Annotated in this window: 56 protein-coding genes, 2 tRNA genes and 1 pseudogene (1 of these 59 running past the window's edge); 32 read left to right on the top strand and 27 right to left on the bottom strand. The window is 60.5% G+C overall.

The genetic code is table 11. The features are described 5' to 3' along the window. Positions 1 to 1,273, top strand: partial view of a xylulokinase gene (xylB, locus tag MGEO_RS17100; protein ID WP_085640613.1) — the 3' portion only. Its footprint begins 164 nt before the window's first position; only the last 1,273 of its 1,437 coding nucleotides appear in the window; its start codon lies beyond the left edge, outside the window; it ends in the stop codon at positions 1,271 to 1,273. Between the two features lie 19 nt (positions 1,274 to 1,292). Here xylB and MGEO_RS17095 read toward each other — a convergent pair. The 3 genes from MGEO_RS17095 to MGEO_RS17085 form a co-directional block, all read right to left on the bottom strand. Then, a tRNA-Arg gene (locus MGEO_RS17095) sits at positions 1,293 to 1,369 on the bottom strand. Between the two features lie 45 nt (positions 1,370 to 1,414). Then, a complete protein-coding gene (locus MGEO_RS17090; RefSeq protein WP_085640611.1) occupies positions 1,415 to 1,879 on the bottom strand; it encodes a GNAT family N-acetyltransferase in 465 nt (154 codons plus the stop codon). Beyond that, positions 1,879 to 2,190: an ETC complex I subunit gene (locus MGEO_RS17085; protein WP_085640608.1), complete on the bottom strand. Its 312-nt coding sequence runs from the start codon at positions 2,188 to 2,190 to the stop codon at positions 1,879 to 1,881. Before MGEO_RS17085 ends, MGEO_RS17090 begins: the two co-directional genes overlap by 1 nt. A gap of 422 nt (positions 2,191 to 2,612) precedes the next feature. On the opposite strand from MGEO_RS17085, the gene uvrB reads away from it, so the two are divergent. The 15 genes from uvrB to MGEO_RS17010 all read left to right on the top strand — a co-directional run bounded on the left by uvrB (position 2,613) and on the right by MGEO_RS17010 (position 18,994). After that, the gene (gene uvrB / locus MGEO_RS17080; RefSeq protein ID WP_085640606.1) at positions 2,613 to 4,793 is read left to right on the top strand and encodes an excinuclease ABC subunit UvrB; all 2,181 of its coding nucleotides are present in this window, start codon (positions 2,613 to 2,615) and stop codon (positions 4,791 to 4,793) included. 83 nt (positions 4,794 to 4,876) lie between these two features. Continuing rightward, entirely contained in the window at positions 4,877 to 5,674 is a 798-nt protein-coding gene (locus tag MGEO_RS17075; RefSeq protein WP_158091038.1) for a DUF6782 family putative metallopeptidase, read from the top strand. A gap of 319 nt (positions 5,675 to 5,993) precedes the next feature. After that, positions 5,994 to 6,572, top strand: coding sequence for a hypothetical protein (locus tag MGEO_RS17070; RefSeq protein ID WP_085640602.1), 579 nt, complete (start codon positions 5,994 to 5,996; stop codon positions 6,570 to 6,572). 290 nt (positions 6,573 to 6,862) lie between these two features. After that, a complete protein-coding gene (locus tag MGEO_RS17065) occupies positions 6,863 to 7,354 on the top strand; it encodes an excinuclease ABC subunit B (protein ID WP_233139971.1) in 492 nt (163 codons plus the stop codon). Between the two features lie 102 nt (positions 7,355 to 7,456). Then, positions 7,457 to 7,834: an excinuclease ABC subunit B gene (locus tag MGEO_RS17060; protein WP_085640598.1), complete on the top strand. Its 378-nt coding sequence runs from the start codon at positions 7,457 to 7,459 to the stop codon at positions 7,832 to 7,834. A gap of 40 nt (positions 7,835 to 7,874) precedes the next feature. After that, a complete protein-coding gene (hrpB, locus tag MGEO_RS17055) occupies positions 7,875 to 10,328 on the top strand; it encodes an ATP-dependent helicase HrpB (RefSeq protein WP_085640596.1) in 2,454 nt (817 codons plus the stop codon). A gap of 4 nt (positions 10,329 to 10,332) precedes the next feature. Continuing rightward, the gene (locus MGEO_RS17050) at positions 10,333 to 11,013 is read left to right on the top strand and encodes an FkbM family methyltransferase (protein ID WP_158091037.1); all 681 of its coding nucleotides are present in this window, start codon (positions 10,333 to 10,335) and stop codon (positions 11,011 to 11,013) included. 37 nt (positions 11,014 to 11,050) lie between these two features. Further along, the gene (ttcA, locus tag MGEO_RS17045; protein ID WP_085640592.1) at positions 11,051 to 11,920 is read left to right on the top strand and encodes a tRNA 2-thiocytidine(32) synthetase TtcA; all 870 of its coding nucleotides are present in this window, start codon (positions 11,051 to 11,053) and stop codon (positions 11,918 to 11,920) included. Positions 11,921 to 11,976: 56 nt separating this feature from the next. After that, positions 11,977 to 13,506 (top strand): bifunctional diguanylate cyclase/phosphodiesterase, encoded by a 1,530-nt coding sequence (locus MGEO_RS17040; RefSeq protein ID WP_085640590.1) that lies wholly within the window; start codon positions 11,977 to 11,979, stop codon positions 13,504 to 13,506. 144 nt (positions 13,507 to 13,650) lie between these two features. Beyond that, entirely contained in the window at positions 13,651 to 15,465 is a 1,815-nt protein-coding gene (yidC, locus tag MGEO_RS17035) for a membrane protein insertase YidC (protein WP_085640588.1), read from the top strand. Next, on the top strand, positions 15,462 to 16,205 hold the full coding sequence (locus MGEO_RS17030; protein WP_085640586.1) for an MOSC domain-containing protein: 744 nt from the start codon (positions 15,462 to 15,464) through the stop codon (positions 16,203 to 16,205). Before yidC ends, MGEO_RS17030 begins: the two co-directional genes overlap by 4 nt. Continuing rightward, the gene (yihA, locus tag MGEO_RS17025) at positions 16,198 to 16,857 is read left to right on the top strand and encodes a ribosome biogenesis GTP-binding protein YihA/YsxC (RefSeq protein WP_085640567.1); all 660 of its coding nucleotides are present in this window, start codon (positions 16,198 to 16,200) and stop codon (positions 16,855 to 16,857) included. Before MGEO_RS17030 ends, yihA begins: the two co-directional genes overlap by 8 nt. 84 nt (positions 16,858 to 16,941) lie before the next feature. Continuing rightward, on the top strand, positions 16,942 to 17,811 hold the full coding sequence (gene argB, locus MGEO_RS17020; RefSeq protein WP_085640565.1) for an acetylglutamate kinase: 870 nt from the start codon (positions 16,942 to 16,944) through the stop codon (positions 17,809 to 17,811). Next, positions 17,808 to 18,461: a ferredoxin gene (locus MGEO_RS17015; protein ID WP_085640563.1), complete on the top strand. Its 654-nt coding sequence runs from the start codon at positions 17,808 to 17,810 to the stop codon at positions 18,459 to 18,461. The genes argB and MGEO_RS17015 overlap by 4 nt, the downstream gene beginning before the upstream one ends. A 26-nt stretch (positions 18,462 to 18,487) precedes the next feature. Beyond that, positions 18,488 to 18,994, top strand: a complete 507-nt coding sequence (locus tag MGEO_RS17010; RefSeq protein ID WP_085640561.1) for a SixA phosphatase family protein — start codon at positions 18,488 to 18,490, stop codon at positions 18,992 to 18,994. 61 nt (positions 18,995 to 19,055) lie between these two features. Here MGEO_RS17010 and MGEO_RS17005 read toward each other — a convergent pair whose 3' ends face one another. The 8 genes from MGEO_RS17005 to crcB all read right to left on the bottom strand — a co-directional run bounded on the left by MGEO_RS17005 (position 19,056) and on the right by crcB (position 26,533). Then, on the bottom strand, positions 19,056 to 19,829 hold the full coding sequence (locus MGEO_RS17005) for an amino acid ABC transporter ATP-binding protein (protein WP_085640559.1): 774 nt from the start codon (positions 19,827 to 19,829) through the stop codon (positions 19,056 to 19,058). Positions 19,830 to 19,877: 48 nt separating this feature from the next. Then, complete coding sequence (locus MGEO_RS17000; RefSeq protein WP_085640557.1) at positions 19,878 to 21,173, bottom strand: amino acid ABC transporter permease; 1,296 nt, start codon at positions 21,171 to 21,173, stop codon at positions 19,878 to 19,880. Position 21,174: 1 nt separating this feature from the next. Beyond that, a complete protein-coding gene (locus MGEO_RS16995; RefSeq protein ID WP_085640555.1) occupies positions 21,175 to 22,389 on the bottom strand; it encodes an amino acid ABC transporter permease in 1,215 nt (404 codons plus the stop codon). Between the two features lie 128 nt (positions 22,390 to 22,517). Further along, entirely contained in the window at positions 22,518 to 23,537 is a 1,020-nt protein-coding gene (locus tag MGEO_RS16990) for an amino acid ABC transporter substrate-binding protein (protein ID WP_085640553.1), read from the bottom strand. Between the two features lie 191 nt (positions 23,538 to 23,728). After that, positions 23,729 to 24,439: an ATP12 family chaperone protein gene (locus tag MGEO_RS16985; protein WP_085640551.1), complete on the bottom strand. Its 711-nt coding sequence runs from the start codon at positions 24,437 to 24,439 to the stop codon at positions 23,729 to 23,731. Then, on the bottom strand, positions 24,436 to 25,113 hold the full coding sequence (locus tag MGEO_RS16980) for an HAD-IA family hydrolase (protein ID WP_085640549.1): 678 nt from the start codon (positions 25,111 to 25,113) through the stop codon (positions 24,436 to 24,438). The genes MGEO_RS16985 and MGEO_RS16980 overlap by 4 nt, the downstream gene beginning before the upstream one ends. Then, positions 25,113 to 26,156: an RluA family pseudouridine synthase gene (locus tag MGEO_RS16975; protein WP_085640547.1), complete on the bottom strand. Its 1,044-nt coding sequence runs from the start codon at positions 26,154 to 26,156 to the stop codon at positions 25,113 to 25,115. The genes MGEO_RS16980 and MGEO_RS16975 overlap by 1 nt, the downstream gene beginning before the upstream one ends. Next, complete coding sequence (crcB, locus tag MGEO_RS16970; RefSeq protein WP_085640643.1) at positions 26,153 to 26,533, bottom strand: fluoride efflux transporter CrcB; 381 nt, start codon at positions 26,531 to 26,533, stop codon at positions 26,153 to 26,155. The genes MGEO_RS16975 and crcB overlap by 4 nt, the downstream gene beginning before the upstream one ends. Before the next feature lie 102 nt (positions 26,534 to 26,635). Between crcB and MGEO_RS16965 the strand changes: the two genes are divergently transcribed. Continuing rightward, positions 26,636 to 28,000 carry a multicopper oxidase family protein gene (locus MGEO_RS16965; protein WP_085640545.1) on the top strand — a complete coding sequence of 455 codons (1,365 nt, stop codon included), beginning with the start codon at positions 26,636 to 26,638 and terminating at the stop codon, positions 27,998 to 28,000. Between the two features lie 3 nt (positions 28,001 to 28,003). Here MGEO_RS16965 and MGEO_RS16960 read toward each other — a convergent pair whose 3' ends face one another. The 7 genes from MGEO_RS16960 to MGEO_RS16930 form a co-directional block, all read right to left on the bottom strand. Further along, the gene (locus MGEO_RS16960) at positions 28,004 to 29,314 is read right to left on the bottom strand and encodes a replication-associated recombination protein A (RefSeq protein WP_085640543.1); all 1,311 of its coding nucleotides are present in this window, start codon (positions 29,312 to 29,314) and stop codon (positions 28,004 to 28,006) included. 3 nt (positions 29,315 to 29,317) lie between these two features. Then, on the bottom strand, positions 29,318 to 30,715 hold the full coding sequence (locus MGEO_RS16955) for a trypsin-like peptidase domain-containing protein (RefSeq protein WP_085640541.1): 1,398 nt from the start codon (positions 30,713 to 30,715) through the stop codon (positions 29,318 to 29,320). A gap of 56 nt (positions 30,716 to 30,771) precedes the next feature. Then, positions 30,772 to 30,846, bottom strand: a tRNA-Glu gene (locus MGEO_RS16950). Positions 30,847 to 30,983: 137 nt separating this feature from the next. Then, positions 30,984 to 32,732 carry a single-stranded-DNA-specific exonuclease RecJ gene (gene recJ, locus MGEO_RS16945; RefSeq protein ID WP_106299221.1) on the bottom strand — a complete coding sequence of 583 codons (1,749 nt, stop codon included), beginning with the start codon at positions 32,730 to 32,732 and terminating at the stop codon, positions 30,984 to 30,986. Between the two features lie 7 nt (positions 32,733 to 32,739). Then, positions 32,740 to 33,708 (bottom strand): class II fructose-bisphosphatase, encoded by a 969-nt coding sequence (glpX, locus tag MGEO_RS16940; protein ID WP_085640539.1) that lies wholly within the window; start codon positions 33,706 to 33,708, stop codon positions 32,740 to 32,742. Between the two features lie 83 nt (positions 33,709 to 33,791). Next, the gene (locus MGEO_RS16935; protein ID WP_085640537.1) at positions 33,792 to 35,078 is read right to left on the bottom strand and encodes a homoserine dehydrogenase; all 1,287 of its coding nucleotides are present in this window, start codon (positions 35,076 to 35,078) and stop codon (positions 33,792 to 33,794) included. A gap of 75 nt (positions 35,079 to 35,153) precedes the next feature. Then, a complete protein-coding gene (locus tag MGEO_RS16930; RefSeq protein ID WP_085640535.1) occupies positions 35,154 to 35,435 on the bottom strand; it encodes a hypothetical protein in 282 nt (93 codons plus the stop codon). Positions 35,436 to 35,533: 98 nt separating this feature from the next. On the opposite strand from MGEO_RS16930, the gene MGEO_RS16925 reads away from it, so the two are divergent. Next, positions 35,534 to 36,118: a TetR/AcrR family transcriptional regulator gene (locus MGEO_RS16925; protein WP_085640639.1), complete on the top strand. Its 585-nt coding sequence runs from the start codon at positions 35,534 to 35,536 to the stop codon at positions 36,116 to 36,118. A gap of 10 nt (positions 36,119 to 36,128) precedes the next feature. Here MGEO_RS16925 and MGEO_RS16920 read toward each other — a convergent pair whose 3' ends face one another. The 3 genes from MGEO_RS16920 to MGEO_RS16910 are packed head-to-tail and all read right to left on the bottom strand — an operon-like array spanning position 36,129 to position 38,022. Beyond that, positions 36,129 to 36,485 (bottom strand): carboxymuconolactone decarboxylase family protein, encoded by a 357-nt coding sequence (locus MGEO_RS16920; RefSeq protein ID WP_085640533.1) that lies wholly within the window; start codon positions 36,483 to 36,485, stop codon positions 36,129 to 36,131. A gap of 12 nt (positions 36,486 to 36,497) precedes the next feature. Beyond that, positions 36,498 to 37,271, bottom strand: coding sequence for an amino acid ABC transporter permease (locus tag MGEO_RS16915; RefSeq protein WP_085640531.1), 774 nt, complete (start codon positions 37,269 to 37,271; stop codon positions 36,498 to 36,500). 10 nt (positions 37,272 to 37,281) lie between these two features. Next, positions 37,282 to 38,022 carry an amino acid ABC transporter ATP-binding protein gene (locus MGEO_RS16910; RefSeq protein ID WP_085640529.1) on the bottom strand — a complete coding sequence of 247 codons (741 nt, stop codon included), beginning with the start codon at positions 38,020 to 38,022 and terminating at the stop codon, positions 37,282 to 37,284. A 128-nt stretch (positions 38,023 to 38,150) separates the two neighbouring features. Between MGEO_RS16910 and MGEO_RS16905 the strand changes: the two genes are divergently transcribed. Next, positions 38,151 to 38,927 carry a transporter substrate-binding domain-containing protein gene (locus tag MGEO_RS16905; RefSeq protein ID WP_085640527.1) on the top strand — a complete coding sequence of 259 codons (777 nt, stop codon included), beginning with the start codon at positions 38,151 to 38,153 and terminating at the stop codon, positions 38,925 to 38,927. Positions 38,928 to 38,976: 49 nt separating this feature from the next. Here the strand turns inward: MGEO_RS16905 and MGEO_RS16900 are convergent, their stop codons facing one another. Further along, positions 38,977 to 39,183 carry a hypothetical protein gene (locus MGEO_RS16900; protein ID WP_085640525.1) on the bottom strand — a complete coding sequence of 69 codons (207 nt, stop codon included), beginning with the start codon at positions 39,181 to 39,183 and terminating at the stop codon, positions 38,977 to 38,979. 159 nt (positions 39,184 to 39,342) lie between these two features. On the opposite strand from MGEO_RS16900, the gene MGEO_RS16895 reads away from it, so the two are divergent. From MGEO_RS16895 to MGEO_RS16885, 3 genes are read left to right on the top strand one after another with little or no spacing between them, the layout of a single operon-like run. Beyond that, on the top strand, positions 39,343 to 40,959 hold the full coding sequence (locus MGEO_RS16895) for a hypothetical protein (protein ID WP_143746285.1): 1,617 nt from the start codon (positions 39,343 to 39,345) through the stop codon (positions 40,957 to 40,959). Between the two features lie 24 nt (positions 40,960 to 40,983). Further along, positions 40,984 to 42,108 (top strand): phosphatase PAP2 family protein, encoded by a 1,125-nt coding sequence (locus MGEO_RS16890; protein WP_085640521.1) that lies wholly within the window; start codon positions 40,984 to 40,986, stop codon positions 42,106 to 42,108. Between the two features lie 3 nt (positions 42,109 to 42,111). Continuing rightward, positions 42,112 to 44,178 carry a S8 family serine peptidase gene (locus MGEO_RS16885; protein WP_085640519.1) on the top strand — a complete coding sequence of 689 codons (2,067 nt, stop codon included), beginning with the start codon at positions 42,112 to 42,114 and terminating at the stop codon, positions 44,176 to 44,178. A gap of 209 nt (positions 44,179 to 44,387) precedes the next feature. Here MGEO_RS16885 and MGEO_RS16880 read toward each other — a convergent pair whose 3' ends face one another. The 3 genes from MGEO_RS16880 to MGEO_RS16870 all read right to left on the bottom strand — a co-directional run bounded on the left by MGEO_RS16880 (position 44,388) and on the right by MGEO_RS16870 (position 48,336). Beyond that, positions 44,388 to 45,311 (bottom strand): acetamidase/formamidase family protein, encoded by a 924-nt coding sequence (locus MGEO_RS16880; protein WP_085640517.1) that lies wholly within the window; start codon positions 45,309 to 45,311, stop codon positions 44,388 to 44,390. Beyond that, positions 45,308 to 46,474 carry a M20 aminoacylase family protein gene (locus MGEO_RS16875; RefSeq protein ID WP_085640515.1) on the bottom strand — a complete coding sequence of 389 codons (1,167 nt, stop codon included), beginning with the start codon at positions 46,472 to 46,474 and terminating at the stop codon, positions 45,308 to 45,310. Before MGEO_RS16875 ends, MGEO_RS16880 begins: the two co-directional genes overlap by 4 nt. 80 nt (positions 46,475 to 46,554) lie before the next feature. Then, positions 46,555 to 48,336, bottom strand: coding sequence for a gamma-glutamyltransferase family protein (locus tag MGEO_RS16870; RefSeq protein ID WP_085640513.1), 1,782 nt, complete (start codon positions 48,334 to 48,336; stop codon positions 46,555 to 46,557). A 215-nt stretch (positions 48,337 to 48,551) separates the two neighbouring features. Here MGEO_RS16870 and MGEO_RS16865 point away from each other — a divergent pair, with 215 nt between their 5' ends. From MGEO_RS16865 to MGEO_RS16825, 9 genes are all read left to right on the top strand, one after another. Then, the gene (locus MGEO_RS16865) at positions 48,552 to 49,748 is read left to right on the top strand and encodes a tyrosine-type recombinase/integrase (protein WP_085640511.1); all 1,197 of its coding nucleotides are present in this window, start codon (positions 48,552 to 48,554) and stop codon (positions 49,746 to 49,748) included. Continuing rightward, positions 49,745 to 50,347, top strand: a complete 603-nt coding sequence (locus MGEO_RS16860; RefSeq protein ID WP_085640509.1) for a hypothetical protein — start codon at positions 49,745 to 49,747, stop codon at positions 50,345 to 50,347. Before MGEO_RS16865 ends, MGEO_RS16860 begins: the two co-directional genes overlap by 4 nt. A gap of 69 nt (positions 50,348 to 50,416) precedes the next feature. Beyond that, positions 50,417 to 50,599 carry a helix-turn-helix transcriptional regulator gene (locus tag MGEO_RS16855; RefSeq protein WP_085640507.1) on the top strand — a complete coding sequence of 61 codons (183 nt, stop codon included), beginning with the start codon at positions 50,417 to 50,419 and terminating at the stop codon, positions 50,597 to 50,599. 264 nt (positions 50,600 to 50,863) lie between these two features. Continuing rightward, positions 50,864 to 51,082: a hypothetical protein gene (locus MGEO_RS16850; RefSeq protein WP_085640506.1), complete on the top strand. Its 219-nt coding sequence runs from the start codon at positions 50,864 to 50,866 to the stop codon at positions 51,080 to 51,082. Next, positions 51,079 to 51,357, top strand: a complete 279-nt coding sequence (locus MGEO_RS16845; protein WP_085640504.1) for a hypothetical protein — start codon at positions 51,079 to 51,081, stop codon at positions 51,355 to 51,357. Before MGEO_RS16850 ends, MGEO_RS16845 begins: the two co-directional genes overlap by 4 nt. Further along, positions 51,354 to 52,649 (top strand): DUF3631 domain-containing protein, encoded by a 1,296-nt coding sequence (locus MGEO_RS16840; protein WP_085640502.1) that lies wholly within the window; start codon positions 51,354 to 51,356, stop codon positions 52,647 to 52,649. Before MGEO_RS16845 ends, MGEO_RS16840 begins: the two co-directional genes overlap by 4 nt. A 220-nt stretch (positions 52,650 to 52,869) precedes the next feature. After that, positions 52,870 to 53,049, top strand: a complete 180-nt coding sequence (locus MGEO_RS21195; protein ID WP_143746284.1) for a hypothetical protein — start codon at positions 52,870 to 52,872, stop codon at positions 53,047 to 53,049. Further along, positions 53,046 to 53,492: a DUF5681 domain-containing protein gene (locus tag MGEO_RS16830; RefSeq protein ID WP_085640499.1), complete on the top strand. Its 447-nt coding sequence runs from the start codon at positions 53,046 to 53,048 to the stop codon at positions 53,490 to 53,492. Before MGEO_RS21195 ends, MGEO_RS16830 begins: the two co-directional genes overlap by 4 nt. Beyond that, positions 53,492 to 53,956, top strand: a complete 465-nt coding sequence (locus MGEO_RS16825) for a hypothetical protein (RefSeq protein ID WP_085640497.1) — start codon at positions 53,492 to 53,494, stop codon at positions 53,954 to 53,956. The genes MGEO_RS16830 and MGEO_RS16825 overlap by 1 nt, the downstream gene beginning before the upstream one ends. A gap of 5 nt (positions 53,957 to 53,961) precedes the next feature. Here MGEO_RS16825 and MGEO_RS21765 read toward each other — a convergent pair. Next, positions 53,962 to 54,315 (bottom strand): annotated as a pseudogene (locus tag MGEO_RS21765) (DDE-type integrase/transposase/recombinase); the annotation flags it as partial. 68 nt (positions 54,316 to 54,383) lie between these two features. On the opposite strand from MGEO_RS21765, the gene MGEO_RS16815 reads away from it, so the two are divergent. Next, positions 54,384 to 55,070, top strand: a complete 687-nt coding sequence (locus tag MGEO_RS16815) for a cyclic nucleotide-binding domain-containing protein (RefSeq protein WP_085640493.1) — start codon at positions 54,384 to 54,386, stop codon at positions 55,068 to 55,070. 176 nt (positions 55,071 to 55,246) lie between these two features. On the opposite strand, the gene MGEO_RS16810 is transcribed toward MGEO_RS16815, so the two are convergent. Further along, positions 55,247 to 56,558: glutaminase (locus MGEO_RS16810; protein ID WP_085640491.1), on the bottom strand; the 1,312-nt coding region annotated here is incomplete at its 5' end.

The raw sequence follows: 56,558 nt of genomic DNA, 5'->3' as shown, positions 1-56,558 counted from the left end.
GAGCGAGATTGGCCGGGCCACGCCGCTGTCGCAGATCACGGCGATTGGGCTGTCCGGTCAGATGCATGGCGCGGTTCTGCTTGATGACGCGCACAGGGTGCTGCGTCCGGCGATCCTTTGGAACGACAGCCGGTCCACGGAGGACTGCGCCCGTCTGCAGGCGGCGCTGCCCGGGATCGGCACCATTTCGGGTGTGCTTCCCCTGCCCGGCTTTACCGCGCCCAAACTGATGTGGGTGGCCCGCGAAGAGCCAGAGGTAAACGCGCGGATTTCCCGTATTCTTCTGCCAAAGGATTACATCGGCCTGCGCCTGCATGGGGCGCTGGCAACGGATCGGTCAGACGCGGCCGGGACGCTCTGGCTCGACCAGAGCAGCCGCGACTGGAGCGACGCCGTCGCACAGGCCAGCGACACGGACCCCGCATGGCTGCCTCGGCTTGCGGACGGGCACGAGGTCGTGGGCCAGGTCACACCGGAGGCAGCCCGCGAAACCGGCCTGCCCATCGGGACACCCGTAGTGGCCGGTGGCGGGGATGCGGCGACGGGGGCGGTCTCGCTCGGGGCGACCGAGCCGGGACGCGGATTCATTTCTCTGGGGACATCCGGGCAGTTGTTCGTCGCAGGTGACGCCTATCATCCGAACCCCGCGAAGTACGTGCATGCCTTCGCCCACACCGTCCCCGACCGCTGGTACCAGATGGCAGCGATGCTGAACGGAGCGCGGCCCATCGCGTGGCTGGCGGGGCAGTTGGGCATCAGTGCGGGCGATGTGGTGGCGCTTGCCGAAAGCGCCGATCCGACCCGTGTTCCGATCTTCCTGCCTTACCTCACCGGAGAACGCAGCCCGCATGGCGACCCGCATATCCGCGCGGGGTTCTTCGGACTGGAGGACACGACTTCACGGGCGGGACTGTGCCGCGCGGTGGTCGAGGCGGTGGCTTTCACATTTGCCGATGCCGTGGACAGCTTTGGGGACACGGTTTCCGCCCTGCCCCATCTGGCTGCGATCGGTGGCGGCAGCAAATCCCCCTTCCTGCTGCAGCTGATCGCCAGCGCCACAGGCAAACGGATCGGGCGGACCGCCGGATCAGATGCCGGCCCCGCCATGGGCGCGGCGCATCTGGCCGCCTGCGGCACCGGTGCGATGAGCCTCGCCGATCTTGGTCAGCAGCCCGAGATCGCCGACTGGTTCGACCCGGCCGACGTTCCGGGCCTGCCCGATCGACTTGCACGCTACCGCGCGCTCTATCATGCGTTGAAAGACCTGAGCTGATCGGATCTTTGTCCGGAAATGGCGATCCCTGAAGGACTCGAACCCTCAACCTGCTGATTAGAAGTCAGCTGCTCTATCCAGTTGAGCTAAGGGACCGCTGAAGGTTATTTGCAGGTTTTGCCCTTGCGGGGCAAGAGAGCGTCACAGCGTTCGGGTCATAAAAACGCTGAGCGGATCGGGTGCGTAGCCCGCGAAGGGTGGACAATACCCAAAACCGTGGCGTTCGTAGAGGCGGCGTGCCGGGGCGAAAGGCTCTTCCGATCCGGTTTCGAGGCTGACCCGGGTCATACCAAGAGCCCGTGCCGTTTCGAGGATGTGCTGCAGAAGTGCGGCAGCGACACCAAGACCCCGGGCCTCTGCCTTGGTGTGCATGGATTTCAGCTCTCCGTGGGTGGCATCCAGCGGTTTGAGCGCCGCGATGCCCAGCGTGTCGGTACCATTGCGCAGGGCAAAGACATGTGCGCCTGCCGCGAACAGATCGTCCGCCGTCATCACATGGCAGCTTTCCGATGGGGTCTGGCCCCGCATCATGTCGAGGTGTCGGTTGACCAGATCCGCCACGTCCCAGGTCAGAGCCACAACCGGGTCGATGCGGAACGATTGCATCAGTGGGTCCAGGCGCCTTTGCGGTCCACCGCGAAATTCTCGGCATAGCCGCGCGGTCTGATGTTCGGTTTACGCTTGTTCGGGGCAAGCTGGATCACCTCGATGCCGTGTTCCTTGGCATAGGAGACAGCCGCTTCCCGGGTCTCGAAACGCAGCCGCACCTGGCTTTGGGTGTCCGAGGACGAGGTCCACCCCATCAGCGGATCGATTTCGCGCGGGCTGTCCGGGGCGAATTCCAGCACCCAATGACGGGTCTTGGCGGTACCGGAGGACATTGCGGTTTTCGAAGGCTGGTAAATACGGGCGCGCATGGGTTTCACCTGTTCAGACTGTGGATGCAGATATGGTCAAAAACCGCCGCACGCGCAAGCGGTTCAGGGTCATGTTAATGTCGCAGGCCGGATTTGGGGGTCAGTGCAAGCAGGGCGCCATTCACCTGCGAGCCGCGGGGAGCGAGGGGTGGGTGTGTGCGGCCCGAAAACAAACTAAACCAACTGCTTGCACGGTAAAGGTACCCCATTCATACAACTTTTAAAGGAAAAAAATCGAACACATACCATCGGTTTTGCTTACAACCGGCGTCCAAATCACGAAATGCCCGGAAAACAAGGACGATTCGCTGTATGACGCCCGCCTACGACTTAGGTTGCAATTCCGGTCCTTACCCCCCACCTTGACGGTCTGCCCCCTGAACGCACCTATTCCGGTGCCTGTCGATTCCGTTCGGTGACCCATGTCCGATACACAGATTCTTCATTCGCCGGCCCCAGATGTCCGAACCCGGGACAAGTTGGAGGGGGGTATCCGTTTCCGCATGAACACGGAGTTCGAACCGGCCGGAGATCAGCCAAACGCGATCCGCGAACTGTCGGCGGGTGTTCGGGACGGGGAGCGCGATCAGGTCCTGCTGGGGGCCACCGGCACGGGCAAGACCTTTACCATGGCCAAGGTGATCGAGGAGACGCAGCGGCCGGCGATCATTCTGGCGCCCAACAAGACGCTCGCGGCGCAGCTTTACGGCGAATTCAAAGGGTTCTTCCCGGATAACGCGGTCGAGTATTTCGTCAGCTACTACGATTATTACCAGCCGGAAGCGTACGTTCCGCGGTCGGACACGTATATCGAGAAGGAATCCCAGATCAACGAACAGATCGACCGGATGCGCCACTCGGCGACGCGCGCTCTGCTGGAGCGGGACGACGTGATCATCGTCGCGTCAGTGTCGTGCATCTACGGTATCGGGTCGGTCGAGACCTACGGGGCGATGACGCAGGATCTGCATGTCGGCAAGGATTACGATCAGCGCAAGGTCATGGCCGATCTGGTGGCGCAGCAGTACCGCCGTAACGATCAGGCCTTCCAGCGCGGGTCGTTCCGGGTGCGGGGCGACTCGTTGGAGATCTTTCCGGCGCACCTTGAGGATCGGGCGTGGAAGCTGTCGTTCTTTGGTGACGAGTTGGAGAGCATTACGGAATTCGATCCGCTGACCGGCGAAAAGACCGACAGTTTCGAACGCATCCGCATCTATGCCAACAGCCACTACGTGACGCCCAAGCCGACACTGCAGCAGGCCATCGTTGGGATCAAAAAGGAACTGCGGCAGCGGCTCGATCAGTTGGTGAACGAAGGCAAACTGCTGGAGGCGCAGCGCCTGGAGCAACGCACGAACTTCGATCTGGAGATGCTGGAAGCCACCGGTGTCTGCAACGGGATCGAGAACTATTCACGCTATCTGACGGGCCGCGCACCGGGAGAGCCGCCGCCCACCCTGTTCGAATTCATTCCCGACAACGCCATTGTTTTTGCAGATGAATCCCATGTGTCCGTGCCGCAGATCGGCGGCATGTACCGGGGCGACTACCGGCGCAAGTTCACGCTGGCCGAACACGGGTTCCGCCTGCCCTCCTGCATGGACAACCGCCCGCTCAAGTTCGAGGAATGGGATGCCATGCGGCCGCAGTCGATCTTCGTTTCGGCCACCCCCGCGAAATGGGAAATCGAGCAGACCGGGGGCGTGTTCACCGAACAGGTGATCCGTCCGACAGGTCTCCTGGACCCGGAAGTTGAAATACGCCCGGTTGAGATGCAGGTGGATGACCTGCTGGACGAGGTGCGCCGGGTCGCGGCGAACGGGTATCGCACGCTGGTCACCACGCTGACCAAGCGGATGGCCGAAGACCTCACGGAATACCTGCATGAGCAGGGTATCCGGGTGCGCTACATGCATTCGGACATCGATACGATCGAACGGATCGAAATCCTGCGCGACCTGCGCCTTGGCGCGTTCGACGTGCTGATCGGGATCAACCTTCTGCGTGAGGGTCTGGATATTCCGGAATGTGGTCTTGTCGCCATTCTGGACGCGGACAAGGAAGGGTTCCTGCGCTCTGAAACCTCGTTGATCCAGACCATCGGGCGCGCGGCGCGGAACGCCGAAGGCCGCGTCATCATGTATGCCGACCGGATCACCGGCTCGATGGAGCGCGCTCTGGCCGAAACCAACCGCCGCCGCGCCAAACAGATTGCGTATAACGAGGAGCACGGGATCACACCGGAAACGGTGAAGAAGAACGTCGATGACATCCTGGCCGGGCTCTACAAGGGCGACGTGGACATGAACCGCGTCACCACCAAGATCGACGACAGGATGCAGGGGTCCAACCTTCAGGCGGTGCTGGAAGGCCTGCGGACGGACATGCGCAAGGCGGCGGAGAACCTCGAGTTCGAAGAAGCCGCCCGCCTGCGGGACGAGATCAAGCGGCTCGAGGCGGTCGATCTGGCGATTGCGGACGACCCGCTGGCGCGTCAGTCGGCGGTCGAAGCGGCAGCAGAGGCGGCGGTGAAGTCTTCGGGACGGTCGACCGCCGGACGGCCCGGCCAGCGCGGCGGAAATGTGAAGCGGCGGAAGAGGTGATGGCAAGCTTCGGGTTTTGAAGAAACCGCCGCAGTCAAAGAGATCGGATATCGTCCTCTCGAAACCTTCACACATACCCCGCGATGGCCTACACAGGTCAAACCCTCCAGCAAGGTCCAACACCTGTGATCCCCGCTCTACGCGCTTTGATTGTCTGTAGCCTGCTTCTGCAGGCGGCAGCCGCGCGGGCGGCTATGACTTGTGCAGCGCCGCCGTTTGACGGCGACCCGCGCATTGCGGGTGTTGTCGAGAGGACGCTCGACGCCATACGAGGCTTCGACGGTCTGGAAGCCACGCTGAACGCGACGCTGGGGGGTATCTGCATTTCGGATCATCTGCACGTGGCCCGTGGATATTTCGAACCTGACACGCGGCGGATCGTGCTTGCGCCCGATTTGGAGGGCGGATTGCTGCAGGCTGTGATGGTTCACGAGTTGCGCCATGCGGAACAGTACGCGCAGGGGCTGTGCCCGTCGCTGTCTCTCGGGATGAAAGACTACGCGCAGGCGGTGTTCGCGATGGAGGCCGATGCCTCTGTGACCAATCTCGTGGTGGCGAGCCGTTTGAAGGCGGACGGGGATCCGGCGATGTGGACGGCGCTTGAGAACTGGCCGATGCAGTCGGATATCGTGGATGTGTTCGCCGCATCTCTTGCAGAGGACGGAGATCTGGCTCTGGCGGCACATGCGGCGTTTGACGCGTGGTTCGATGGGGAGGTCCGCACACATGCCTATTACGTGGCGAGCTGCCTCGATTACCTTGACCAGACCGAAAAAGCACATCTGCTGCCGCAATATGACCGTGTTGCGCCGGATTTTCTGACGCGGCTTTGCACGCTGCCGGACGGCACCCGCTACGCCTGTGACTTGCCCGGAGAGTGAGGTTGCGGTCCGGACGCGGATTTGCGGCATTTCCGGACAAACCGAGCGAAAGGTAGACCTCTGGTGGTCGGTCAACAAAGCCGCAGCGGCTTGGGGCAGAAGGTGAGAGGGCAGTAAACGCGCGAACGGGTCAACACCGGGATGATCGGAGAAGCGAGACGGGACTGTGATACGACGCAAGAGGCTGTCCCGGCCTTGCGAAAACTTCCGTTGCGCGACGCGCGCGGCCAAGCTACGACATTTTTACCGTGGCTTTGTCCAACCGGGACAGGCAGGCGGATCGTACTGCCAAGTCTCAATTCTTTATGGACTTTCTCACATGCGGAATTTCTTGTTTTGCGTCGCCGCAACACTGGTTGTGACGTTTTCCTTGGCCTGTGCAGCGCAAGCGCAATATGGCCAGGCTGGCGGGCTCAGTAATCGCACCACAGACGCCGTCATTCGCATCCTGCAACGCGATTTTCGGGAATGTGGCGAGTTGATCATTGTGTTCCGCTACGATTGCTACAGTCAAAGCTACCGAAGCGCCGCAGACAGGTTGGATGGTCTGCCCGGTTACGCCCCGGCGCAAGAGGCGCTTCGTCTGGTCCAGACCCGCATATCCTCCGTGGTGTCCGCCAACATCGACAGGTCCAGACGTCCGATCCGCCAGGGTGGGCGTGTGTTCAACGCCGTGACGGAGGCTGCGATTCCCGTTCTGCGGCGTGAGACGATCAGGGCGATGGATGAAGCGCAGACCCTACTTCTCAGATCGCCTTCCGCGCAGCAGCGACCCCACTACACGCGCATCGCGTCGGTGATCGATTCAAACAAGGTGCTGCTGCGCTCTGCGCTGTTGCTGTTGGACACCGAATTGCGCCGTGTCGCCGGATTGCTGCGCGGGGCCCGGTCGGGATGAGCCCGGAGCGTGGATCACAAACGGGCGTCAGATAAACGGTACAAAAGGTACTCCGCACGCTCCGAGTGTCATCAAAAGAGCCATCGCTAACCAAACACGCATATCGCCTCCACAGGTCGGATCCGGTTTCACCCTTAGGCGAGACAGAAGGCAAAGTCGAACGGGTCTTACAGGTCCACGGGCCGGTGGCATCCGGATCTATTGCCCGAACGTGGTGTGGAACACAGGGACGTGACTCCATACGCGGCGCAGGGTGAGATTTTCCCGATGTTCGGACTGGTTCAAATTCTGTGACACGCTACCATAACGACATGCGTGCGTTTGTTCTGGCCCTGACCTGTCTTACTGCAGCCACCCCGGTGGCGGCTTGGGAATTTACCCCGGCACCCATCTGTACCCTGTTTCATCAGGGCGCGGATATGGCAGTCATGGTCACCTATGATCCGGGTGTCCGCGAGTACGCCATCCATCTGTCGCGCGAAGGCGGCTGGCCCGATGCGGGTGTGTTTTCAATGCGTTTCGAGGGGCCGCGCGGGCTGACCATTTCGACCACGCGCCATGTGATCGAAACCGGGGACACACGTACGCTGACGGTCCGGGACCGGGGATTTGGAAACGTCTTGAACGGATTGCATTTCAACACCCGCGCGGTTGCCGTTCTGGGCGATCTTGAAGTCCCCGTGTCTCTTGACGGCGCGGCCCCGGCGGTCGAGGAATTCCGCAATTGCCCGAGCGATCAGCTTGTCGAGGTGCGCTCATCGGCATTGGTCAGCAAGGGCTGACCTCTCAACATACCTCTTTTCAGAAGACGCGATGGCCGCGCCCCTGACCTGAGGCAGCGTATCTCCATTGCCGGATGGTCCCGCCTGCGGTAGCGTTCGGACATGCGCCGCCTGATCCCGATCTTCCTTTTGCTTGCCGCCTGCGCCACGCCGCAGGAGCGCTGCATCAACGATGCCGCAGCGCCCTATCGCGCGGCGCTGAAGGAACGGGCAGAGATCGCCAAGTCCCTGTCGCGCGGATTTGACTATGTGACTGAATACGAAACCCGCCGGGTCTTTACGCGCTGCAAGACAGCGGATGGCGGTTGGGTCCCCTGCTGGGATCGGGAAACCTATCCCGTGACCCGCCGCGTTCCCGTTGATCGCGCCGCCCTGCAGGCCCGCGATGCGCAGCTTGCCCGTGACTTGCCGGGGCTTGAGCGGGCCGCTGAACGCGGTGCGGCCGCCTGTGTGGCCGCGTTCCCGGACGGGGGCGGCTGATCCGCTTGCCCGGCCCGTCCTGCCCGGCCTAAAAGGCGCCATGACCCGTTTGCCCATCGACGATGTCCTGCCCGAGCTTGTCGCGCATCTGAGCGCGCAGGGCCGCGCGGTATTGCAGGCGCCTCCGGGTGCAGGCAAGACGACGCGCGTGCCGTTGGCGATGCTCGATGCGGGACTGACCGATCAGAAGATCATCATGCTGGAACCCCGCCGCCTGGCCGCACGTGCGGCCGCCGAACGGATGGCGCAGACGCTTGGGGAAGCCGCCGGTCAAACGGTCGGATACCGGGTGCGGGGAGAGTCCAAGGTTTCCAAAGCCACGCGCATTGAGGTCGTGACCGAAGGCATCCTGACCCGCATGATTCAGTCAGACCCGGAACTTGCAGGCATCGGCGCGGTCATTTTTGACGAGTTTCACGAGCGTTCACTCAACGCCGATCTGGGCCTTGCGCTGTGCCTGGAGATCACCGGAGCCCTGCGGGACGATCTGATCCTGCTGGCCATGTCCGCGACGCTTGATGCAGAACCAGTGGCGGGTTTGATGCACGCCCCGATTGTCACATCCGAGGGACGCAGTTTCCCGGTCGAAACACGCTGGCTGGACCGCCCCGTGGACCGAAACGCCCGGTTCGAAACGGCCATGACGGATCTGATCGTACAGGCGGTGTCGGAAACCGAGGGGGGGCTGCTGGTTTTTCTGCCGGGCGAGGGTGAGATCCGCCGGGTCGAGGCGGCGCTGGCGGGGCGTGTGCCCGAGGATTGTCACATCCGCCCGCTTTTCGGGGCGATGCCGTTCAAGGCGCAGCAAGAGGCGATCCGTCCCGAGCCGCAGGGGCGCAAGCTGGTTCTGGCAACATCAATTGCCGAAACATCGCTCACCATCGAAGATATTCGGGTTGTGGTTGACGGAGGACGCGCGCGGCGCGCGCGGTTCGATCCCGGCTCGGGCATGTCGCGGCTGGTGACCGAGAAGGTCACCAAAGCCGAGGCGACGCAACGGGCCGGTCGTGCCGGACGCGTGGCTGAAGGGATTGCCTACCGGCTTTGGACCAAAGGTGAGGACGGGGCGCTGTCTGCGTTCCCACCTGCCGAGATCGAAGCGGCGGACCTTGCCAGCCTCGCACTTGAACTGGCGCTTTGGGGCGCGCAGCCTTCCGACCTTCCGTTTCTCACACAGCCTCCAGTCGGTGCGTTTGCCGAGGCCCAGGCCCTGTTGCAGATGCTGGGGGCGCTGGACGCGCAGAACAGGATCACACCGCACGGGCGCAGTCTGGCCGCCCTGCCCCTGCATCCGAGGCTTGGACATATGCTCAGCCTTGCGGGACCGGAGGCCGCGCCTCTGGCCGCACTGATGGCCGACCGGGACCCCGTTCAGGGCGGTGGAGTGGATCTGTCGCTGCGACTGGAAGCGCTGAACGACCCCAAGAGGTTCACCGAGACCCGCCGTGCCACTTTGAACCGGGGCGCTTTGGAGCGGATCCGGACCGAGGCAAAGCGCCTGCGGCATGCCTCTTCTGCGGCGCAGACGCCGGGGCTGAGCGCTGCGGAGATGGCGGCTCTGGCCTATCCCGACCGCATCGGGTTGCGACGCAAGGGCGATACCCCGCGCTACCAGCTTTCTGGTGGCAAGGGCGCGGTGATGGATGAGAGTGATCCGCTTGCGGGGGCGCGGCTCATCGTGGCCACCGATCTCGACGGCAATCCGCGGGAGGCCCGAATCCGTCAGGCGATCCAGATCTCGGAGAGCCATTTGCGCAAGCTATTTTCCGACCGGATCACATGGGTCGATCTGTGCGAATGGTCCAAGCGCGACAGGCGGGTGGTGGCCCGGCAGCAGGAACGCCTCGGCGCCATCGCGCTGGATGACCGTATCTGGAAAGACGTACCACCCGAAACGGTGGCTGAGGCAATGCTGGATGGTGTGCGTGACCTTGGTCTCGCGCCTGCACTGTCAGATGCCGCGCGACGCTTTGTTGCGCGGGTTCGGATCGCCAGTTCGGCCGGGATGACAATGCCGGACATGACCGAGTCCGGCCTGATGGAAACTCTCGGGGATTGGCTTCTGCCACATCTGACCGGTGTCCGCAGCGCCGAGGACTGGAAGCGGTTCGATCTGTTGAACGCGCTGCGGGGTATGCTGGACTGGTCGCAGATGCAGGCACTGGATCAATCGGTGCCGGGAAAGTTCACCACGCCTCTGGGGCGCGACATCCCGATCGACTATTCCGGCGAACACCCGGAAATCTCGCTCAGGCTGCAGGAGATGTTCGGACAGAAGACGCATCCCATGGTGGGCAAGACACCCTTGCGGGTCACACTTCTGTCCCCGGCGCAGCGACCGGTACAGACCACGATGGATTTGCCGGGGTTCTGGGCAGGATCCTATGCCGATGTCCGCAAGGACATGCGCGCGGCCTATCCGAAACATCCATGGCCGGACGATCCGACCGAAGCGGACCCCACACTACGCGCCAAGCGGCGCAGCGGAGGATGAACCGATGCTGAACGACCTGCTGACCCAACTCGCCGCCAAGGGCCCGTTTTCCTATGTCCAGTTCGGTGGCAATGACGGGGTGCTGGCAGACCCGCTCTGGCCGTTTCTGCGGGATGGCGGAGACCGGCATGTGGCGGCAGGCCACGTGTTCGAGCCGAACCCTGTGTATTTCGAGCGGCTGGTGCGGAACCTCGGGAAGTTCGCGCAGATCACCTGCCACAACTGCGCAATCGGGTCGGAAGGCGGACCCGCAGAGCAGGCTTTGTATTTCATTCATCCCGACGACGTAACAACACACAACCTGCCGCGATGGACGATGGGGCTTTGTTCGTTCTACGATGACAAGAACGCGCTTGGCGGGGTGGGGTCGCCACAGGCTGCCGCGCTTTACGAGACCATCAAGCCGTTCATTCGCAAGGTGGATGTGCCCTGCCGTTCACTTGCCGAAGCCCTTGAGGAGATAGGCGTTTCCGGGTGCGACCTGCTGCTGTCCGACGCCGAGGGCCATGACTGGGAGATCCTGCGCCAATGGGACGTGGAGCGCTTTGGCCGGCCTGCGATCATCCATGCGGAAATCGTCTGTCTGAACGAGGCCGAGAGATCTGACATGCTCGCGTGGTTCGACACGCATCGATATCATGCCAGCATCGAGGGCCAGAACGTGACCGCCCAGCGTATCGACTAGGCTTGTCGCGGCCTCAGTTCCGCCGTAGACCCGGCGCATGCTTGATGATGCCGACGATATCCACCCGCTGTTCTACGGTGCTCCCAAGACCACCGAGTTCAAGAAGCTGCGCAAGCGCATCGTGCAAAACGTGCGCGAGGCAGTGGAACAGTACGGCATGATCGAGCGCGATGCGCGCTGGCTGGTGTGCCTTTCGGGCGGAAAGGACAGCTATACGCTGCTTGCCGTACTGCACGAGCTGAAATGGCGCGGGCTTTTGCCGGTCGATCTACTGGCCTGCAACCTCGATCAGGGGCAGCCGGGTTTTCCCGCAACCGTGCTGCCGGAATTCCTCGAAAAGATGGGCGTTCCACATCGGATCGAATACCAGGACACCTATTCCATCGTTGTCGACAAGGTACCGCAGGGGCGCACATACTGCGCGCTCTGTTCACGGCTGAGGCGCGGCAATCTTTACCGGATCGCCCGGGAAGCAGGATGCTCGGCCGTGGTGTTGGGGCACCATCGGGACGATATCCTCGAAACTTTCTTCATGAACCTGTTTCACGGTGGACGGCTGGCCACGATGCCGCCGAAACTGGTCAACGAGGACGGTGATCTGTTCGTCTATCGACCGCTCGCCCATGTCGCGGAAGCCGACTGCGAGAAATTCGCCAACGCGATGAAGTATCCGATCATCCCCTGCGATCTCTGCGGCAGTCAGGACGGGCTGCAACGGCAACAGGTCAAGGCGATCCTGGACACCTGGGAAAAGAACAGCCCTGGTCGCCGTCAGGTCATGTTTCGGGCGCTGACCAACGCGCGACCGTCACATCTTTTGGATGAAAGGCTATTTGATTTCAAAGGGCTTTCTCTGAACACACCCGAAGATAGCGACAATTCTCCGGACATTCCCAAGCTGCGTTAAGCCGCGCGTTACCATTTCCCGCCACCGTCCCGGAAAGGCAAACGGGCGGGCTCGGCATGCAGATCGAACAGACGTTCAAACAGGTTTCGGACGTGTTGAAACGGGGGATTTACGGCCCGCACATGCTGGCGTTTCTTCCCGCGATCTGCCTGTCGGCCTATTGGGGCGGGGGCGAGGTTCTGTTGGTGCTCTGCGCCTTGGTGACCCCCTTGCTATACGCACTGACAGGCGGTTTCGGCCGCCTCGCTCCGGTGGGGTATATGGCGGCCGACGTCCCTCCCGGTCCGGATGTTGTGTCGCAGCAATTTCTCGAAATCGCACAGCATAACGGACAGACGACCGCCTGTTTCCAGCTGTCGCTGTCCGGGCTTTCCGAAATCGGTCCTGCGTTTGGGGACCATGCTGCGCAAGAGGCGCGGCAGGTTGTCAAAGCGCGGTTGCGTTCGGCCTTGCGGCAGGGCGATCAGGTGTTTCAGACGGGGGATACCCGCTTCACGGTGCTGATCGCGCCGGGATTTCGTCTCAAGCTGGACAGCCTTCTTGATCTGGGAAAACGGCTGCGCGCGGCAGCCGAAGCGCCGCTGTCCGTCGCTGGCACACGGCAATATCTGTCGGTTGCCATGGGTGTGGCGTCGTCCCTGACCTTTGGGCGCAATGTAACGGCACAGATCTGGCTGGCTTCGGCAGTCGAGGCGTTGGAGGATGCCGCACTGACCGATCCCTCGGGGACGAGGGTCTGGTCTGACAAGCTCTCCCGGAAGGTAAAGTCGCGCCACAGTCTCAGGGATGATCTCCGGACGGCATTTGACGCGGGACAGATACAGGCGTTTTTCCAACCACAGGTCAATCTGCTGTCCGGCGAAGTTGTCGGGGTGGAGGCCTTGGCCCGCTGGGATCATCCTGCGCGCGGCACCCTGCTGCCCTCAGAGTTTCTGCCTCTGGTCGCCGCCAGCGGAACGTTGCCCCGCCTCGGCCAGATCATCCTCTCTGACGCGCTTGCGGCTCTGCGCGTATGGGACAGTGAAGGCCTGCACGTGCCTTCAGTCAGCGTGAACGTATCGGGCTGCGAATTGCAGATGCCGTCCTTTTCCGACGATGTTCTGGCCTTGTTGGATCGCCACGAAGTGCCCGCACACCGGCTTGGGATCGAAGTGCTGGAGGATGTGATTGCGGCGGATACAGACGATGTCACCTGTCACAACCTGCGCAGTCTGGCAGAGGCCGGATGCAGGAACGAACTGGACGATTTCGGAACCAGTTCTGCATCCATACAGATGCTGAGACGCTTTCCGGTCACACGGGTCAAGATCGACCGCAGCTTCATTCGAGAAGCGGATCGACATGAGGACAAGCGGGAAATGCTTTCGGCATTGGTCTCGATGACCGACCGTCTTGGTCTTGAGGTCCTCGCCGAAGGGATCGAGACCGTGGGTGAAAACGGCGCATTGAAGCACGCGGGATTTGCGCTTGGTCAGGGGTTTCTGTTCGCCCACCCTGCCCCGGCAGCGGAGATGTCGGCCTGGCTGTCAGAGCGGCAGAACACCAACGCGCCGGAGGCACATCCCAAACTCCGCCGCGTGAAATAAGGCCGGTGACGTCAGTAGCAGAGCAGTAAATTCCTGCTGAAGAAATGCCGCACCGACCTGTCTTTCCTGTGAATCCGCTTGACCTTCAGGCACAGTGCCTGTTGAACGCGGCGGTAATCCGAAAACCACAGGTGGCGGTCCCAAATGGACGATCAGAACAAGAACCTTCTTATCGCGACAGCGCTGAGTTTTGCGGTCATTCTGGGCTGGTTTGTCCTGTTCCCGCCGCCCGAGCCGACGCTGGATCCGGAAACGGCTCTGCCGACCGCAACCGAAGCGCAGGCTCCGACCGTGGCCACAACGCCTGAGGCGGCCCCGGCGAACCAGCCTGCCGCGACGCAGACAGGTGCGACAGAGGTTGCCGACGCCCCGCGTGTGCCGATCGAAACCGGGCGCCTGACCGGCTCGATCTCGCTGGCCGGTGGGCGGCTCGACGACCTGTCCCTGAAGGACTACCGCGTCACCCGCGCAGACGATGCTGACATCGTCCGCCTGCTGAACCCGGTCGGATCTGCAAACCCCTATTATGCGCTGTTCGGATGGGCGCCCGGTGGCGGGCTGACCCTGGACGACGTGCCAAGCGTGCTGACCGACTGGACGCTTGAGACCGGTGAAACCCTGACGCACGACAGCCCGATCACCCTGCGCTGGGACAGCCCTGCAGGTGCCACCTTCCGGCGCACCATCGCGGTGGACGAGGATTTCATGTTCACGGTGACGCAGTCGGTCGAGAACACCGGCGACGCGGCACTGACACTTGCGCCCTACGGCCTGATTGCCCGGCATGGAGAGCCGGTGGAACTCAAGAATTTCTTCATCCTTCATGAAGGCGTTGTCGCCATGGCTGACGGCACGTTGGCCGAGATCGACTACGACGACATGACCGACTTTGCCGTTGTGCCCTCTGAAGGTGCGCAGGCCGAGGTCACGCAGGTAACCGAAAGCGGTTGGATCGGCTTCACCGATCACTACTGGATGACCTCTGTCATTCCGGAAAACGGCACCGCCTTCCGCCAGGTCGCGAAATACAACGCAGCAAGCAACATCTATCAGACCGAGGCAGTTCAGCCCACGGTGACCATCGCGCCGGGGCAGACGCAGGAAGTCGCGACCCAGCTTTTCGCCGGAGCGAAGGAATGGGAAACCATCCGGGAGTACCAGAACCGCGGCGTCGATCGCTTCATCGACAGCATCGACTGGGGCTGGTTCTTCTTCCTGACCAAGCCGATCTTCTGGCTGCTGCACAATCTGAACCTGCTGATCGGCAATATGGGCTGGGCCATCATCGGCCTGACGCTGATCATCAAGGCCATCCTCTTTCCGCTGGCGTACAAGTCCTACGTTTCGATGGCGAAGATGAAAGAGCTTCAGCCCCAAATGGAAAAGATCAAGGAGCGTGCCGGAGAAGACCGTCAGAAGCTCCAGCAGGAGATGATGGAGCTTTACAAGAAGGAAAAGGTGAACCCGGCCTCGGGCTGTCTGCCCATCCTTCTTCAGATTCCGATTTTCTTCTCGCTCTACAAGGTGATCTTCGTCACGCTTGAACTGCGTCATGCGCCCTGGCTTGGCCCGTTCCAGGATCTTTCTGCCCCCGACCCCACCTCGATCTTCAACTTCTTTGGGTTGCTGCCCTGGGCGGCACCGACACCGGGATCGCTTCTCGCACTGGTGTTCATCGGGATCCTGCCGCTGCTTCTGGGTATCTCCATGTGGCTGCAACAGAAGCTGAACCCGGCGCCCACCGATCCGACACAGGCCATGATCTTTGCCTGGATGCCGTGGGTGTTCATGTTCATGCTGGGCGGCTTTGCCAGCGGGCTGGTCGTCTACTGGATCGCCAACAACACGATCACCTTTACCCAGCAGTACCTGATCATGCGGTCACAGGGGTATAAGCCCGACGTGTTCGGCAACATCAAGTCGAGCCTGTCACGCAGTTCGAAGACAGGCCAGAAATGACCGCGACCGTCACCGAGATCTGGCGCCACCCGATCAAGAGCCACGGTCGGGAACGCCTGAACTCGGTGATGCTCAGCGCAGGCAAGGCGTTGCCCCTCGACCGGGTCTGGGCCGTTGCACATGAACGGTCCAAAGCCGATGGCAGCGAGTGGGTCAGCTGTGGCCACTTCTGCCGGGTTGCCAAGATCGCGAGCCTCATGGCGGTTACGTCCACGTATGACGAGGACAGTGGTCTGATCACGCTCCAGCACCCGGATCGCGAACCGCTGAGGTTTGACCCGGACCATGACAGTGCAGAGTTCTTCGCGTGGATCAGCGCGATTGTCCCGGAGGACACGTTGCAGCCCGCCCGGCTGATCCGGGCACAGGGCCCCGCATTCACGGACAGCGACTTTCCAAGTGTGACGCTGTGCAATCACGCGTCTCACCGGGCCGTCGAGCAACGGGTCGGACGCCCCCTGTCCCATCTGCGCTGGCGCGGGAATATCTGGATCGACGGGCTTGCCCCGTGGGAGGAATTCGACTGGGACGGCCGGGACGTTCGGATCGGTGAAACGGTCCTGCGGATCCGTGAGCGGACGGACCGCTGCAAATCCACCCACAGCAACCCCGAGACCGGCAAGCGCGATGCAGACGTTCTGAGCGCATTGGACAGTTGGGGCCATCAGGATTTCTCGGTCCGTGCAGAAGTGATCGAGGGTGGCCAGATCCGTGAAGGCGACGAGGTGTCCCGTGTCTGAGAACCAGCTTCCTTTTCCCTTGGCCGAAGAACCCGACGACATCAGTCGTGAGACCGGGCGCAAGCTCTTTGCGGGCGAAGTGGATTTCCTCAAGGGCGTTGTGGCCATGTCGGGTCTGCCGCCCGACGACCGCATCGAGGTGTGCTTTGCCGGACGATCGAATGTCGGGAAGTCTTCTCTGATCAACGCGATCACAGGCCGCAAGGCGCTGGCACGGGCGTCGAACACGCCGGGGCGGACGCAGGAGATCAACTACTTCACCCTTGGAGACGAACGGTATCTCGTCGACCTGCCCGGCTATGGCTATGCCAACGCGCCGGTCAAGGTTGTCGAGAAGTGGCAGGCGCTGCTCAAGCAGTACCTGTCCGGCCGCGCCAGTCTGCGTCGCGCCTTTGTTCTGGTGGACAGTCGGCACGGGATCAAACCCGTCGATGAAGAGATCATGACGCTGCTCGACAAGAGCGCGGTCACATTCCAGGTTGTTCTGACCAAGGCCGACAAGATCAAACCATCGCAGTACGAGGGGCTGTTGAAGCAGGTGCGCGGCAAGCTGGCCAAACACCCGGCAGCCTATCCCGAACTGGTGCTGACCAGCAGCGACAAGGGCGACGGCATCGCAACTCTGCGCAGCATCATCGCCGGAATCGCGTGAGGGGAAAACGGCTTGCCTCCGGGGAAGCCTTGACGCACACAAGGTGAGCGCCGGGCACAGGTCCGGTTTTGATCGAGAACAAACATGAAATCCCGAGATATGAACCACGACTGGATCGCAACCGCCCGCACCCTGTCCGAGGCCCTGCCGTACATGCAGCGTTACGCGGGGGCCATCGTCGTTGTGAAATTCGGCGGAAATGCCATGGGTGACGACGACGCCATGGCGGAATTCGCCCGCGACATCGTCCTGATGCGGCAGGTCGGGATCAACCCCGTTGTCGTGCATGGCGGCGGGCCGATGATCAATGACATGCTGACCAAGCTGGGCATCAAATCGGATTTCGTGCGCGGAAAGCGGGTCACTGACAAGGCCACTGTTCAGGTGGTTGAGATGGTTTTGACCGGCCTTGTGAACAAACGGATCGTTCAGGCGATCATGGATGAGGGCGGCCGCGCTGTCGGTCTGTCGGGCAAGGATGACGATCTGATGGTCTGTGAGGCGGACGATCCCGAACTGGGGTTTGTCGGACGGCCGGTCGAAATGAATCCGCAGGTGCTTCGCGATCTGTTCAAGGCGGGAATCATCCCAGTGGTTGCCCCCGTCGCGACGGGGATGCAGCCGAACGAAACCTTCAACGTGAATGGCGACACGGCGGCAGGTGCGATTGCCGGGGCGCTCAAGGCCGACCGGCTTCTGCTTCTGACCGATGTCAGCGGCGTGAAAGACCGGGACGGCAATGTGGTCACCGCGATGACTCCCGAAGATGTCGAGGCGATGATCGCTGACGGCACCATTGCCGGTGGCATGATCCCCAAGACCGAGACCGCACTCAAAGCCATTGAGGACGGCGTGCGCGCCGTGGTGATCCTTGACGGACGCGTACCCAACGCGTGTCTGCTCGAACTGTTTACAGAACATGGGGCCGGGTCCCTGATCCGTCCCGTCCGGTGACACTGGACGAACTGGATCGGACCGCGCGACCGCTTGGACTGGCGGTGCGCGGGGCCTTGCACCCCGCCCCTGAAGATGCAGCTCCGGAGGGAACGGGCACACTTGTGCTGCTGGGTCCGGATGAGCCGGGCTTCTGGGATCTGTTCAAATCGTCTGCGGAATACCGCGACGGGCGACCACATCCGTTGGATCGATGGTCAAAACGCGTGACGGGCGGTCTGGGCGCGCCCTTCGGAGCGACAGGGATCTTTCCCTATGATGGTCCACCCTACGCGCCATTCCTGCGATGGGCCGCGCGCTGCGGCACCAGTTGGTCATCCCCGGTGTCATTGCTGGTGCATGACACAGCCGGTCTGTTCATCAGCTTCCGGTCTGCGCTGGCGCTGCCAACAATGCTCGACCTGCCCGGGACACCCGCTAATCCGTGTCCGACCTGTGAGGACAAACCCTGCCAGACGGCTTGCCCGGTCGGTGCGCTGGCTCCGGGTCAGGATTATGACGTCCCAGCCTGCGTTGCGCATCTGAAGTCAGCCAACGGCGCAGCCTGCCGCGAGGGTTGTCTTGTCCGCAGGGCATGCCCTGTTTCAGCCCGGTTCGGCAGGCTGACGGAACAATCCGCTTTCCACATGCGCGCATTTTTGGGAGAGTGAACCGACCCAGGGAAAGGCGGTTCACCGTGAAAAGACTGATCCTCATGCGCCATGCCAAATCGGACTGGTCGGCCAGCGGGGATGATCACAGCCGCCCCCTGAACAAGCGAGGTCAGGCCAGCGCACCGGCGATGGGGGCCTGGCTGCGCGATCAGGGTTGGCTGCCTGACGAAGTCCTGTGTTCATCATCCACCCGCACACGACAAACGCTTGATCTGCTTGGACTGCCCAAGGTGGAGACGCGCTTTGAGCGGGCCCTTTACCTGGCCGAAGGGGACGAGATCATCGATGTCCTGCGTGGCGCAAGCGGTGACTGCGTTTTGCTGCTGGGTCATAACTACGGCATTGCCGACTGCGCGCAGCAGCTTGTGGCCGAGCCGCCCGATCATCCCCGTTTCTCGGATTATCCCACCTGCGCCACCAGCCTGATCCGGTTCGACATCACCGACTGGGGATACCTGTTGCCGGGCACCGGGATCTGCGATGATTTCGCCATCCCGCGCGAGGTCATCGCGGCACAGGAGGCTGGATAGATCTCTTGACGAAAAAAGCCCCGAACTGTCGTCCGGGGCTTTTTCATTCGGTACAGACGCGTCAGTGGCCGAGGATCTGGCTCAGGAAGAGCTTGGTCCGATCGTTCTGCGGGTTGTTGAAGAACTCTTCCGGTTCGTTCTGTTCCACGATCTGGCCCGCATCCATAAAGATCACGCGGTTGGCGACCTGACGGGCAAAACCCATCTCGTGCGTCACGCAGAGCATGGTCATGCCCTCTTCCGCGAGGCTCACCATCGTGTCGAGCACTTCCTTGATCATTTCCGGGTCAAGCGCCGATGTCGGTTCGTCGAACAGCATGATGCGCGGCCGCATGCAGAGCGAGCGGGCAATCGCCACACGCTGCTGCTGACCACCCGAGAGCTGACCGGGATACTTGTTGGCCTGCTCGGGGATCTTGACCTTCTCAAGAAAGTGCATCGCCGTCTCTTCGGCCTCGCGCTTGGGGATCTTGCGCACCCAGATCGGGGCCAGCGTGCAGTTTTCCAGAATGGTCAGATGCGGGAACAGGTTGAAGTGCTGAAACACCATCCCAACCTCGGAGCGGATCGTGTCGATGTTCTTGATGTCCGAGGACAGCAGGGTGCCATCAACCGTGATCGAGCCCTTCTGGTGCTCTTCCAGCGCGTTGATGCAGCGGATCAGCGTCGACTTGCCGGACCCGGAGGGCCCCGCAATCACGATCCGTTCGCCCCGGTACACCGTCAGGTCGATGTCACGAAGGACGTGGAACGTGCCGTACCACTTGTTCATATTTTCAATCTGGATCGCCACCTCATCCGAGACAGCCATTTGTGCATGTGCAGTATCAGCCATGGATTGGCCTCCTGTATCTTGCCCTATCGCAGTCGCGACCGGAGGGCATTATCGGTGATCGGTGGCAAGCTGACGCTCGAGCCACTGTGAATATTTCGAGATGCTGAAGCAGACGATGAAGAACACGAAGACCGCAAAGCCCCAGAGTTCCCAATAGACACCGTTCCATTCCGTCGATGCGAGGATCGGCCCGCGGATCATCCCCACGAGGTCGAACATCGAAATCACCGACACCAGCGTGGTGTCTTTGAACAGGCCCACCGCCACGTTCACGATACCCGGAATGGAGATCTTGAGCGCTTGCGGCAGGATGATCAGACGCATCGACTGTGCATAGTCCAGACCAAGGCTGTCGGCTGCTTCGTACTGCCCACGCGGAAGTGCTGCGAGACCACCACGGATCACTTCGGCAATATAGGCAGCCGAGAACATGGTGATCATGATGATCACACGCAGCACGAGGTCGATATTCGCATCGGGCGGGAAGAAGTAGGCCAGCACCACGTTTGCGACGAAGAGCAGCGTGATTAGCGGAACACCCCGGATGAACTCGATGAAGATCACGCAGATCCATTTGATGATCGGCATGGAGGACTGGCGTCCCAGCGCAAGAAGAATCCCGAGCGGCAGGGACAGCGATACGCAGACAGTGCCGAGGATCATGTTCAGCATGAAGCCGCCCAGATCGCGGGACGGGATCGCCTGAATGGCCAGCACATCGGGCATCGACGCCGGAACGACACCGCCCGCCCAGATCACCACGATAGCGGCAATCACACCCGCGACCAGCCCCATGGCAAAGCTCTGGCGTTCGAACTGCTTGAACGCGAAGTAGCCAGCGACGAACCCAAGCAGCACCATCAGCGGAGTGAGCAATGTGCCACCCCAGATCAGCCAGTAGGCCAGGAAGGGATAGATGCCGGTGAAGAAAAGCATCTGACGCGGGGCCTTCGGATACAGAACCGGTGCAATTGCAACGATCAGCAGCACAAAGGCGAGGGTCGGACGCCAGTAGGCTTCGGGCGGGTATGTGAACCCGAACAGAAGCTGGTTCCAGCGCTCTGTCAGAACCGAGAAACAGGCCCCCGTCGCGCCATCGAGGATCTCACGACACTCCGCAAGCGAACTCGTCGTCCAGATACCGTTTGCGAACCACGGATAGGCGCCGGTCACGATCTTGAAGATGAAGTAGAGCGACAGGATCGTCAGGATCGAGTTGAACCAGCCTTTGAACAGGTTCTCGCGCATCCACTTGATGACCCCGGCCTCGGAGGCGGGGGGTGGCTGCTCGGGCAACATCGTCTCGCGGACGAAAGCGACTGTCTGTGCATGTGTATCTGACATCTCAGCGCTCCTTCAGCTTAACGGCGTTGTTGTAGACGTTCATGATCGCCGAGATCGCAAGCGAGATGGCGAGGTAGAACAGCATGAGCAGGAAGATCGCCTCGATCGCGCGGCCGGTCTGGTTGAGCGTGATGCCGCCCAGCGTGCCGGTCAGATCCATGTAGCCCACCGCGATCGCCAGAGACGAGTTCTTGGTCAGGTTCAGGTACTGAGAGATCAGCGGCGGAATGATCACGCGCAGCGCCTGAGGCAGCACCACGAGATTCATGATCCGGCCCGGACGCAGCCCGAGGGACGCCGCTGCTTCGGTCTGGCCCTTGCTGACAGCAAGAATACCGGCGCGCACGTTCTCGGCGATGAACGCCGCCGTGTAGATGGACAGAGCGAACCACAGCGCAATCAGCGAGTTGCGCATGAAGATGCCACCCTGGAAGTTGAAGCCCTTGAGTTCGGGATATTCCAGAGAAATGGGCCGGCCGAGGATGAAGTAGGCAAGGATCGACGGGATAAAGAAAATCGCCACCGACGGCCAGAAAGTCGGGATCAGTCGCCCCCGCTCATACAGCGCTTTCTTGGCATAGTTGCGGAACGCGAAGATGCCGGCAATTGAAGCAAGGAACACGGCCACCACGAAACCCGAGCCGACGCCGAAGATCGGTGCCGGGGTATAGAAGCCACGACCGGTGAATGCGAACATGCCCAGCACCATCGATGCTTCTGCGTCCTCGCCCCGGAAATCGCGCGGCTGCGGCAGGACCGCGATGAAGACCGCCATGATGATCAGGATCCAGATAAGGACCGGCACGTTGCGGAAGATTTCCACGTAGATCGACATCAGCTGCCGCACAAGCCAGTTGTCGCTCAGCCGCAGAACGCCCACCACAACCCCGATGACGGTCGCCATCAGACAGCCGAGGAAGGCAACCAGCAGCGTGTTGAGCACACCGACGAGGGACGCCTGCCAGTGGGTCGACTGGCTGGTATAGGGGATCAGCGTCTGGTTGATGTCATAGCCTGCAGGCTCTCCGAGAAACTGGTAGGAGATGTTCAGACCAGCGGCCTTAAGGTTGGCCAGAAGGTTTGAGCCGAGGTAGCCGAAGGCCAGAATCAGCAGGATGAGAGCGATAAACTGGAACGTGTAGGACCGGTACCGCGTGTCGTTGATCAGCATGGACAGCTGAAACGACCCCGATGGTGGGTCTGATATCGTGGACATTTTGTTATCCCTGTTTTTCCGGATTCTCTTGGCGGCGCTTAACGCGCTCTGCTGCCTGATCCGAAGGCGTGTTCTTTGATTTGAAAAAGGGCGCGGAGTGATCCGCGCCCTTTTCCGTAGTCACTGTCTTAGCGGAAGGGCGGGGAGTAGAGCAGACCGCCTTCAGTCCACTGTGCGTTCAGGCCCCGTGCCAGACCGATCGGTGTGTTCTCACCGATGTTCTTTTCGAACAGCTCACCGTAGTTGCCACCAGCGGAGATCGCCTTGACGGCCCAGTCCGCTTCGAGGCCGAGCATTTCGCCCAGCGTACCTTCGGTGCCCAGCAGACGGTTGATTTCCGGGTTGCTGCCTGCAGCTGCGGACATTTCTGCAACGTTTGCCGAGGTCACGCCCAGTTCTTCAGCCGCGATCAGCGCGTTCAGACTCCAGCGAACGATGTCGCCCCACTGGTTGTCGCCGTGACGGACGAGCGGACCCAGCGGCTCTTTCGAGATGATTTCCGGCAGAACGACGTGGTCGCCCGGATTTTCGAACGCGGCGCGGGTCGCGGCAAGGCCGGATGCGTCGGTTGTGTAAACGTCGCACGCACCTTCGAGGTACAGCGGCTGTGCTTCAGCGTTGGTTTCGATCGGGACCGGCTCGTAGCTGATGTTGTTGGCACGGAAGAAGTCCGCGAGGTTCAGCTCGGTGGTGGTACCGGTCTGGATGCAGACGGTTGCGCCATCCAGCTCTTTCGCCGAGGACACACCCAGTTCCTTCGGAACCATGAAGCCCTGACCGTCGTAGTAGTTGATGCCGACGAACTCGAAGCCGAGGTCGACGTCACGCGAGAACGTCCAGGTGGTGTTCCGTGCGAGCATGTCGATCTCGCCCGAAGCGAGGGCTGTGAAGCGTGTCTTACCTGTGGTCGGTACGAATTCGACCGCGGTCGGGTCGCCGAGAACAGCAGCGGCAACGGCACGGCAGACACCAACGTCAAAACCTTCCCATTCGCCATTTGCGTTCGGCGCTGCAAATCCGACGAGACCGGTGGTCACGCCGCAGTTCAGCTTGCCGCGTGCTTTGACGTCGTCAAGCGTGGCAGCCGACGCAACGCCAGCCGACAGGCCAGCCGCGGTCATCGCGCCAAGAATTGCAAGTTTTTTCATGTTTACCTCTTCCTGTTAGCCCGCACCTTCAGGCGCGGTTTCTGACGAGCGCATAAACGCCCATGCGACGAAAGTAGGGAAGCCCCCACTCGCGATGGCACCGATTTTGTGGGGATTCATTCGCAGAGGTCAAGCCGAATAGCCTATTTTTTGGTCAGCTCGCCCGACTTTCCCTAACGTCAGTCCAGAGATTATTCGTCCAGCAGTCTCATGAAGCAGTCGGCGTGCAAAAAGGCAGCCTTTTTGTGTTCGGCCATTTCGTGAGCTTCCTCGTCACGGCCCCACTGCTCTTCCTGCCAAAGCTCATCGAGGCGCGATACATTCCAGAGCTGAATCGCATCGAAAGCGCGCGCCTTTGCGGCGAACCCGATCACAAGCGATCCGCTGATCGAGACAAGATCGTGGAATGCCGCCAGTTCGAAATTGTTCAACGCGTGGACGCGCGTTCTGAGAGTCTTCAGGGAACTTGTGTCCTGAGGATCGTGTATGACGCCAACCCTTGGATGCAACCGCGCGTTCAGGGCTTCTGCCGCCCAATCGAGCAGCGGATCCCATTGTTCGGCCTGTCGTTCGACCAGTTCGTCAGGCGAAGACGCGCGGTAGCACAGAAGATCGCTGTCGCCGTAATCGGCGAGCATATCAGCGACTTCGGAATGCTGGATCGACACCTTGTCGACAGCCGCATTGGCCGTGCGGGTAAACGGCATGGTGCGGGGGTCGATGCGGTCTTCCTGTGCATCGAACTCGGCCGCAATCCGGTCTGCAATGGCGACGCTTGGCACGTGGAGCTGCGCCTTGGCCGGCGTGCGGACGGGACGCCCGTCCAGAAGGACGCTGTATCCCTGCTCGGTTTTGGCGGTTTCGGCTTTCTTCCAGAACCGTTTCGGAGCCCATTCGCTCATGAGAGACCCTCCATCCAGCGGGTGAGTTCAGAAATGAGTGCATCGCTGTCAGAAACGAGGATATCAGCTTCTGACAGGTGTTCGGGGCCATGATTGCCCCATGTGACGCCAATCGTGCGCAGGCCGGCGGCCCGTCCCATCTGCATGTCATAGCTGGTGTCGCCAATCATCACGGCGGAGTCCGGGTCCACCCCGGTATCCGCCAAGGCGGAAAAGAGCATGGAAGGATGCGGCTTTGATGGGTGCGTGTCCGCCACCTGCGTCGACTGGAAATATCCATGCAGGCCGTGTTGCGCGATAATCCGATCCAATCCGCGCCGCGACATACCCGTGGCGGTGGCCATCAGCGTGAAATCGTCGGCGTGGAAATGGTCAAGCACTGCGCGCATACCCGGAAAGAAAACCGCGTCCTGACCGGACGTGACATGATGCGCGAGCGAAAGCGCCCGGTAGCGGTCGGCAAGGGCAAGGTGCATGTCTGACCCGTGATCGGGCACAAGCTGGCGCATGAGTTCAGGCAAAGACAGGCCCACACCGTGGAGGATCTCGGCGTGGGACGGTTCGGGTAGATCGAGTTCCCGAAACGCCTGCTGCATTGCCAGCAGGATATGCGCGCGGCTGTCGATCAGCGTGCCATCGACATCAAACACCACCAGCCGAAGCGGTTGCGACATTATTCGAGGTCCTCGAACGGATCGGCGGGGACATCTTTCGGATCCCATTGCAGGAATTCCCAGGTCCGCTGCATGTGCTCCGGCAATGGCGCGGTGACGGTCAGCTTCGAACCGGTGACAGGATGCAGGAACGAGATCGAGCGCGCATGCAGATGCAGTTTCCGGCTGATCGCGCCACCCAGCATCGCGCCCCATCCATCGCCTAGGTTTTCCTGACCGGAGCCACCATATTTGCCATCCCCGATGATCGGATGACCGAGCTCCGCCATATGGGCGCGCAACTGGTGGGTCCGTCCGGTCACCGGAACCATCGCCACCCAAGCGGCGCGTTTGCCCAGCGCGCTGAGAACCGCGTAATCCGTGGTCGCGTGCTTTGCGCCTTCGGTTGTGGCGACGTCGCGCGGGTGTACGGCGCGCATCTTTTCGTTTTCGCCCCCCGAGCCGTGTCCCGGTGCTTTCACGAGACCGAACTTGATGGTTCCCATCTGCGGGGCGGGAACGCCAGCAACCGCGGCCCAATAGATCTTGCGGGTCTCGCGGGCGCGAAATGCCTCGGTCAGCGCACCGGCCACCTTGCGGGTCCGTGCCAGCAACAGAACCCCCGAGGTGTCCTTGTCAAGCCGATGCACCAGACGCGGTTTTTCTTCGAACCCGAATTTCAATGCTTCGGCCAGCCCGTCGACATGGCGCGTCTGTTTGCTGCCTCCCTGTGTCGGAAGGCCGGGCGGTTTGTTCAGCGCGATGATGTGATCGTCCTTGTAGAGAACCAGCTCCTTCATCATCGCGGCATCCTTGTCGGACACGGCAGGCTTTGGCTGAGAGGCAACCTCGCCGGGTTCCGGCAGCGGTGGAATCCGAACCTCCTGCCCGGTCGAAAGTCGAGTGCTGGCCTTGACCCGCCCACCGTCGACCCTCAATTCGCCTTTACGGCACATCTTTTCGATGCGCCCTTGCCCCAGATGCGGAAACTTGCGCTTGAGCCAGCGATCCAGACGCTGGTCCGCGTCTCCGGGCCCGATTGTTATGGTTTGTACCCGGCTCATGCAAAGACACTCCGCGCAGTCAGCAGACCCAGAGCCAACCCACCGACCGACAATCCGACCGACAGCGCCACGTAGAGCGCTGCGGACCCCATGTTGCCACGCTCGATCAGAGTCATCGTCTCAAGCGAAAAGGCGGAGAACGTGGTAAAGCCGCCCAGCAAGCCGGTCATCACGAAGGGTGACATGTGAGTCAGCCCCCGCTGGGCAGCAGCCACGACGAAGACGCCCATGAGGAACGATCCAACCACGTTGACGGTGATGATTGCCAACGGGAAGTCGCCATGTCCGAACATGCGCATGACTCCAACGCCGGTCAGATACCGGAGCGTTGCGCCGATGGCCCCGCCAAGGGCTACAAGAGAAAGGGTTGTTAACATGCAGGCTCTGTCGCGCGCAGCCTGAGAGATGTCAAGCAAAGCCCCATTGCGCTTTTGCATGGGCCGCCTACTCTTTAAGCGGATCAATGGGAGGATCCATCCATGTATCGCCGTCAGTTTCTGGGAAGTGCCGCGGCTGTCGGGCTGTTGCCCGGCGTCGGTCTGGCACGGACAGCCCCGCAGGTTCTGCGCGCCGCACCGCACCGGCAGCAGATCCTGCCCGCCGAGTATCCGGACACCGAACTGTGGAGCTTCGACGCCACCTTTCCCGGTCGCATCCTGCGTGCGACGCAGGGCGACCGCGTGTCCATCGAGGTCGAAAACCAACTGCCGCAGGCCACGGCGGTTCACTGGCACGGGCTGCGGCTCGACAATGCGATGGATGGTGTTCCCGGATTGACTCAGGCCCCGATTGCCCCCGGTGACAGATTTGCCTACGAATTCACGCTGCCCGATGCCGGCACATACTGGTATCACAGTCATGCCCAGAGCATGGAGCAGGTGGAACGCGGGCTTTATGGACCTCTGATCATTGATGAAACCGAGCCGCCCGACGTCGATCAGGATCTGGTTCTCGTTTTGGACGACATCCGGCTGGAGCGTGATGGCAGCGTGTCCGGTTTCGACAACTTCCACGACCTCAGCCACGCGGGCCGCATCGGAAATCTGTGGCTGTCCAACGGTCAGATTGACCCGGGATATCCCGTCAAACGCGGCGAGCGACTGCGTCTGAGATTGATCAGTGCAGCCAATGCACGGGTCTTCACACTTGGTCTTCAGGGGTTCGAGGGGTGGGTGGTCGCACTGGATGGCATGCCACTTGCTGCTCCGGAACCTCTGGGCGAGGAACTGACGCTGGCGCCAGCACAGCGCATGGACCTCATCGTGGATGTCACGACCGATGACGAAGAGGCATTTCTGATCACGTTCGAACGCGATGGCGGCTATGCGATCACGCATTTTCCGGTCGGCGGACCGAGCCGGGCTCGGCGCGATGCACCCTCGGCCCTGCCACCAAACCCGGAATTCCCGATCGATCTGGCCAACGCACGGACGGCGACGCTGCTGGTCGAAGGCGGCGCGATGGGAGGGATGCGGGCGGCAGAGGTTGACGGGGAACGTCTGGTTGCGCGCGAACTTGCCGGGCGCGGCCTGTTCTGGGCCCTGAATGGCATCGCAGGGCGGCCCGAGACGCCACTTCTTGATCTGTCACGCGGGGAAAGCGTCCGGGTCGGCATGGCGAATGACACGGCGTTTCCTCATGCGATGCACCTGCACGGGATGCATTTCGCAGAAGTCCTTCCCGATGGGTCGCTTGGGCCATTGCGCGATACGATCCTGCTCAATCCGCAGGAAACACGGGAGATCGCGTTCCAGGCACACAATCCGGGGAATTGGTTGTTCCATTGCCACATGCTCGCCCATCATCAGGCGGGCATGGGGACGTGGATCCGGGTGTCGGCCTGACTGTCAGGTGTTTCGCTTGGCGCGGAGCCGGGCGAAATACTCCACGCGCTTTTTCAATTCGCGTTCGAAGCCACGCTCGACCGGATTGTAAAACTCGGTCCGCCCCATGCTTTCCGGGAAGTAATCCTGACCGGAGAACCCGTCTTCAGCGTCGTGATCATAGGCATAGCCAGACCCGTATCCCTGATCTTTCATCATCTGGGTCGGTGCGTTCAGGATGTGTTTCGGAGGCACAAGAGAGCCGGTCTTTCGTGCCGCCGCGCGCGCGGCCTTGTACGCCACATATACCCCGTTCGATTTCGGCGCGAGCGCGATGTAAACGAGCGCCTGCGCTATCGCCAGTTCGCCTTCGGGGCTTCCGAGGCGTTCGAAGGTTTCCCAGCTTTGAAGGCAGATCGCCTGCGCCTGCGGGTCGGCGAGACCAATATCCTCAACCGCCATGCGCGTGATGCGCCGTGCCAGGTAACGGGGGTCCTCGCCGGCATCCAGCATCCGCGAAAACCAGTAAAGCGCGGCATCCGGGTCTGACCCACGCACCGATTTGTGCAAGGCCGAGATCAGATTGTAATGCGCGTCGCCAGACTTGTCATACTGAGCAGCGCGTTTCATCAACCGCTGCGCCAACGCCGCGCTGTTGAGCGGTTTTTCCACGTTCCACGCCATCACCTGTTCGACCAGATTCAGAAGCGCGCGGCCATCCCCGTCCGCCATTTCGAGCAGGTTCTCGCGGGCCGGGCCATCAAGCGGCAGAGTGCGTCCGAGTTCGACCTCGGCGCGCTGCGCAAGACGCTCGAGATCGGCAAGTTCAAGCCGTTCGAGCACAAGCACCTGCGCCCGGCTGAGCAGAGCCGCGTTCAGTTCGAACGACGGGTTTTCGGTCGTGGCACCGACCAGAAGGATCGTGCCGTCTTCCATATGCGGCAAGAACCCGTCCTGCTGTGCCTTGTTGAACCGATGGATCTCATCGACGAACAAGAGCGTGCCCTGCCCTGTTCTGCGTCTCTGCTTTGCGGCTTCGAACACTTTGCGCAGTTCGGGAACACCGGAGAAGATTGCGCTGATCTGAACGAAATGCAGATCCGTTTCGTCCGCGAGAAGCCTCGCGATGGTTGTTTTGCCGACGCCCGGCGGCCCCCAGAATATCACGGATCCCAGGCTGCCCGCCTCAAGCATCACGGTCAGTGGGGCGTCAGGTCCGATGACCTGCGACTGCCCAATGACCTCGGACAGCTTTTTCGGACGGAGCCGGTCAGCCAGCGGTCTGGGTGCATTTTCGGCGGTGTCGTCAGGGCCGGTATCGAACAGGTCTGCCATGCGTCAGGCCCGGAACCGCAACAGAAGCCGCTGGCCTCCACGTTCTGCTTCGATTGTGATGTTGGGTGCGGCCTGGCGCAGCGCGGGTCCAAGGTCGGACGGGCGTTGCAGGATCACCCGATCCACGCGGCGGATCACGTCCCCCGTCTGCAAACCCACACGCCGCCCGATCGGCCCAGGATTCGTGACCACGATCCCTTCCTTGCTGAGTGGCAAACCAAGCTCTGCCGTGACCGCAGGATTGATCCGGGCAACCTCAAGCCCCGGCAGGACATCCCGATCCCCAAGCCTTTTAGCCTCTCTGGGTGGGTCATCGGGAGGCGCAATCAGCGCGACTTCCGTGCGCTGCGCCTCACCTTCACGCAGATACAGCATCTCGACCGTTTCACCCAGACCCTGAACCGACATTCGAAACAGCATCTCGGCCGGTGTATTGACGGGCTGCCCGGCAACCTCAACGATCACATCACCGACGGAAATGCCTGCCTGCGCCAAGGGGCTGGCGCGATGAAGCGCCGTTATGATCACACCCTCGGGACGCAACAGGCCCAGCCCGTCAGACAGATCTGCATCCACCGGCTGACCGGTGGCACCGGCCCAGGGCCGTTCGAAGACAGTCTTCCCGTCGCGCGCCTGTTTCAGAAACTGGTCCACCAGTGCCGCCGGTATCGCGAAACCAATTCCGTTCGATCCACCCGACCGGGTCAGGATCGATGTGTTAATCCCGATCATGCGACCGGCCACATCGATCAGCGCCCCGCCGGAATTGCCGGGATTGATCGGTGCATCGGTCTGAATGAAATAGCCGCGCGCGCTGCCGGTTGCGGCCCCCGAACGCGCCAGACCGGACACAATGCCCGAAGACACGGTCTGCCCGACACCGAACGGATTGCCGATTGCCAGAACGAGTTCTCCCACCTCGACCGTATCGCTGTCACGCAACTCGAGATAGGGCATGTCCCGGGCTTCGATCTTGAGAATGGCGAGGTCCGAATCCTCGTCCCCGATCAGGACGCGGGCTTCGAATTCACGACGGTCGTTCAAGACAACCCGAATGTCATCTGCCTGCCCGACCACATGATAGTTCGACACGACATAACCGTCCGGAGAAACGATCACTCCGGACCCAAGTGAGTTCTGCACCCGCGGGCGCGTGGCGCCGAAATCCCGAAACAGTCCCCCAAAGAAGGGATCGCCCTGAAACGGGCTGCGCCGCGTCTGGACAACGCGACGGGCGTAGATGTTCACCACCGCCGGCGCGGCTTCCTTGACGATAGGAGCAAACGACAGGCTGATTTCGGCGGCGGAGGTCGGCACCCGCACGCTCTGTTCCGCCTGAGCCTGAACCGGCAACGCCAGCACAAGCGCCGCACAACACAAAATCGCTCTGATCACACCCATGCGCCGGATATGTCGCTGCCGAGGCCGTTTTGCAAGTCGCTGATGTTCGGAGAATGTGGCAGCCCGTAGGGGAATCGAACCCCTCTTTCCAGGTTGAAAACCTGGCGTCCTAACCGATAGACGAACGGGCCACGCTTGGTGAGCGGTGTTTAGGCAAACGCGCGCGGCCATGCAAGCGGAAATTCACAGGAAAATGCGGATTTTTGCAGGTTCTTCCTTAAGCGTCGAAAGCCGAGGGAAATGGCCTGAAAACAGTGAGTTCCGCAGTCTATTCCGTGGCTTGAGCCGCATCTTCAAGGCGCAATTGAACGGAACGACGCCCGCCCCACTCATTGATTTCCAGACGACCGGCCAAATGGAATCGCGCGCCGCCATGCTGTTCTAGTGCCGGCCCCAGCGGGCCGTCGAACGCGCCAAAGCAAATCGCATCGATCCGCGCACCGATCCCGTCGCCAAAGCTCAGTTTCAGGTGGGACGACCCGACCCGTTTGGCAAAGCCGATCTGCACATCCGGAAAGACGAATCTGGGAGCTGCCGCCCCGGCGCCGAACGGCCCGGCATCTTCGAGCAGGTCGACCAGTTCAGGTGTCGCGGCGCCCGGCATCAGCGGCCCGTCAAGGCGCAGGTCGGACGCGCCCAACTGGTCTGCCCCCTGCCGGGTCAGAAGTTCCGACAGGCGCGCCATGGCAGGTTCAAGCTGATCGCGCGAGAGCGACAGGCCCGCAGCCATCTTGTGCCCTCCGCCTTTCTGAAGCAGACCTTCTGCGGCGAGTTTCTGGATCGAGGCACCAAGGTCAATTCCACTGACGGAGCGTCCGGACCCCTTACCCTCGTCACCATCGAACCCGATGACGACAGCCGGGCGGTTGGTGCGTTCCTTGAGCCGTGACGCCACGATGCCGACGACCCCCGGATGCCAGCCTTCCCCGGCCGCCCAGACCAGGGGCGCGTCGAGCCCCCGCTCTTCTGCCTGCTCCAACGCCTGGGCGCGCACTGCCTCCTCGATCTCGCGCCGTTCCGAGTTGAGCGCATCGAGACGCTCGGCCATCGCGCGGGCCTCGTGCGGGTCCATTGTCGATAAAAGTCGCGCGCCAAGATCCGCCTTTCCGATGCGTCCTCCGGCATTGACCCGCGGTCCAAGCACAAATCCGAGGTGATAAGATTTCGGTGCCGTGTCCAGACGCCCGACATCGCACAGGGCGACAATACCCGGCCGCGCGCGTTGCGCCATCACCTTGAGACCCTGGCGCACCAAGGCCCGGTTGACCCCTTTGAGCGGTGCAACATCCGCCACCGTGGCCAGAGACACGAGGTCGAGCATCGACATCAGGTCGGGGCCCTGCCCGCCCGCTTCGCGCATCTGACGTCCGGCTTCGACCAGAGCAAGAAATACGACGCCTGCCGCGCAAAGATGGGCCAGAGATCCATCTTCGTCCTGCCGATTCGGGTTCACCACGGCGTATGCGTCCGGAAGGGTCTCGCCTCCGAGATGGTGGTCGAGAACAACCACATCCGCGCCGTCCGCTGCCGCGATGGGACCATGTGACAGCGTTCCGCAATCGACACACACGATCAGGTCATGATCACGCGCTAAATCCTGCATCGCCGGTTCATTGGGCCCGTAGCCTTCGTCGATACGGTCGGGCACGTAGAGCGTCGCGCGCCGATCCAACTGGCGCAACCAGTCGATCAGAAGCGCCGCTGACGCCCCCCCGTCCACGTCGTAATCCGCGAAGATCGCAATCCGCTCGCGGTTCCTGACCGCGCGGAGCAGGCGCTCCGCAGCGCGTTCCATGTCCCTCAGCGATCTTGGGTCAGGCAACAAGGCCCGCAGGGTGGGCTCCAGATATGTGGAGACCTCTTCGGGCGGCACACCCAGACGCGCCAGCGTCTGGCACAGCGCAGGGGCCAAACCTGTCTGCTGGACAAGCGCTTCCGCCTGCCGCGCGACTTCTGGCGCCGGACCGATCCAGCGCCGCCCGGTCAGCGACCGGTCAACGCCGAGATAGCCGGTCACAGCAGCCTCATCGTTTCATCGGGTTCCGGTATGTCATGCGCCGGACCGAACCGGTCTTGGAGCGCATAAGAAGCGTTTCGGTCGTAAAATATCCGACTTCACGTTTGATTCCGGGCAGCAACGAGCCACTGGTCACACCCGTGGCCGCGAAGATCACGTCCTGCGTGACCATTTCGTCCCGGGTGTAGATCTTGTCGAGATCGGTGATCCCTGCCTTCGCGGCGCGGCCTTTCTCGTCGTCGTTGCGGAACAGCAGCCGTCCCTGGATCTGCCCGCCCATGCATTTCAGAGCAGCGGCCGCAAGCACGCCTTCCGGCGCACCACCGATGCCCATATACATGTCGATCCCGGTCTGGGCCGGTTCAGCGCAGTGCATCACACCGGCCACGTCCCCGTCGGTGATGAGCCGGATCGCCGCGCCGGTGGACCGGATTTCAGCGATCATGTCCTCATGTCGCGGACGTTCGAGAACGCAGACCGTGATGTCATCCGGGCGGCAGCCCTTGGCTTCGGACAGAGCGATGACCCGTTCCTTGGGTGTCATGTCGAGCGTGACCACGGCCTCTTCAAAGCCCGGACCCACCGCCAGTTTTTCCATATAAACGTCAGGCGCATGCAACATGGAGCCGCGCGGCCCCATCGCGATCACAGTCAGGGCGTTCGGCATGTCCTTGGCCGTCAGGGTCGTGCCTTCAAGCGGGTCAAGCGCAATGTCCACACCCGGTCCGTTGCCCGTGCCGACCTCTTCACCGATGAACAGCATCGGCGCTTCATCGCGTTCGCCTTCGCCGATCACCACAACCCCGGCAATATCAAGCAGGTTGAGCTGTTCCCGCATCGCGTTCACCGCTGCCTGGTCTGCCGCCTTCTCATCGCCGCGCCCGATCAGATCGACGGTGGCAATGGCGGCCTGCTCGGCCACACGCGCCAGACCGAGGGACAACATGCGGTCGTTGAAATCAGGGCGCGTGTTCATAGGGCTCTCCAGTCAAAAACAGTCGTTACACAGCCTGTTAAGCCCGAGGCCCCATGCTGGCAAGGTTGGTTGCGCTAAAGCTGTCAGACCTGTTCGATCCGCAGCGCAACGGGTTCACCTTCGACAACGCCGGTGCCAACCATCGCCGCAAGCGCATTGTCCAGCGCAGCGCGGGTGGTTTTGTGAGTGACGATCAGCACGGGTGCCGTGTTCTGATCATGGCTGCGTTGGCGCATGCGGTTGATAGACACGCCCGCCTCACCAAGTACCGCGGCAACTTTTGCCAGCGCTCCGGGTTTGTCGAGCAATACCAGTCGCAGGTAATAGGGTGCCGGTGTTGCGGTCTTTGCAGGCTTGGCTTTGGACAGGTTTGCGGACGGTTGTCCGAAGGTCGACACACGTGTGCCCCGCGCGATGTCGAGCACATCACCAAGCACGGCGCTCGCCGTCGGCCCTTCGCCCGCGCCAGCACCGCGCAGTACGATCTGCCCCACCTGATCGCCTTCGATCACCACCATGTTGGTGCCACCTTCAAGCTGCCCAAGCGGCGATGTCGCCGGAACGAGACAGGGCGACATGCGCTGTTCCAGACCACGACCGGTCATCTGGCAAACGCCCAGTAGCTTGACCTTGTAGCCCATGTCCGCAGCCTGGCGGATGTCCTCGATACTGACACATCCGATGCCTTCAAGTTCGACCGCATCGAAATTGACCTGAGTGCCGAACGCAATGGCTGCCAGAAGGGACAGCTTGTGACCCGCGTCGATGCCGCCCACGTCAAGGTTCGGATCAGCTTCGAGATAACCAAGCCCGTCGGCTTCGGCGAACGCCTGGTCATAGGTCAGACCAGCAGATTCCATCCGGGTCAGGATGTAATTGCAGGTGCCGTTCATCACACCCATGACACGTTCGATGTCGTTCCCGGCCAAACCTTCGGTCAGCGCTTTGACAACCGGGATGCCTCCTGCGACAGCGGCCTCGAAACGCAGGACCGAGCCGCTTGCCTCGGCCAATTCGGCAAGCGCCTGTCCATGGTGCGCAAGCAGGGCCTTGTTTGCCGAGACCACATCCTTGCCCGCCCGAAGGGCCGCCTCGGTCGCGGCTTTGGCCGGACCGTCGCTGCCACCGACCAGTTCGACAAAAACATCCACATCGTCGCGCTGAGCGAGCGCGACCGGATCGTCTTCCCAGTCGTAGCTGTCCAGCGGCACGCCACGGTCCTTGACGCGGTTCCGGGCGCAAACCGCAGAGATCGTGATCGGACGGCCCCCACGCGCTTCAAGCAGCGCGGCTTTCTGACGAATGATCTTGACGACGCCCGCGCCGACAGTGCCCAGACCCGCAATTCCAAGGCGCAGAGGTTCAGTCATTGGGGCGATCCTTATGAAGACAAGCGAAATCTGGCCCGCAATAGCGCCTCGCGGGGCTACCTGCAACGGCCCAGATCAGGGTTCCGTGACTCCATCGTCCATTCGGTCACGGGTGTCACGATCAATAACCGGACCGCGCAGACCATTCGCCCGGTTGCGCAGTTCCGCCGCGCGGGCAAGCAAGGCCGTATCATCCGTTTCAGACAGTTGAGGTTCGTCGCCGGCAAGCAATTGCTCGAATGGCAGAAGCTCGGGGTAGTCAGCGTCGGGGTCACCCTCGGCCAACGCGGCATCCACCTGAGGAAATTCCGCGCAGGCGGCCAATGCCAAACCGAGGATCATCCATGCCCGCCACATCTGCGCTGCTCCCTGACTATGTCCCTCTCTTGCCGCAGCACGCGCGGCGGCGCAACCACGGGCTTGATCTGAACAAGCGTTCAGTTACCCTGCCCCACATGGCGCGCACAGCAGGATCACATTCAGACATCACCGGCCCCCGTGTCCGCGAGGCGGCGCTGTCGCTTTTTGCACAGCATGGATACGCAGCGGTTTCGATGCGGCAGATCGCAAAAGAGGTCGGCGTGCAGGCCGGCGCGCTTTACAATTACACTCCGGACAAACAGTCGCTGCTCTTCGATCTGCTCAAGGGGCACATGGATGACCTTCTGTCAGCCCTCGCAGACGAGCCAAGACAGGACACGCCCCATGACCGGCTCGAGGCATTCACACGGTTTCACATCCGCTTTCACCTGGAGCGACCGCAGGCCGTGTTCATTTCGTACATGGAACTGCGCAACCTGACTCCTGAGAATTTTACAGAAATCGAGGACCTGCGCCGTCGGTATGAGGGAGTTTTGGAGACCATCCTGTGTGACGGACGTGACAGCGGTGTGTTCCATGTTGCCGATACGAAGATCACGACCCTCGCGATCATCGCGATGCTGACAGGCGTCAACACGTGGTACCGCAGCGGTGGGCGCCTGTCGCTTCCAGAGGTGGAAGCGATCTACTGGGACATGGTACGCAAGACGGTCACGTGATGAGACCCGCTCAGACCGAACTGCCAGCCGGACCGCCGGTGAATTCATCATAGGCTTCCAGAGCTTTGGCGCTGAAGGCCACCGATGGGCCGCCACCCATATAGGCAATCATGGCAAGGGCTTCGCAGAACTCTTCGCGCGTTGTGCGCAGCCGAACCAGCGATTTCACATGGAAGGCAATGCAGCTGTCGCAGCGGGTCGAGATTGCAATGCCCAGGGCAATCAGTTCCTTGGTCTTCTCGTCCAGCGCGCCGTTGGTCTTGGCCGCCCGCCCCATCTGGTTGAAACCCGAAAAGGTTTCAGGGGTTTCCCTCTGCATCACGTCCAGGCGTTTCAGCGTGTCCTGCATGAACTCTGACCAACTCATCACGATCCTCCCTCAGCGGCTTTCGTCCGATCCCATTTTGCGTTCCAGCCAGCGCACGAAGAAGCTGATGATCAACACCAGAACAAGGTATTCTAGGATCAAGAGCGAATAGATTTCGAGCGGCCTGTATTCCGTGACCACAAGCTCGTTTGCGCGGCGGGTCAGTTCCTGCATTCCGATGACAGAGGCAAACGCGGACATTTTCACGATGTAGATGAACTGGTTGGCCAAGGGCGGCAGGATCCGGCGGATCGCCTGTGGCAGGATCACGTAGCGCATGGTCTGGCTGTAGGTGAGGCCCACCGTACGCGCGGCCTCGGTCTGACCTTTCGGGATGGACTGTATCCCGGCGCGATAGATCTCGGCCGTGAATGCACTGTCCGAGATGGCCAGCGTGATGATCGCGCCCCAGAAAGCATCGATGGTTATCGGAAACCCGAGCGACCGCATGACAACCGGAAGGCCATAGAAAACCCAAAACAGCATCGGCAGAAGCGGGATGGAGCGGATGAACTCGATATAGATCCGCGATGGCAACCGGACCCAACGGTTCGACGACATGCCCGGCAGGGCCACCAGCAGACCGATCATCATCGAGAGCGCGGCAGCAATCAGCGACAGCAGGATCGTTGCCCAGAAGCCGCCGACGAGGAAACGGATGTTCGACTGTCCCTGCGCCGTGCTCGGATCGATCACGTACCAGCCCCAAGCCCCGCTGGTTCCGCTGCATCCGGCAACGAACAGCACACCAAACAGAGCCAACCAGAGTTTTGTCGTCCGCGTCATGCCGGGTGCCTCAATGTTGCAGAATCTTGTCGAGAAACGCCCGGAAGCGTTCGGATTTCGGGGCCTCGAACACTGCAGACGGTGTTCCGGTCTCAACGATCTCGCCGCCATCCATGAACACCATCCGGTCAGCGACCTTGCGGGCGAAACCCATTTCATGGGTCACGACCAGCATCGTCATGCCTTCCTGAGCAAGTTCGACCATGACATCGAGCACTTCCGAGATCATCTCGGGATCAAGCGCGGAGGTTGGTTCATCGAAGAGCATGATCTTGGGTTTCATGCACAATGACCGGGCGATTGCCACTCGCTGTTGCTGTCCCCCAGACAACTCGCGCGGACGTTTCCGGGCCTGTTCGGGAATACGGACACGCTCGAGGTACTCCATCGCGAGCGCTTCGGCGTCGGTCCGCGAAAGACCGCGCGCTTTCATCGGGCCAAGCGTGAGGTTGTCCAAGACGCTGAGATGGGGGAACAGATTGAACTGCTGGAACACCATTCCGACCTCGGATCGGACCCGATCAACCCCACCCGGTTCCTCGAGTGATATTCCATCGACAAGTATGTGTCCGGAATCGAACTGTTCCAATCCGTTGACACATCTGATTAAAGTAGACTTACCCGATCCCGAAGGTCCGCAAATGACGATACGCTCGCCCAGACTGACGCTCAGATCGACATTGGTCAGAACCCGGAAATCCCCGAACGACTTGTTCAACGAACTTATTTCTATGACGCGCTCTGCGCTCATCCGTGCCTCCGATCCATCTTCAGTGCTCTCAAGATAGCGCGCGCGCCAAAAAGTCAGCGTGTCGTGATGGCCGTCGGAGCTTTCAACCTATGTAACTGCATCGAGACATACACGAAAAGGGAAATACCATGCGTTTTCTGAAATCACTTGGACTGGCGGCTGCCTTTGCCGCTTCTTTCCTCGCCGCGCCCGCGTCGGCACAATCTGCCCTTCAGGAGATTCTCAGCGAAGGGGTCCTGAAGGTTGGGACGACCGGAGACTGGAACCCGATGTCGGTGCGCGATCCGGCCACGAACAGCTACAAGGGATATGACATCGACGTCATGACCGAACTGGCCACGGACCTTGGCGTGGAACTCGAGTTTGTTCCGACCGACTGGAAAACCCTCGTCAATGGCGTCGTCGCCGGCAACTACCACATGACCGGTTCAGCCTCGATCAGCCCGGCCCGCCTCAAGGCCGCCGGTTATTCAGACAGCTATATCGCGGTGGAGATCTTCCCTTTCACCACCGACGACAAGGTGGATCGCTTCTCGGGCTGGGACTCGATCAACGCCGCGGATGTCAAAGTGGCCACCACGCTGGGCACCACGTTTGAAAAACTGGTTAACGAATGGTTTCCGGATGCTCAGTTGACCGTGGTCGAGGCCCCGGCACGTGGCTATCAGGAAGTGCTGTCAGGTCGTTCGGACGTGTTCATCACGTCGAACATCGAAGGCTCCACGCTGCTGTCCAAGTTCCCGAACCTGCGTCAGATCGAAACCGACGGCCCGCGCGCGCCGACTCCGATTGCGATGCTGCTGCCGCAGGATGATCAGGTTTGGATCAACTACGTGAACAGCTGGATCGAGCTCAAGAAGGCACAGGGTTTCTTTGAGGCAACTGCTGCAAAGTGGGGCCTCTGACAGCCGCCCGAAAGAAACCGGAAAGGCCGGCCCCAGGGCCGGCTTTTTTTTATCGTCGGTCTGAGGCATCGTCAGACGGAATATCCCTGGGACCAACCATGTCGACCATCCGGATCATCCAGTGCAGCAGCAGGGCGTCTTCTTTTGTCATTTGCTGGGTTTCGACAAGCTTTTCCGCGCGCTGTCTCAGTATCGGCCACTGTTCATAAAAATCCACTGCATCCACAATCGCAATATGCGCCTGTTGCTTGGACATAGTTTGGTCCTTTTTACCTTGCCGTTTCAGCAGACTAACAAAGTGGCAGCACATCCCGGTGTGAATTCAGTGTGAACTGCTTGGTTCCTGCGGCAACCAAAGCTAGCATCACGCCACGTAACGAGAGAGGCTAAGGTGGCGGCAGGGCTTGAAATTTCCTTGTTTGGCTCGTGCGTTCTGCGACGCACAGACACGCCAGCGGACGAGATTACGGGCGCGAAACATCGCGCCCTGTTCGCGCTTCTTGTCACGGCTCCTCTGAACCGAAGGTCACGCAGCTTTCTTCAGGAGACCCTCTGGGGCTTTGCCGATTACGAAAGCGGTCACCAGAACCTACGCCGCGCGCTTTCGGATCTGCGCAAGAAGATCGGCGAGGACTTCGACAAGATCCTGACCGTCACGAACAAGGAAGTCGAAATTGACATGTCGCGGGTCAAGGTGATCGGTCATCCGTCCGACGGCCCGTTTCTTTATGACCTCAACGTACGCGAACCCAACTTCGTGACATGGCGCGACAGCATTCGCGCCGATCCAAGTGCCGTGAAGGCGCTGTGCTTCATGTCGAACAAGCGTGGCCCGACCCGAATTCGGCCACGGGTCTGTGCGCTGCCACTGACCGTTCCGCCGGGGGATGCAGAGCTTGCCATCGCAGGTGACTGGATCGCCGAGGAAACCAGTCGCATGATGTCGCGCTCCAGTCTGTTGTCAGTGATTTCGCATCTGTCCGGCCGCGCCATGTCCCAGCGGTTCATCGATATCGTGAACGTTCGCGAAACGCTGGATGTGGATTATCTGCTGACGGGCGCAATGCGCCGCCAGGGCGACACGCTCATCGCCGATGTCGACTTCACCGACGTTCAGAGCGGAACGCTGCTTTGGAACCGCCATCTGTCCTGCCCGATTGGCAGTTTCGCACAGGAAGCATCGGGATGGCTGGTCAATGTGGTACAGTCCGTCGGGCGCGCCATTGCCGAAACCACCTTGCACGCTGGACGGCAAACGCCCCTGCCCGAATTGCCGGATCACAAACTGCTGATCGCCGGGGCGACGGCGATGCATCACCCCAAGCTTGGGGATTTTCTGCGTGCCCGCCAGTTCCTTGACGAAGCCGCTGCCCGCGCGCCGGCCAATCCGCACGTCTTTGCCTGGCTTGGCAAATGGTATGTTCTGAGCGTGTTCAAGAACTACAGCACGGACCGGCAGGGCGACACACAGAAAGCGCTCGACTGCACGGCCCGCGCGCTCGACCTCGACCCGCAATCGAGCTTTGGCCTGACCATCGACGGATTCGTGAACGGCAATATCCTCAAGAACATGGACGTCGCGGAACGCCGCTACAGTGCTGCGCAGGATATCAACCCAAGCGAAAGCCTGTCCTGGCTGTTGCGCGGGTCGCTGATGGCATTCCGGGACGAAGGCCAATCCGCAATCCGGGCCACCACAATGGCCCGTGACTTGTCGCCGATCGACCCCTTCGGCTACTACTTCGACAGTCTGGCAAGCTCGGCGCACCTCGCCGGGGGCGACTACGAAAAGGCTTTGGAACTGGCCGACCGATCCCTTGAATCCAATGACCGCCACATCTCGACCCTGCGCACGCGCATTGCTGCACTGCATGCGCTGGACCGCGGGGGCGAAGCCCGAGAGACCGCCCAGGACCTGATGCGGCGGTTCCCGTATTTCAATCTTGAAGACTATCGCAAGACACACCCCTCTGCAGACAGCAAAACCGGCAAACTGGTTCTTGAAGCGCTGGCTGTTGCGGGAATTTCCTGAGCATTTCAAAAAGGATACAGCACTATGGCACAATATGGGGGCTTCGGAGGCTTTGGCGGTTTCGGCGGCTTTGGTGGTTTCGGCGGGTTTGGCGGTTTCGGAGGGTTTGGCGGTTTCGGCGGAACGAACTTCACCGGCCTCGGCGGTTTCCTGGGCAGCGAAGACCCTGGTGGATATGACCCCGCGACAACGCTGGGCCTTCAGACCACCGCCGAAGGGTTGCGTCACCTGACCGAGGACGGAGCAACGCCGACAGACAAGGAATTGGGGTTCTCGGACCCGAACAACCTTGCCGGTCTGGCGACATGGGTGCGCGGATCGCTTTATGTCAGCGAATACCTTGCGGGCATAGGTTCTGACGCAATGGTGGGTACTGGCGGCGCACCCGACCGCGTGACCCTGTCTTTCGACGGGACAACGTTCCTGACACTGGATCGCCCGGCGAACGACCTGCTGCGGTCGCAATGCCGGTTGGTGTCGGATTACGCCACTCTGCGCGCCGAACGCAGCGCCGAGATCACGTCGCAACTGGGTTTTCCCACCGCCTATTTCGCGATGATGCTTGGATTGCACAGCGCGCAGAACAAAAAGACGTTCGAGTTGATCACAGCGACACAGGTCGCTGCAGCGCACACGGCGATGATCGTGAAGAACCACCTTGCCATCCGCCGCCCCGATCAATTGGATGCACGGTTGATGCCGATGATCCCGACACCGGGCCATGGCAGCTTTCCCTCCGCCCACGCGACCGAGGCCTATGCCGTGCTGACTGTCCTCGAAGCGTTGGTGGCGGCGTGGGACAGCCTTGCGGATGGCGAACAGCGCATCAAGACTCTGCGCGGTCTGGCCGAACGGATCGCCGTGAACCGGACAGTGGCGGGTGTTCATTACCCGATCGACAGCTGGGCGGGTTCGGCGCTTGGCCGGATTGTCGGTCAGGTTGTGCTGAACCGCGCTGGCACAGGCGGACCAGTTGCGGAATTGGCCTACAGCGCAGGGGATCACGACTTTTTCGGCGAAGATCAACGCGATCCGGTCACTGCCGCGACCAAGGGACTGACGACGACTGGCACCACCGCCACACTGTCCGCCAAGCCTGCCTTTTCGTGGCTCTGGTCCGGGGCCGTGGCCGAAGCGCAGAAGGTCTGAGCCATGTTCCCGCATCGCCATGATGACGAACGGATCGACAAGTACACCGGTCCCTATGAACGCTGGATCTTTTCCGAGGATCTGGGGCGGCCCTTTGCCTTCCCCGCCATCCGCAAAGGGCCGTCCAGCCACATCACCGCGCTGATGGAAGGTGAAGGAATGATCGCGGGAACGGCGGATGTCGAAATCCGCATACCGCCGCTTTGGAAAGACAATCCAGAGATCACACCCTTTGCCATGTGGAACAAGTCGGTGACGGAAAACTCCGACCCGGCGCAGGACGACGCGGAGCTGGCCCGCTGCCTGCATGCGCTGAACGGGACACGCTATCGTCTCAACATGCCGATTGATCCGGTGACTTGGCCCGCGAGTTATGATCCGAATGGCACGCCGGAGGGATGGCAGAAGCCCAAGGTCAAACCCCGCGTGATCATCGGTGTGATCGACGACGGCATCCCGTTCCTGCACCGCGCCTTCCGCGATGCGGTGGGTGCCACACGGATCAACCTGTGCTGGCTTCAGGCGGCGCGGGCCGATACGTCCGCCGCCGTTCCTTTTGGGTGCGAGATCACAGGCACACGGATCGACCAGCTTCGCGCGCAATACGGCGATCAGGAAGTCCGCGCCTATAGGGCCGCCCATGCCATCGACGCTGATCTGCCCGAGGTGGACACGGTGCTGATGCATCACGCCACCCATGGCGCGCATATCGCCGGGATTGCTGCCGGGAATGACCCCTATGTGGGTGCCACTGATCTGCCCGACGATGCGGCGGTGATCGCCGTTCAACTGCCGAACACCATCGCTTGGGACACGTCAGGCTTTGGCAAGGAAATGATGATGCTCAGCGCGATTGAATACATCTTCAACCGCGCCCGCATGATCGCGCAGGCCTACAACTGCCCCGAGATCCCGCTGGTGATCAACTTCAGCTACGGATGGAGTGCCAATCGCCATGACGGGCGGTCGAGTTTCGAACGCGCAGTGGAGGCGCTGATCACGGATCGGCGCAAGGTTCAGCCCTGCACGGAACTGGTCATGCCCACGGGCAACAACTTCGCCAACAACATGCACGCGCGGTTTGCGGCCGGTGACCTGGAAGGCGGCGCTGTCAGCTTTGGATGGCAGATCAAACCCGATGACCGCACGTCGAGTTATCTTGAAATCTGGCTACCGCCCGGGCGTGATCCGCAAGGCTGGACTGTTACCGTGACGCCCCCTACAGGACACCTGCCCGACATGCAGCAGAGCATCGCAGTCAAGGCGGACCCCCTACTCAAAGACGGCGACCCACGCCGCTTTGTTGAGATCGAGACCGGCGGCAGGAACATCGGCCAGCTTTCGGCAGACAAACATCTTGGCAATCGCTGGCGCGTCATGCTGGCGATGATACCGACTGCGGGCAATCTGGGGGCGGGACGGCGCACGCCGGTCGGGTTATGGACAATCACCATCGACACCGCAGCCGATCCGCTTGGCGCAGGCGAACATCTCGATGTCTGGGTGCAGCGCGACGATGACCCCACGCAGCTCGGCACGGGTGGACAGCAAAGCTATCTGGTCGATCTGTCCCACCCGACACCGCCACGGGTGTTCGAACCGCCCGCTCTTACTCCGGTACGCGGGTTTGGCTGCCTCAATGGCATCGGCACCGCGCCGTCTGTGTTCCGCGTCGCGGGCTACATGCAGTCCACGCTCAAACCTTCGGGCTATAGCGGCAGCGCGTCGATCAAGCGTGACGCACAGGGCGGTGCTGCTGTTGATGCAAACCTGCCAGCAGCGACGGCCACAGCCGATCAAGGGTGGTTCCGACCGGGATTGCCCTCCATCGGCGTGCTGTCCGGTTCAGGTGCGCGGATCATCGGCACAAGTGCTGCGGCGGCTACTGCAACACGGTTGATTGCGCTCAATTTCATCGCAGGTCATCCCGTGCGACAGGGCTTTACGGAGCTTTATCCCGGCATCACACCAGACGCGCGAACCCTCGCCAGAACAGGGCCTTACCGCGTGCCGCTGGTTTGCGGCACCGCACCGAAACACACGGAGGAACAGCCTTTCATCGGGGTGTGAGAACGGTGCCCCAACGCAACGCTTCTCAACCTCACCGACTTACCCCGGTACGCGCATCTGCTTTTCGAGGCGGGCCAGTCCGAGTCCCGTGAAGAGATCCCTAATCGGGGCCAGCCGGTTGATCTCTCCAAGCTGTTCCGGGTCTGGTGGCCAGAGCACCAAGGGGAGCCCTCGCTCGGCACAGGCCCTGTGGCCCGTGTTCGGTCAGTTCAGATCAGCGCCTTGGACATCATCATGTGAACGCCCTTTTCGCGATTCACGGTCTGGGTGATCCGCAGGTCTCCTGCCAGCGAACACAGCATATACGCCTCTTCCCGGCTGATCCCCGCTTTTGTGGAAACAAGGTCGATCATCCGGCGCAGGGCAATTTCGGTACAGACGTCCAGATCTGCGTGCATCCCCATGGTAATCCAGTGTGTCGGGGTCTCAGCCTCCGGGTAGGCAAAGTCCAGATCCCGGCGAACGGTCAGCCTGAACCGGCCCTGCAGCGCAGTTTCGATGGCGGTCACGCAGACCTCTCCATCGCCCTGGGCTCCGTGCCCGTCCCCGCAGGAGAACAATGCGCCTTCGACGAATACCGGCAGATAGAGCGTGGTGCCCGCGACGAGTTCCTTGTTGTCCAGGTTCCCTCCATGCGCACGCGGCTCGATGGTTGAGATCCGACCCCAGCCCGGAGGCGGTGCAACCGCCATCACACCGAAGAAGGGAGACAGCGGAAGCCGAAGCCCCCAGGGCATGACCGCTTCGTTCGCTTCGAGGTCGAGCAGAATCGTCGTGTGATGCATCCTGTCAAACTCAAGCGGAAGCGTTCCCGCCAGCGGGCGGATCACGTTATATCCCCAATCCTGCCGAAGCTGGACGTCGAGAATGTCGATCTGAAGCACATCTCCCGGCATCGCACCGTCAACCGCAACCGGACCTGTCAGGATATGCCCCGGCATGGCTGGTTCGCCCGAGGCATGCAGTTCCAGCAGTTCCGGTGGGACATGAAATCCCTCACCTGGCAGGACGGCCTTTCCTCCGGACACGGATTGCATTGTCACTTCGGACCCGCTCGACACCGTGGCCACGGGCATGAGACCTGCATCGAAAAAGCCCCAGTGACAGGTTTTCGGCCCGGCGGGAACGATCATGCCGGAAGCCTTTGCTCGGCCAGCGTGACCCAATATGAGCACCCTGTCGGGATCACCTCGTCGTTGAAGTCGTATTCAGGATGGTGAAGCCCCGGTCCCGGCCCGATCCCCAACTGGATGTAAGCGCCGGGGCAGGCCTGCAGCATGTAGGCAAAATCCTCGCCTCCGGTTGTCATCGGCGCGTTTGCAATGCAGTCGCCCGCAACCTCTTTTGCAGCGCTGATGCAATGATCTGTTTCCTGCTCGTGGTTGGCCATGACGGGATAGGGCTCTTCGTCGAACCCGAACTCGGCCTCGGCCCCATAGCTTTGTGCCGTGAGCGTCGCCAATGCCTTGATCCGCTCAAGCGTATTGGCCCGAACATCCATGTCGAAGCTGCGGACCGTTCCGCGCAGCGTGACATGTTCGGGGATGACGTTGAACGCCTCGGTTTCAGTGCGGAACGACGTCACCGAGACAACCAGTGGCTGCTGCGGATCGGTGTTGCGCGACACCACCGATTGAAGAGCCATCACGATGGCCGATGCCGCAAGTGTCGTGTCCACCGTGTTGTTCGGGCGCGCGGCATGGCCGCCCTTGCCGCGTACATTGATGTGGAAGCTGTCGACTGCGGCATAGAACGCGCCGGGCCGGATCGCGAAGGTGCCCAGTGGCAGCAGCGGCGAGTTGTGCAGCCCGTAGATTTCCGAGATGCCGAATTTGTCGATCAAACCGTCCTGAACCATCGCTTCGGCCCCGGCCCCTCCTTCTTCAGCAGGCTGAAAGACCACGGCAACCGTGCCGTCGAAATTGCGGGTCTCGGCAAGGTACTGTGCCGCACCCAGCAGCATCGCGGTGTGGCCGTCATGACCGCAGGCATGCATCTTGCCGGGTGTCTTCGACGCATGGACCGCTCCGGTCGCCTCAAAGATCGGCAAGGCGTCCATATCGGCGCGGAAGGCGATGGTCTTGCCGGATGTGTTCGTCTTGCCGTGGATCAGCGCAACGACCCCGGTCTGCCCGATCCCTTCCACCACGCTGTTACAGCCGAACGCGCGCAGCTTGTCGGCCACGATCCCGGCGGTGCGCGGCAGGTCGTATTGCAGCTCCGGGTGCTCGTGCAAATCCCGACGCCATGCGGTGATTTCAGGATGCAATTCGGCAAAACGATTGCGGATGGGCATAGTGACTCCCGTGACTGATGTGGGTGGATGCCCGCATCAGACCCGATATCCGAGGGAGTGGCAAACGGGAAAAAAAGCGCTTAACGCCCGACCGCATACGCTTGCATCAAGCGTGGGGTCGCAGCCGCGCGCAACAGGCCATCCGGTTCGCGCAAAGCAGCCGTCAGGCGCCCGACGGTCCAAGGCTCTGCTACCGTCACGATGTGGCCCCGCGCCCGCAGATCAGCGATCACGTGCTCACCCACATTCGGTTCGATCATCATTTCGCCCGCCCGCACCTCACGCGGGTAGAACGAGCCCTGAAAATGCATCGAATGGAACAGCGGCTGGTCCATGCAGTCCTGTAACCCCATGCCGAAATGAACGAAGCGCAGGAACCAGATCAACTGCCACTGGTCCTGCTGGTCACCGCCGGGCGTCCCGAAAACAAGCTGACGGCCCTCCTTTTCCGCAAGGCTCGGGGTCAGGGTCGTGCGAGGACGGCGCCTGGGCGCAAGCGAGGTCGGCAACCCCTCTTCGAGCCAGAACATCTGCGCGCGTGAGTTGAGCGGGAAGCCAAGGCCGGGAATGACCGGATTGCTTTGCAGCCAACCACCCGAGGGCGTGGCCGACACCATGTTGCCCCAGCGGTCGATGATGTCGAGATGCACCGTGTCGCCCCGCTTTTCGGTCAGGTGCGACATGGTCGGTTCCTGCGCTGCGACCGCACTGACATTGAAATCCCGTTTCGCGCGTTCGACATACGCATCGGCAAGATGCTCGAACCCCGGAACACGACCGGGGCGCTGCTCCAAGGACGCAGTGTCCGCTATCAGTTTGCGCCGCTGGGCGTTGTAGCCTTCGCTCAGAAGCACATCCATCGGTATTTCACTGAAATCGGGATCGCCGTAATAGGCTTCACGGTCTGCATAGGCCAGCTTGATTGCCTCGATCACCGTGTGCACGAACTCTGCCCCGTTCGGGTCCATCGTCGACAGGTCGAACCCCTTGAGAATGGCCAGCGCCTGAAGCAGAACCGGCCCCTGTGACCACGGCTGCGTCTTGTGCACCGTCCAACCGTGATACTCGTAGCTCAACGGCGCCTCGTAGGTGGCCCGCCAGTCAGCCATATCCGAAGGAGCCAGAACCGCGGCGTGTTTCCTGTCAGAAACGTCCATGACTTTCGCGCCAGCGAGGTAATCGAATATGGCCTCGGCGACAAAACCTTCGCGCCATTCCTGCCGCGCGGCATCGATCTGGTCTTCACGGGTTGCCCCGTCACTGTTGGCCAGGCGGTCGTAGGTAGCGGCCAGTTCAAGGTTCCTGAACAGCGTATGCGGCTCAGGCGCCTTGCCGTCAGGCATCCAGACCTTTGCCGAGCTGGGCCACTCTGCAACGAAAAACTCCTCCAAACCGGCGATGGTCTGCGCCACGCGGGGCAGAACGGGATGGCCGTCGCGCGCATAGTCAATCGCAGGCTGCATCACCTCTCGCAGCGTCATCGTGCCATGATCGCGCAGCATGAGCATCCAGCCATCGAACGCACCGGGCACGACGGTCGACAGCAGCCCCGACCCCGGCACAAGCGTCAGACCTTGATCCAGATAATGCTCCAGCGTCGCACCCGCAGGCGCCACGCCCTGCGCGCAGACCACATCCACCCGGCCCGTATGCGCAGAATAGAAAAGCGCCGGCATGTCCCCCGCAGGCCCGTTCAGGTGCGGTTCGACCACCTGCAAAGTCAGCGCCGTCGCGACCGCCGCATCAAAGGCGTTGCCGCCTTTTTCGAGAATGCTCATCCCGACCGAAGATGCGATCCAGTGCGTTGAGGTCACGACACCGAATGTTCCGCGGATTTCCGGGCGGGTGGTAAAGTCGGACATGGTGCCTCCGGAGTAAGTTCCCGATTGGGTAATGCTGAAACCGGGTTATTTGGAATGTGGTGCGGGCGGTGCGCACCAACACATTGTATTACAATGCTTTTATTTGTCCATCTTTGACTGCATTCCCATAGAAACATTGCCATTTCTGTCCGGCACTGTCTTGCCGCATCCGCCTGCATCCAATATCATAAGGTGGATATTTTGGTGGACACAGAATGCGCGCTCAAAACAGGCTATCGGCTCAATTCATCAAAACCGCTCCCGTGGGAAAACATTGTGACGGCGCTGGGCTGTGGCTTGTGAAGCGCGATGATGGCGGGGCACAGTGGGTGTTGCGTGTCACCGTTTACGGTAGGCGCAGAGAAATGGGTTTGGGTGGTTTTCCAAATGTCTCTTTGGCAGAGGCCCGCAAGTTGCGTGACCGATGGCGCAAGGTCGCGGCGGCAGGGCGCAATCCAATTAGAGAACGTGAGGCAGAACAGAGAGCGGCCCGGCGCGAAGATATCTCGCTTGCCGTCATCACGGCTGATGCGTTTGAGTCCCGCAAAGCCGAATTGAAAGGCGATGGCACGGCAGGCCGATGGCTGTCGCCCCTCACCCTTCACGTTCTGCCCAAGCTTGGACGTGTGCCCGTGACCGAAGTGGACCAGCGCGATATTCGCGACACACTGGCCCCAATCTGGCACGTAAAAGCTGCGACCGCGCAGAAGGCATTAGACCGCCTGTCCATCATTATTAGGCACGCTGCTGCGCTCGGACTAGATGTAGACTTACAAGCAACCGCCAAAGCCAGAGCGCTCTTGGGAAAGTCTCGGCACCAGCCGAAACATATACCGGCGATGGATTGGCGCGATGTGCCTGACTTCTATGCAAGCCTTGAAGAACCGACGCTGACACATCTGGCGCTCCGCCTTCTTATCCTGACAGGCGTGCGTTCGGGGCCGCTCCGCAATATCCGGCTAGACCAAATTGGCGGCGATGTTTGGACAATACCCGCCGAAGCAATGAAGGGCCGCAAAGGCGCGACCGAGGATTTTCGTGTGCCCCTGTCGGCAGAAGCCAAGTGTGTCATTGACCTTGCGCGCCCGCACGCTCGGAACGGGTTTTTATTTCCGAACAGCCGCAATGGCGTGATTAGCGACATGACGCTTTCGCGGCATATGGAACGGCGCGGCTTGGAAGCGCGCCCGCATGGGTTCCGCACGTCGTTGCGCACATGGCTGGCCGAAGCGACCGACGCCCCGCACGAAGTCGCCGAGGCGATGCTGGCGCATGTGGTGGACGGTGGTGTGGTGCGCGCCTACAGGCGAACTGATTACCTCGAACCCCGCGCCAAACTGGCCGACTGGTGGGCTAAGCATGTGACCGGGGGCGCTGGGCAGATCGTTAGGATTGCGACGGTGGCTAAGTGACGCGTGAAGAAAAGATAGCGGCGCGGCTCAGTGCCCTTACCAACACTCCTGACAGCACGAATCCAGAGGTCAAAAAGTGGACAGAAAAGATTTCCTTAACAATCTTCGAAAAGTGGAACGAGCGTCGTCCTTTTAGTCGCGTGGTAAGTTCCACAGCGGCGAAAAACGAAATTGCCGAATTTCAACAACTCTGTGACCGGCTCGAAAAGCACATTTGCTCAATGAGCAAGACTGCCGTTGATGCTTTAAGGCAAGCCCGCTCAACCGAAACTGACGTGATTAATCTAGCTTGGCAAATGGCCGATCAGGTCAAACTATCCAATGGCGCCGCCAAGTTCATAAAGCATGATCAAAAAGCGCAATGCGGGCAGCCGAAGCTAAGATATGCGCCTGCGGTTACAAAAATCCTAGCAAAAGCATACGAAGAAATTACCGGTAAACGCCCCACCGTTTCGGTTAACCCAATAGACTCAAAAGCCTACGGACCATTTTTCGATCTTGTGTCAGACATCTTTCTTATTCTTGGCGTCGATGCCAGCGCAGAAAGCCAAGCAAAGGCTGCGGTTAAGGAGTTTAGGTCCGAGGGTAAGACAGATTAACTCCTTTGGAAGTAAACGTACTATGTAGGGCACCGTTGCACCATCCGAAGCAGAACAGGATGGCTGAATATGCAACGTTACCTCACTTTGAGTGAATTGAGCGCCAAGCTGGGAAATCGCTCCCGAAGCGCGATTTATAACGATCTGGCCGTTGGCCGACTGCCGCAACCGATCAAACTCGGGGCGCGGATTTACTGGCCTGAAAGCGATGTTGACACCCATCTGCGCAACCTTCGCGATGAGGTGGCGTAATCATGGAGAGAGAAAATGAGGTGACCCGGCACCTGTGGGGACAAGGACCGGGTCAAGAGAAACGTCAATCCACTCAAATTGACCTTTCCAATATAAGACATCGCAAATCCCAGCGCTACTTTTCTGGCGCACCCTGCAGCCTGACCCCTGACTGGAAAGGGGGCGCGCAATGACCAAATTTCAGATGTTCTTCCCTCGTCGCGTTCACGGCTTGACCGAGGCGCAGGCGCACGCTCTTGCAGTTTTGATTTGGGGGGCGGGCGTATGACAGGCGCCACGCGAGCCTTTGCAAAATCAGACCACAAGCGCGTTGCCCGCTGTGTCGGATACGCGCTGACACTTGGCAACGAAGCGGCGTGGCACGGTCTGACAACCGTGTTGATCTCGCGTCTTTCAGATCAGGAACGCGCGGCGCTAGCGTTCGCGGCTCTCATGTCTCTGAGTGACGAACACGCCTCTGCGGTTGCGGAGGTGGCAGCATGAGCGGCTTCAGGAACATCAAGGCCGACTGCACGGAAGTGGCCGACGCTCTGGAAACGGCTGTCTCATTCTTGGAGCGCCAACTCAGCATCTGGGAGGACGATCCCGAAAGCACTTACTTCGATCCCGACTGGACGGTGAATTTGGATCATCAAGACGTCCAGAAGATCGTCACTCTCCTTCGCAACATTCGCGGCATCATCTGGCATCTAGGCAATAACCCGGAGGCCGTCGCCTTCCTTGTCAGGCAGCACATGGCCGAGGAGGACGCGCAATGATGGATGGAAATTTCGACAACATCGACTTTGATGCATCGTTCGAGGACACGTTCAATCCGGACCCGACGCTTGCCGAACTGATCGAGACTTTGGCCAAACTTCCCCCGCTCGAATATGAGCAAAAGCGGGAAGCGTTCGCGAAGGAACACAAAATCCGTGTTTCCGTTCTCGATGCTGAAATCGAAAAGCACCGTCCGAAGAATGAGGCCGTCAAAAGCGAAACTTGCGCGTTCGAGGAGGTCACGCCTTCGGACGATCCCGTCGACGGCGCGGTTCTTCTAAATGAGATTGTTCGCCAGATTGAGCGGTTCTGTGTGTTGCCGGAACACGCCGCGCCGCTCATGGCGGCGTGGATCGTTCACGCATGGGCGCACGACACGGCGGACATTAGTCCCGTCCTGGCGTTCACGTCACCGGAAAAGCGGTGCGGGAAATCAACCGCCATGTCTGTCGTTCACGCGCTGGCACCCAAAGCTGAGATTGCCGCGAACATCACGGCGGCTGTCATGTTCCGTTTGATCGAGCGGCACAAGCCGACACTGCTGATCGACGAAGCCGACACTTTCCTTGAGGCGCGTGAGGAAATGCGCGGGATGATAAACGGGGGACACAATCGGCAACTCGCATTCGTCTGGCGCTGCGAGGGCGACGATCACGAGCCTAAGCGATTCAACGTCTGGGCACCGAAGGCGGTAGCCATGATCGGCAACTTGCCTGACACACTCGAAGATCGGGCGCTGGTGGTGCAACTGAAGCGGAAAGAAGGTCACGAGATCGTCGAGCGGATGAACGCCAAGCGCGTTAACGAACTGAAATTCGTTCGGCGGCTGGCGGCACGTTGGGTGGCCGATAACGAGATCAAGCTGTCAAACGCTGATCCGGACGTTCCCGTAGAACTGAACGATCGGGCGCAAGACAACTCTCGCTGTCTTTGTGCCATTGCCGACGCTGCTGGTGGTGCATGGCCGACGCGCATCCGGGCGGCACTTGTCGGGATGGCAGCGGCTCGCGCTGGCGATGAGCCAAAGTCCAAAGGCGTCATGTTGCTCACCGACATTGCCGACATTCTCGAACGGTGGAAGGGCGATAGGATCACAAGCGCTGATCTAGTCACTGAACTTGTGGCGATCGAGGATGGACCGTGGGCCGTGTGGAAGGCCGGCGAACCGATCACGACGCGGATGGTGGCATCGCTGCTGAAGCCTTACGACGTCCGTCCTGAGCGTGACATGCATAAACGCTTTTACTCAGTCGCGGCATTGCGCGGCGCAGTCGGGAGGTATGCCCTATGAAATACCTTCTAAGCGAACCGCAAAACCAACGTCATAAGCGTCATATCCGTCATGGCGCTATGACACATCCGTCACAAGTGTCACAAAGCGTCATAAAAAACCCAATGAAATCAGAAGGCATGACACTTGTGACGCTTATGACGGATAAATTCGGGCTGTCTGAGAAGGGTGTGGCAAACATCATGTCAAGCGTCATGCAAGTGTCACGGGGGGCCAAGGTATGGAGCATGGAGATGGTCAACTGGCAAACCTGCACCCGCGCTTTAATCGTAAGTCGGATGATCGATGGAAGCAGCTTTGCCTTGGAAGTTGGAAGGCCTCCGAGGAAGACATGACAATCCAGATCACGGCGCAAAGCGCTCGCGAAGCGGATTTGCAACAACAAGGTGTTCAGAAATGACCCGTAAAAACCGCCCAAATACGGGAGGCCGAAGCCCTGACGGCACATTCGCGCACGGCAATCCGGGCAAGCCGAAGGGCGCGCGCCACAAAGCCACCCAGGCCGCACTGGCGCTGTTGGACGGCGAAGCTAACGCACTGACCCGCAAAGCGGTTGAACTGGCCTTGGAGGGAGACACAACGGCGCTGAGGCTTTGTCTGGAGCGTATTGCGCCCCCTCGCAAAGACGCCCCGGTCACTTTTGACCTGCCACGGATGAGATCAGCGGAAGACGCTGCGAAAGCGGCAGGCTCAGTTCTTGATTCCGTTGCGTCTGGAGACCTAACCCCAACCGAAGGCGCTCACATTATGGGCTTGGTGGAAAGCTATAGGCGGACACTGGAGACGGCCGAGTTGGAGGGTCGACTTGACGCGCTTGAGAAAGCAATTGGGAGGCATGACTAGTGAAGAAGATATCGCAGAAGGTTTACGCGACATTGACACCGACACAACGCGTAGCCGCGTATGTTGAGGCTCTCGCCCGCGGCGACGAAGACGAAGTGCAGCGCTTGAGGAGTAGTTGCCCCAGAGTTGAGTACCGCCGAATTGACCCGTGTTTCTCAAAGAGACTCGACACCTTGTTTGGTTTGGCAATGGCGACCGAGGCAGATCTCAAAGAAAGCGCACTAGGTTTCTTCGTCGCGATGCGGTTGGATCCGAAGAGTGCTAGAGATTACCTGCAGCAGTTTGCGAACACTCGACATGCTTGGAAGACGATCCAATCCACCTTTGGAATTGACGCCAAGGCAATGGAATTAGCTGGACCGCCCTCAAGCCCATTTTTCGAGTTAATTGAGCCCATGCTTCCAGAACCGGACATGGATGCGTCTAAAAAACTTTCGGGTGAGGTGCTGAAGTTTCTGCAATGATAGCTTTTCTTGTCACGGGTCTTGGTGACGAAGCTTTCCAGCACCTGCCCCTCATGATCAACCGAGCGCCCAAGGTAATCCATCTCAAAGTTGACATTCACGAACATTTCGTCGAGTTGCGATCGCCGCCGGTTGGATCGCATGCCTTGGATCCGACTTTTCCGGATCTCACGTGCAAGCATAGGACCAAACCGATGCCACCAGTATCGGATCGTTTCGTGGCTGACGTCGACACCGCATTCATGAAGCAGGTCCTAGACATTGCGTAGCGACGGCGGGAAACGGACACACATCATCAGCGCTGGGCGTATGATCTGCGGGCTGGTTTTGAACCACTTGAATAGGCTAGGTTTGGTCATAGCGGAACGCTACTCAGCCCCCTACCCAACTTAATGCCGGGTTTCTCTGACAAGACCGGAAAGAGTAAATGGAAGAACTGATCTTATCCGACTTTCTTGTGCTAGCAGCTGCCGGGATGTTCGTTCTTGGTTATCTCATAATCAATCAGATTATGCTTCGCACCATGCTGCTAATTGGTACGATACTCTACATCTGGTACTACGCTGTAGTCGACGAAACACCATTATGGCCAGCTATTTGGGCAAGTTCCGCAACCGGGACAGCAAATTTCATTGGCCTGCTTAGTTTGCTCTACCGAAACTCAACGGTGGCTATACCCCATAAATACAGGGATATATATGCTCATTTCGACCTTTTGCCGCCTGGCGACTTCCGGAAGTTAATGAGCGCGGCAAGCCGCCTTACTAGGTCCAAGGGGTACCAGCTGACTGCTGCAGGTGCCCGCGTCAACAAACTTTGCTATGTCATTGATGGTGAAATTGAAGTTGAAAAATTTGGACGGCGTTTTTCCATTCCGGACGGAGTTTTTGTGGGTGAAGTCGCGTATCTGACCGGGAATCGTGCTTCAGCCTCGACATATCTGGCAAGCGACAGTGATGTATTGGAGTGGGAGGTCGCAGTGTTGAAAAAACGTGCAATTCGGGACCCGAGGTTCCGGCTAGCAATGGATGCGATGATCTCGATCGATCTAGCGGGCAAAGTCGCTCGCGCTGGTTCTCCCGAAGGATCAGAGCAGGATAATGCTGCAGAATAAAATCAATTTCGCAACGAGACACAGTGCGGGTGATAAATAGAAATTATTTTTGGTTCAATATGGAAAAATTGGAGAAGATTTGGAATTTCCGCCTTGGGCTCGCTTGGCTTTAACAACTCTATCGGTCAGAAGGTCTGAGCGTTTCGACGTGGACTGCAATTGTCTCAACAACGTCCTTATTTGAGCGAGGACACCATCTCATTTGAACGTCGCACACGTTCCGCAAACTCGCGCGCCATGTTTGCAAGAATAGTTGAAGAAATGACAGGATCCTCAGCAGTAAGCGCTTGAAGATCCTGCGAGGTCAACCCGTAACAAACAAGGCGTTCGTCCGCGACGACATCTGCAGATCGCACACCATCCCCCAGAACAGCCATTTCTCCGAAAAACTGACCAGGTCCAATACATCCGACGCGCAAATCATTGGCTCCGAAACCTGGCACAAAAACGCTCACCGATCCCCGTGCAATAACAAAAAACATTTGGCCCTGCTCACCCCGCTGGAAAATGCGCTCGCCCGCATCGAATTGCATAGGATGGATGGAGGCTTCCAGTTTGTGCAGCTGGTCCGCAGACAAGCCTTTGAATAGATCAATATTGTCTAGCGAAAACTTGGTGTGGTCAAATGGCTGACGCAGACTCTCAAGCAACATTTCCTCATTGCTTTCCAAAGCCGCATCGACCGTTGTAAACACACGAATATCGTTGGAAGACGCAATACGTGTCCACGTGCCCGTCTGACCTTCGTTGATTTCGGCAATAGACACCTCAATACCCGCGCTGCGTTTATGTGCCAGATAATCGTTAATGACTCGTTCTGCGGCTGGATCGATGGAATTGAGACGGCGCACATCGAGAACCAGAAATTCTGCCTTCTCCAGCACCTTGTCGAGTTCACGCAGCATCCGTTCAGAAGACGCAAAATACAAAGCGCCTTGAAGCTCAACCAACGCGATCCGATACCCTTCGGCGGCCAGAATATCGCGCTCCCTAGGATTGCGGGTCCGCAAACTGTGCTGCAGGTTTGCCGTTGTGGTCCGCCGCACAACATCCTCCACGGTAGCCGCGTTCATGAACAGGTGCAGGCCGAAGTCTTGGCTCATGCGTCTGCACGCCTCAACACCGCGGACTGTATTTCCGATCGGGTCGAGTGGTGGGGACCAGATTGCCACAGAGAGCTGGCCGGGAAGTACAGCTATCAACCCCCCAGAGACACCGCTTTTGGCGGGCAGCCCAACATCATATGACCACTCGCCGGCATAATCGTACATGCCGCAGCTCATCATGAGCGTGAGCACATCGCGGACCTCAGCTGCTCCGAGAATTTCCTCTTGGGTACGCGGGTTGATCCCACAATTCGCAAGTGTTGCCCCCATGACCGCAAGATCTTGCGTCGTTACCCGCAAGGCGCATTGACGAAAATACAGGTCCAGCACCTCTTCGGGATCCCCCGAGATCATTCCGGTGTTCAACATCAAATAGGCAATC

This window comes from Marivita geojedonensis (assembly GCF_002115805.1).
Taxonomy (GTDB): Bacteria; Pseudomonadota; Alphaproteobacteria; order Rhodobacterales; family Rhodobacteraceae; genus Marivita; species Marivita geojedonensis.
This window is presented reverse-complemented; position numbering and strand designations above follow the sequence as displayed.

Coding starts and splice junctions, on each gene's coding strand:
- crcB (WP_085640643.1), bottom strand. CDS start 26,533: ATGTTAACAACCCTTTCTCTTGTAGCCCTTGGCGGGGCCATCGGCGCA.
- ttcA (WP_085640592.1), top strand. CDS start 11,051: ATGCTTGATGATGCCGACGATATCCACCCGCTGTTCTACGGTGCTCCC.
- argB (WP_085640565.1), top strand. CDS start 16,942: ATGAAATCCCGAGATATGAACCACGACTGGATCGCAACCGCCCGCACC.
- MGEO_RS16845 (WP_085640504.1), top strand. CDS start 51,079: ATGAGCGGCTTCAGGAACATCAAGGCCGACTGCACGGAAGTGGCCGAC.
- MGEO_RS16910 (WP_085640529.1), bottom strand. CDS start 38,022: ATGAGCGCAGAGCGCGTCATAGAAATAAGTTCGTTGAACAAGTCGTTC.
- MGEO_RS16935 (WP_085640537.1), bottom strand. CDS start 35,078: ATGACTGAACCTCTGCGCCTTGGAATTGCGGGTCTGGGCACTGTCGGC.
- MGEO_RS17075 (WP_158091038.1), top strand. CDS start 4,877: ATGGCCTACACAGGTCAAACCCTCCAGCAAGGTCCAACACCTGTGATC.
- MGEO_RS16930 (WP_085640535.1), bottom strand. CDS start 35,435: ATGTGGCGGGCATGGATGATCCTCGGTTTGGCATTGGCCGCCTGCGCG.
- hrpB (WP_085640596.1), top strand. CDS start 7,875: ATGACCCGTTTGCCCATCGACGATGTCCTGCCCGAGCTTGTCGCGCAT.
- MGEO_RS17040 (WP_085640590.1), top strand. CDS start 11,977: ATGCAGATCGAACAGACGTTCAAACAGGTTTCGGACGTGTTGAAACGG.
- MGEO_RS16870 (WP_085640513.1), bottom strand. CDS start 48,336: ATGTCCGACTTTACCACCCGCCCGGAAATCCGCGGAACATTCGGTGTC.
- MGEO_RS16980 (WP_085640549.1), bottom strand. CDS start 25,113: ATGTCGCAACCGCTTCGGCTGGTGGTGTTTGATGTCGATGGCACGCTG.
- MGEO_RS16885 (WP_085640519.1), top strand. CDS start 42,112: ATGTTCCCGCATCGCCATGATGACGAACGGATCGACAAGTACACCGGT.
- MGEO_RS16965 (WP_085640545.1), top strand. CDS start 26,636: ATGTATCGCCGTCAGTTTCTGGGAAGTGCCGCGGCTGTCGGGCTGTTG.
- MGEO_RS16880 (WP_085640517.1), bottom strand. CDS start 45,311: ATGATCGTTCCCGCCGGGCCGAAAACCTGTCACTGGGGCTTTTTCGAT.
- MGEO_RS16985 (WP_085640551.1), bottom strand. CDS start 24,439: ATGAGCGAATGGGCTCCGAAACGGTTCTGGAAGAAAGCCGAAACCGCC.
- MGEO_RS16920 (WP_085640533.1), bottom strand. CDS start 36,485: ATGAGTTGGTCAGAGTTCATGCAGGACACGCTGAAACGCCTGGACGTG.
- MGEO_RS17090 (WP_085640611.1), bottom strand. CDS start 1,879: ATGCAATCGTTCCGCATCGACCCGGTTGTGGCTCTGACCTGGGACGTG.
- MGEO_RS21195 (WP_143746284.1), top strand. CDS start 52,870: ATGGAGCATGGAGATGGTCAACTGGCAAACCTGCACCCGCGCTTTAAT.
- MGEO_RS17050 (WP_158091037.1), top strand. CDS start 10,333: ATGCTGAACGACCTGCTGACCCAACTCGCCGCCAAGGGCCCGTTTTCC.
- uvrB (WP_085640606.1), top strand. CDS start 2,613: ATGTCCGATACACAGATTCTTCATTCGCCGGCCCCAGATGTCCGAACC.
- MGEO_RS16875 (WP_085640515.1), bottom strand. CDS start 46,474: ATGCCCATCCGCAATCGTTTTGCCGAATTGCATCCTGAAATCACCGCA.
- MGEO_RS17005 (WP_085640559.1), bottom strand. CDS start 19,829: ATGGCTGATACTGCACATGCACAAATGGCTGTCTCGGATGAGGTGGCG.
- MGEO_RS16840 (WP_085640502.1), top strand. CDS start 51,354: ATGATGGATGGAAATTTCGACAACATCGACTTTGATGCATCGTTCGAG.
- MGEO_RS16975 (WP_085640547.1), bottom strand. CDS start 26,156: ATGAGCCGGGTACAAACCATAACAATCGGGCCCGGAGACGCGGACCAG.
- MGEO_RS16850 (WP_085640506.1), top strand. CDS start 50,864: ATGACAGGCGCCACGCGAGCCTTTGCAAAATCAGACCACAAGCGCGTT.
- MGEO_RS16855 (WP_085640507.1), top strand. CDS start 50,417: ATGCAACGTTACCTCACTTTGAGTGAATTGAGCGCCAAGCTGGGAAAT.
- MGEO_RS16960 (WP_085640543.1), bottom strand. CDS start 29,314: ATGGCAGACCTGTTCGATACCGGCCCTGACGACACCGCCGAAAATGCA.
- MGEO_RS16890 (WP_085640521.1), top strand. CDS start 40,984: ATGGCACAATATGGGGGCTTCGGAGGCTTTGGCGGTTTCGGCGGCTTT.
- MGEO_RS16865 (WP_085640511.1), top strand. CDS start 48,552: ATGCGCGCTCAAAACAGGCTATCGGCTCAATTCATCAAAACCGCTCCC.
- MGEO_RS16990 (WP_085640553.1), bottom strand. CDS start 23,537: ATGAAAAAACTTGCAATTCTTGGCGCGATGACCGCGGCTGGCCTGTCG.
- MGEO_RS16915 (WP_085640531.1), bottom strand. CDS start 37,271: ATGACGCGGACGACAAAACTCTGGTTGGCTCTGTTTGGTGTGCTGTTC.
- MGEO_RS17070 (WP_085640602.1), top strand. CDS start 5,994: ATGCGGAATTTCTTGTTTTGCGTCGCCGCAACACTGGTTGTGACGTTT.
- yidC (WP_085640588.1), top strand. CDS start 13,651: ATGGACGATCAGAACAAGAACCTTCTTATCGCGACAGCGCTGAGTTTT.
- MGEO_RS16830 (WP_085640499.1), top strand. CDS start 53,046: ATGACCCGTAAAAACCGCCCAAATACGGGAGGCCGAAGCCCTGACGGC.
- MGEO_RS17030 (WP_085640586.1), top strand. CDS start 15,462: ATGACCGCGACCGTCACCGAGATCTGGCGCCACCCGATCAAGAGCCAC.
- MGEO_RS16995 (WP_085640555.1), bottom strand. CDS start 22,389: ATGTCCACGATATCAGACCCACCATCGGGGTCGTTTCAGCTGTCCATG.
- MGEO_RS16925 (WP_085640639.1), top strand. CDS start 35,534: ATGGCGCGCACAGCAGGATCACATTCAGACATCACCGGCCCCCGTGTC.
- MGEO_RS17060 (WP_085640598.1), top strand. CDS start 7,457: ATGCGCCGCCTGATCCCGATCTTCCTTTTGCTTGCCGCCTGCGCCACG.
- MGEO_RS16905 (WP_085640527.1), top strand. CDS start 38,151: ATGCGTTTTCTGAAATCACTTGGACTGGCGGCTGCCTTTGCCGCTTCT.
- glpX (WP_085640539.1), bottom strand. CDS start 33,708: ATGAACACGCGCCCTGATTTCAACGACCGCATGTTGTCCCTCGGTCTG.
- MGEO_RS17085 (WP_085640608.1), bottom strand. CDS start 2,190: ATGCGCGCCCGTATTTACCAGCCTTCGAAAACCGCAATGTCCTCCGGT.
- MGEO_RS16900 (WP_085640525.1), bottom strand. CDS start 39,183: ATGTCCAAGCAACAGGCGCATATTGCGATTGTGGATGCAGTGGATTTT.
- MGEO_RS16955 (WP_085640541.1), bottom strand. CDS start 30,715: ATGGGTGTGATCAGAGCGATTTTGTGTTGTGCGGCGCTTGTGCTGGCG.
- MGEO_RS16815 (WP_085640493.1), top strand. CDS start 54,384: ATGGAAGAACTGATCTTATCCGACTTTCTTGTGCTAGCAGCTGCCGGG.
- MGEO_RS17000 (WP_085640557.1), bottom strand. CDS start 21,173: ATGTCAGATACACATGCACAGACAGTCGCTTTCGTCCGCGAGACGATG.